Origin of the sequence: Streptomyces sp. NPDC002896 (assembly GCF_040295225.1) — a bacterium.
GTDB lineage: Bacteria > Actinomycetota > Actinomycetes > Streptomycetales > Streptomycetaceae > Streptomyces.
The window spans coordinates 113,744-171,414 of the sequence record NZ_JBEOVA010000007.1; the positions used below are offsets into that span (position 1 = coordinate 113,744).

Annotated in this window: 45 protein-coding genes and 1 riboswitch (2 of these 46 running past the window's edge); of the genes, 18 read left to right on the forward strand and 27 right to left on the reverse strand. The window is 71.1% G+C overall.

From position 1 onward, the window contains the following. The 4 genes from ABT009_RS14355 to ABT009_RS14370 all read right to left on the reverse strand — a co-directional run. A protein-coding gene (locus tag ABT009_RS14355) for a malate dehydrogenase (RefSeq protein WP_351293205.1) crosses the window boundary here: on the reverse strand, positions 1–352 show its 5' portion. The gene continues 638 nt to the left of window position 1, outside the view; 352 of the gene's 990 nt are visible here — the first part of the coding sequence; its start codon is at positions 350–352; the stop codon falls past the left edge of the window. Between the two features lie 413 nt (positions 353–765). Continuing rightward, entirely contained in the window at positions 766–1,845 is a 1,080-nt protein-coding gene (locus ABT009_RS14360; RefSeq protein ID WP_351293207.1) for an XRE family transcriptional regulator, read from the reverse strand. A gap of 668 nt (positions 1,846–2,513) precedes the next feature. Next, positions 2,514–2,975 carry a DUF3017 domain-containing protein gene (locus ABT009_RS14365; protein ID WP_351293967.1) on the reverse strand — a complete coding sequence of 154 codons (462 nt, stop codon included), beginning with the start codon at positions 2,973–2,975 and terminating at the stop codon, positions 2,514–2,516. 896 nt (positions 2,976–3,871) lie between these two features. After that, on the reverse strand, positions 3,872–4,729 hold the full coding sequence (locus tag ABT009_RS14370) for a bifunctional methylenetetrahydrofolate dehydrogenase/methenyltetrahydrofolate cyclohydrolase (RefSeq protein ID WP_351293210.1): 858 nt from the start codon (positions 4,727–4,729) through the stop codon (positions 3,872–3,874). Positions 4,730–5,042: 313 nt separating this feature from the next. On the opposite strand from ABT009_RS14370, the gene ABT009_RS14375 reads away from it, so the two are divergent. Then, on the forward strand, positions 5,043–5,654 hold the full coding sequence (locus tag ABT009_RS14375; protein WP_351293213.1) for a hypothetical protein: 612 nt from the start codon (positions 5,043–5,045) through the stop codon (positions 5,652–5,654). A gap of 117 nt (positions 5,655–5,771) precedes the next feature. Here ABT009_RS14375 and purH read toward each other — a convergent pair whose 3' ends face one another. Next, positions 5,772–7,376 (reverse strand): bifunctional phosphoribosylaminoimidazolecarboxamide formyltransferase/IMP cyclohydrolase, encoded by a 1,605-nt coding sequence (gene purH / locus ABT009_RS14380; RefSeq protein WP_351293215.1) that lies wholly within the window; start codon positions 7,374–7,376, stop codon positions 5,772–5,774. Next, positions 7,373–7,990, reverse strand: a complete 618-nt coding sequence (gene purN, locus ABT009_RS14385) for a phosphoribosylglycinamide formyltransferase (protein ID WP_351293218.1) — start codon at positions 7,988–7,990, stop codon at positions 7,373–7,375. Before purN ends, purH begins: the two co-directional genes overlap by 4 nt. Positions 7,991–8,271: 281 nt before the next feature. On the opposite strand from purN, the gene ABT009_RS14390 reads away from it, so the two are divergent. Further along, the gene (locus tag ABT009_RS14390; RefSeq protein WP_502989873.1) at positions 8,272–9,135 is read left to right on the forward strand and encodes a hypothetical protein; all 864 of its coding nucleotides are present in this window, start codon (positions 8,272–8,274) and stop codon (positions 9,133–9,135) included. A 325-nt stretch (positions 9,136–9,460) separates the two neighbouring features. On the opposite strand, the gene ABT009_RS14395 is transcribed toward ABT009_RS14390, so the two are convergent. After that, on the reverse strand, positions 9,461–11,182 hold the full coding sequence (locus ABT009_RS14395) for a cell division protein PerM (RefSeq protein WP_351293221.1): 1,722 nt from the start codon (positions 11,180–11,182) through the stop codon (positions 9,461–9,463). A gap of 250 nt (positions 11,183–11,432) precedes the next feature. On the opposite strand from ABT009_RS14395, the gene ABT009_RS14400 reads away from it, so the two are divergent. Beyond that, positions 11,433–12,383, forward strand: coding sequence for an RNA polymerase sigma factor (locus ABT009_RS14400; RefSeq protein WP_502989874.1), 951 nt, complete (start codon positions 11,433–11,435; stop codon positions 12,381–12,383). Positions 12,384–12,556: 173 nt separating this feature from the next. Here ABT009_RS14400 and sucD read toward each other — a convergent pair whose 3' ends face one another. The 7 genes from sucD to ABT009_RS14435 form a co-directional block, all read right to left on the reverse strand. Next, positions 12,557–13,438: a succinate--CoA ligase subunit alpha gene (sucD, locus tag ABT009_RS14405; protein ID WP_351293224.1), complete on the reverse strand. Its 882-nt coding sequence runs from the start codon at positions 13,436–13,438 to the stop codon at positions 12,557–12,559. 21 nt (positions 13,439–13,459) lie between these two features. Further along, positions 13,460–14,635: an ADP-forming succinate--CoA ligase subunit beta gene (gene sucC, locus ABT009_RS14410; protein WP_351293226.1), complete on the reverse strand. Its 1,176-nt coding sequence runs from the start codon at positions 14,633–14,635 to the stop codon at positions 13,460–13,462. Positions 14,636–15,021: 386 nt separating this feature from the next. Continuing rightward, positions 15,022–16,878, reverse strand: a complete 1,857-nt coding sequence (locus ABT009_RS14415; RefSeq protein ID WP_351293229.1) for an ATP-binding protein — start codon at positions 16,876–16,878, stop codon at positions 15,022–15,024. A 164-nt stretch (positions 16,879–17,042) separates the two neighbouring features. Continuing rightward, positions 17,043–17,918 (reverse strand): hypothetical protein, encoded by an 876-nt coding sequence (locus ABT009_RS14420; protein WP_351293232.1) that lies wholly within the window; start codon positions 17,916–17,918, stop codon positions 17,043–17,045. A 182-nt stretch (positions 17,919–18,100) separates the two neighbouring features. Beyond that, positions 18,101–19,327 carry a VWA domain-containing protein gene (locus ABT009_RS14425; RefSeq protein WP_351293235.1) on the reverse strand — a complete coding sequence of 409 codons (1,227 nt, stop codon included), beginning with the start codon at positions 19,325–19,327 and terminating at the stop codon, positions 18,101–18,103. Beyond that, on the reverse strand, positions 19,324–21,939 hold the full coding sequence (locus tag ABT009_RS14430; RefSeq protein WP_351293238.1) for a DUF5682 family protein: 2,616 nt from the start codon (positions 21,937–21,939) through the stop codon (positions 19,324–19,326). Before ABT009_RS14430 ends, ABT009_RS14425 begins: the two co-directional genes overlap by 4 nt. Continuing rightward, positions 21,936–23,087 (reverse strand): AAA family ATPase, encoded by a 1,152-nt coding sequence (locus ABT009_RS14435; protein WP_351293241.1) that lies wholly within the window; start codon positions 23,085–23,087, stop codon positions 21,936–21,938. Before ABT009_RS14435 ends, ABT009_RS14430 begins: the two co-directional genes overlap by 4 nt. 134 nt (positions 23,088–23,221) lie before the next feature. Here ABT009_RS14435 and ABT009_RS14440 point away from each other — a divergent pair, with 134 nt between their 5' ends. Together ABT009_RS14440 and ABT009_RS14445 are read left to right on the forward strand one after the other, a co-directional pair. Then, a complete protein-coding gene (locus ABT009_RS14440; RefSeq protein ID WP_351293244.1) occupies positions 23,222–24,571 on the forward strand; it encodes an SWIM zinc finger family protein in 1,350 nt (449 codons plus the stop codon). Between the two features lie 70 nt (positions 24,572–24,641). Then, entirely contained in the window at positions 24,642–26,264 is a 1,623-nt protein-coding gene (locus tag ABT009_RS14445) for a DUF5691 domain-containing protein (RefSeq protein WP_351293247.1), read from the forward strand. 221 nt (positions 26,265–26,485) lie between these two features. Here the strand turns inward: ABT009_RS14445 and icmB are convergent, their stop codons facing one another. Beyond that, the gene (gene icmB / locus ABT009_RS14450) at positions 26,486–26,896 is read right to left on the reverse strand and encodes a coenzyme B12-dependent isobutyryl CoA mutase small subunit (protein ID WP_351293250.1); all 411 of its coding nucleotides are present in this window, start codon (positions 26,894–26,896) and stop codon (positions 26,486–26,488) included. A gap of 628 nt (positions 26,897–27,524) precedes the next feature. On the opposite strand from icmB, the gene ABT009_RS14455 reads away from it, so the two are divergent. Both ABT009_RS14455 and ABT009_RS14460 read left to right on the forward strand, forming a co-directional pair. Next, on the forward strand, positions 27,525–28,385 hold the full coding sequence (locus tag ABT009_RS14455) for a lipase family alpha/beta hydrolase (RefSeq protein ID WP_351293253.1): 861 nt from the start codon (positions 27,525–27,527) through the stop codon (positions 28,383–28,385). 223 nt (positions 28,386–28,608) lie between these two features. After that, on the forward strand, positions 28,609–30,240 hold the full coding sequence (locus ABT009_RS14460) for a M23 family metallopeptidase (protein ID WP_351293255.1): 1,632 nt from the start codon (positions 28,609–28,611) through the stop codon (positions 30,238–30,240). A gap of 155 nt (positions 30,241–30,395) precedes the next feature. Here ABT009_RS14460 and pcrA read toward each other — a convergent pair whose 3' ends face one another. Next, a complete protein-coding gene (gene pcrA / locus ABT009_RS14465) occupies positions 30,396–32,858 on the reverse strand; it encodes a DNA helicase PcrA (protein ID WP_351293258.1) in 2,463 nt (820 codons plus the stop codon). A 288-nt stretch (positions 32,859–33,146) separates the two neighbouring features. Further along, a riboswitch (cyclic di-AMP (ydaO/yuaA leader) is annotated at positions 33,147–33,340 on the forward strand. 7 nt (positions 33,341–33,347) lie between these two features. Between pcrA and ABT009_RS14470 the strand changes: the two genes are divergently transcribed. Then, positions 33,348–34,532 carry a C40 family peptidase gene (locus tag ABT009_RS14470; RefSeq protein WP_351293261.1) on the forward strand — a complete coding sequence of 395 codons (1,185 nt, stop codon included), beginning with the start codon at positions 33,348–33,350 and terminating at the stop codon, positions 34,530–34,532. Positions 34,533–34,651: 119 nt separating this feature from the next. On the opposite strand, the gene ABT009_RS14475 is transcribed toward ABT009_RS14470, so the two are convergent. Continuing rightward, positions 34,652–35,005, reverse strand: a complete 354-nt coding sequence (locus ABT009_RS14475; RefSeq protein WP_351293264.1) for a hypothetical protein — start codon at positions 35,003–35,005, stop codon at positions 34,652–34,654. 360 nt (positions 35,006–35,365) lie between these two features. On the opposite strand from ABT009_RS14475, the gene ABT009_RS14480 reads away from it, so the two are divergent. The 4 genes from ABT009_RS14480 to ABT009_RS14495 all read left to right on the forward strand — a co-directional run bounded on the left by ABT009_RS14480 (position 35,366) and on the right by ABT009_RS14495 (position 38,646). Then, complete coding sequence (locus tag ABT009_RS14480) at positions 35,366–36,427, forward strand: C40 family peptidase (RefSeq protein ID WP_351293266.1); 1,062 nt, start codon at positions 35,366–35,368, stop codon at positions 36,425–36,427. A gap of 203 nt (positions 36,428–36,630) precedes the next feature. Then, positions 36,631–37,092, forward strand: coding sequence for an SRPBCC family protein (locus ABT009_RS14485; protein WP_351293269.1), 462 nt, complete (start codon positions 36,631–36,633; stop codon positions 37,090–37,092). 93 nt (positions 37,093–37,185) lie between these two features. Then, entirely contained in the window at positions 37,186–38,196 is a 1,011-nt protein-coding gene (gene ku, locus ABT009_RS14490; RefSeq protein ID WP_351293272.1) for a non-homologous end joining protein Ku, read from the forward strand. A gap of 123 nt (positions 38,197–38,319) precedes the next feature. After that, positions 38,320–38,646, forward strand: a complete 327-nt coding sequence (locus ABT009_RS14495) for a plasmid stabilization protein (protein WP_351293275.1) — start codon at positions 38,320–38,322, stop codon at positions 38,644–38,646. A gap of 91 nt (positions 38,647–38,737) precedes the next feature. Here the strand turns inward: ABT009_RS14495 and ABT009_RS14500 are convergent, their stop codons facing one another. Both ABT009_RS14500 and ABT009_RS14505 read right to left on the reverse strand, forming a co-directional pair. Next, a complete protein-coding gene (locus ABT009_RS14500) occupies positions 38,738–39,469 on the reverse strand; it encodes a LuxR C-terminal-related transcriptional regulator (RefSeq protein ID WP_351293278.1) in 732 nt (243 codons plus the stop codon). Beyond that, positions 39,466–40,752: an ATP-binding protein gene (locus ABT009_RS14505; protein ID WP_351293281.1), complete on the reverse strand. Its 1,287-nt coding sequence runs from the start codon at positions 40,750–40,752 to the stop codon at positions 39,466–39,468. Before ABT009_RS14505 ends, ABT009_RS14500 begins: the two co-directional genes overlap by 4 nt. A gap of 357 nt (positions 40,753–41,109) precedes the next feature. Here ABT009_RS14505 and ABT009_RS14510 point away from each other — a divergent pair, with 357 nt between their 5' ends. Next, positions 41,110–42,507, forward strand: coding sequence for a PspC domain-containing protein (locus ABT009_RS14510; RefSeq protein WP_351293284.1), 1,398 nt, complete (start codon positions 41,110–41,112; stop codon positions 42,505–42,507). Continuing rightward, complete coding sequence (locus ABT009_RS14515) at positions 42,494–42,736, forward strand: hypothetical protein (protein WP_351293287.1); 243 nt, start codon at positions 42,494–42,496, stop codon at positions 42,734–42,736. The genes ABT009_RS14510 and ABT009_RS14515 overlap by 14 nt, the downstream gene beginning before the upstream one ends. A gap of 35 nt (positions 42,737–42,771) precedes the next feature. On the opposite strand, the gene ABT009_RS14520 is transcribed toward ABT009_RS14515, so the two are convergent. Next, complete coding sequence (locus ABT009_RS14520; protein WP_351293290.1) at positions 42,772–43,302, reverse strand: DoxX family protein; 531 nt, start codon at positions 43,300–43,302, stop codon at positions 42,772–42,774. A gap of 222 nt (positions 43,303–43,524) precedes the next feature. Further along, positions 43,525–44,790 carry a hypothetical protein gene (locus tag ABT009_RS14525; RefSeq protein WP_351293293.1) on the reverse strand — a complete coding sequence of 422 codons (1,266 nt, stop codon included), beginning with the start codon at positions 44,788–44,790 and terminating at the stop codon, positions 43,525–43,527. 250 nt (positions 44,791–45,040) lie between these two features. On the opposite strand from ABT009_RS14525, the gene ABT009_RS14530 reads away from it, so the two are divergent. Then, positions 45,041–45,949 carry a DUF4429 domain-containing protein gene (locus ABT009_RS14530; RefSeq protein ID WP_351293296.1) on the forward strand — a complete coding sequence of 303 codons (909 nt, stop codon included), beginning with the start codon at positions 45,041–45,043 and terminating at the stop codon, positions 45,947–45,949. A 54-nt stretch (positions 45,950–46,003) separates the two neighbouring features. On the opposite strand, the gene ABT009_RS14535 is transcribed toward ABT009_RS14530, so the two are convergent. Beyond that, on the reverse strand, positions 46,004–46,789 hold the full coding sequence (locus tag ABT009_RS14535) for a class II aldolase/adducin family protein (RefSeq protein ID WP_351293299.1): 786 nt from the start codon (positions 46,787–46,789) through the stop codon (positions 46,004–46,006). 248 nt (positions 46,790–47,037) lie between these two features. Here ABT009_RS14535 and ABT009_RS14540 point away from each other — a divergent pair, with 248 nt between their 5' ends. Next, the gene (locus tag ABT009_RS14540) at positions 47,038–47,520 is read left to right on the forward strand and encodes a pyridoxamine 5'-phosphate oxidase family protein (protein ID WP_351293302.1); all 483 of its coding nucleotides are present in this window, start codon (positions 47,038–47,040) and stop codon (positions 47,518–47,520) included. A 63-nt stretch (positions 47,521–47,583) separates the two neighbouring features. Here ABT009_RS14540 and guaA read toward each other — a convergent pair whose 3' ends face one another. Further along, positions 47,584–49,164 carry a glutamine-hydrolyzing GMP synthase gene (gene guaA, locus ABT009_RS14545; RefSeq protein WP_351293305.1) on the reverse strand — a complete coding sequence of 527 codons (1,581 nt, stop codon included), beginning with the start codon at positions 49,162–49,164 and terminating at the stop codon, positions 47,584–47,586. A gap of 425 nt (positions 49,165–49,589) precedes the next feature. Here guaA and ABT009_RS14550 point away from each other — a divergent pair, with 425 nt between their 5' ends. Then, positions 49,590–49,877 carry a chorismate mutase gene (locus ABT009_RS14550; protein WP_351293308.1) on the forward strand — a complete coding sequence of 96 codons (288 nt, stop codon included), beginning with the start codon at positions 49,590–49,592 and terminating at the stop codon, positions 49,875–49,877. 347 nt (positions 49,878–50,224) lie between these two features. On the opposite strand, the gene ABT009_RS14555 is transcribed toward ABT009_RS14550, so the two are convergent. Next, positions 50,225–50,950 carry a hypothetical protein gene (locus tag ABT009_RS14555; protein ID WP_351293310.1) on the reverse strand — a complete coding sequence of 242 codons (726 nt, stop codon included), beginning with the start codon at positions 50,948–50,950 and terminating at the stop codon, positions 50,225–50,227. Positions 50,951–51,416: 466 nt separating this feature from the next. Here ABT009_RS14555 and ABT009_RS14560 point away from each other — a divergent pair, with 466 nt between their 5' ends. After that, positions 51,417–52,472 carry an LAETG motif-containing sortase-dependent surface protein gene (locus ABT009_RS14560; protein WP_351293313.1) on the forward strand — a complete coding sequence of 352 codons (1,056 nt, stop codon included), beginning with the start codon at positions 51,417–51,419 and terminating at the stop codon, positions 52,470–52,472. A gap of 119 nt (positions 52,473–52,591) precedes the next feature. Here ABT009_RS14560 and ABT009_RS14565 read toward each other — a convergent pair whose 3' ends face one another. The 3 genes from ABT009_RS14565 to ABT009_RS14575 all read right to left on the reverse strand — a co-directional run. Continuing rightward, positions 52,592–54,415 (reverse strand): GMC family oxidoreductase N-terminal domain-containing protein, encoded by a 1,824-nt coding sequence (locus ABT009_RS14565; RefSeq protein WP_351293316.1) that lies wholly within the window; start codon positions 54,413–54,415, stop codon positions 52,592–52,594. 48 nt (positions 54,416–54,463) lie between these two features. Then, positions 54,464–56,113 (reverse strand): succinic semialdehyde dehydrogenase, encoded by a 1,650-nt coding sequence (locus ABT009_RS14570; protein ID WP_351293319.1) that lies wholly within the window; start codon positions 56,111–56,113, stop codon positions 54,464–54,466. Positions 56,114–56,243: 130 nt separating this feature from the next. Further along, positions 56,244–57,671: the 3' portion of a serine/threonine-protein kinase gene (locus ABT009_RS14575; protein ID WP_351293322.1), read on the reverse strand. Its footprint extends 459 nt past the window's final position; the window shows 1,428 of its 1,887 coding nt (coding positions 460–1,887); its start codon lies beyond the right edge, outside the window; it ends in the stop codon at positions 56,244–56,246.

A 57,671-nucleotide genomic window follows, 5' to 3' on the forward strand; every position in this document is an offset into this window, starting at 1 on the left:
TGATGGCCTTGCCCTGGGGCTTGAAGATGCCGCCGTTGGCCTCGAGGAGGTCACCGCGCTCCATGCCCTTGGTGCGAGGGCGGGCGCCGACGAGCAGCGCGACGTTCGCACCGTCGAAGGCGACGTTCGGGTCGTCGGTGATCTCGATGCCCTGGAGCAGCGGGAAGGCGCAGTCGTCGAGCTCCATGGCGGTGCCCTCGGCGGCCTTCAGCGCCGGGGTGATCTCGAGCAGACGCAGCTTGACCGGCACGTCCGCGCCGAGCAGCTGACCGGAGGCGATGCGGAAGAGCAGCGCGTAGCCGATCTGGCCGGCCGCGCCGGTGACGGTGACATTCACGGGAGTGCGGGTCATGGCGATCTCCGTAGGACAGCGGTTTTTGATCGATCTCTCGGCGTCAAGAGATCCACCGGTCAGGCTATCGCGCCACAGGCACGCTGGCCCCCCACACCCCTGTGGCCCGGCCCACATGCCGCCGATACGGGGCGCATGCCGCCGATACGGGAGGCATACCGCCGATACGGGAGGCATGCCTCCCCGCACACAGAAGCGGCGGCCGCCTGCCCGGGAGAGCCGGGGCAACGGCGGCCGCCGTGGGGTGCCGGAGGTGCGAGGCGTGTCCCCCCTGACTGCACCGCACTCCCGTGGGGGTACTGTCCGCCTGCCCCGGACCGGGGCAGGCATTCCCCCCCTTTCCCGAACTCGTTCGGGTTACTTTCCGCGGACCCCTTCTGACGACGTCACGAAGCGTCTCTCCGTACGAAGGCCTACTCCGTGCAACCCTTCTGACCCGCCTTCAGCGTGGCGCAGGCCGCCGCGTCGGTGGCGTCCTTGACGGCCACCATCGGCGTGTACGCGTCGGCGTCGTCGTCGACCGTGCCGTTCTGCTTGGCGGATCCCGAGGTGATCTGGACCTTGTCTCCGGCGGTCGCCTGGGTGATGCGCGCCCAGGCGGCGCCGCAGGTCTTGCTGTAGCGGACCTCGACGAGGGCCGTACCGACCGTGACGCTGGTGGTGGTCCTGGCCAATTCGCCGCCGCAGCCCATGATCTCCGGGTCCTTGCCCGTGCAGTCCTTGCCGCTGCACTGGACGCCTTCCGGCAGGTTCGCATTGCTGGTGGTCGGCGTCGCCGAGGGCGCCTTGGCTTCGTTGCCGCCCTTGGAGTCGTCTCCGGGGTTGGTGAGCAGGACGGCTGCGGCGATCACGATGAGCGCGCCGACGACGCCCGCGAGGAACATCGTCAGCCGGCGCCCCCGCCGCTGCCGGTCCGGCGAGCCGCCGGGGCCGGACCCCGTGCCCGCCGGGCCGCCGGGGCGCCCGGGTGGCGCAACGACGGAACCCAGGCCGTCTCCCGCCGCGACGCCCTCCACGTCCGGCGCGGACGGCTGAGGCGGGACGCTGGGCGCCACCCCGGCGGGGCCGGCCACACCCGCGACCGCGCCTGCCGTCCCGACAGCGGCGCCCTGCTGCGCCGTACGGCCGTTCTTACTCTTGACCGAGGTCGGCCCGAACTCCCCGAGCGCGGCGCGCGCCTGGGATATCCGGATCGCCTCCATGGTCATGTCGTGGCGCATCTCGGAGCGGCTCCAGGCGCGCTCCGCGAGCTCCCACATGGTCGTCAGATGGATGGGGTTGGTGCCGGTGACCTCGGCCAGCGCGACGATCGCGCCCTTGGGCGCGAGCAGCCGGCCGTTCAGATAGCGCTCCCACGACGTCTTGCTGTAGCCGGTGCGGTCCGCCACCGCGGCGATGCTCAATCCGCTCCGGTCGACGAGCCTGCGCAGCTGGCTGGCAAACTCCCTGACCTGCGGATCGAGCTCCTGCGGCAGCTCCCTCCAACGAGGCATTGCTTCCCCCCTCTTACCCCCGAAACGTGCCTGTTCCCCCGCGCTTCCCCGCCGGCGGTGCCTCTGCCCGGCCCTCGTTCTCACTACCCAGAGGGATGCGCCGAGCCAGGATCTCAGTTCCTGGAGTGGGGGCGCACAGGAGCATTCGAGCCACCCGCGTGCACCGTTGCACGCCCGACGGTCTCCGGTCCAGTTTTCCATCGGTACCCCGGACTACTGGACAGAATCCCTGTTCGAAGTCGGGGACGTCCCGAGGGATCCCGAGGGCTCCTCAGGCGTCCGATTACTGACGTTAGCCCCGCTGTCGCGAGCGATGGTCGTAAATCCTTGAACTTGTCGTCACATCGTCACATAGAACGCATGTGGTGCCGCAAGTGGACCTACTCCATCCGCACTTGGGACCCGGAGGAGCCGCCGCAGCACCTGCGATCCCGCATCGGCTGCCGGTCGACGGAATTCACCCGTCCGGGCGCATGGTCGACGCGGGACGCCGTTGCGGGCCGCGTACACCGTGGCGGAACCGTCACCTCCGTGCCACAGCGACCCGGCATCCCTTGATCCTTATTGTCGCGTCCATGACTCTGAACTCAGGGACGGCGCCCGTCCTCCCTCGGGGGAGGGGACGGACGCCGTCCTCTGTCGAGTCGTCGCGTCGTCGCGTCGTCGCGTCAGCTGATCGTGAAATGCAGGGTCTCGTCCAGGAACGGGATCTCCAGCCATGGATGCGGCTGCACCATCATCGCGAGCAGCACGATGGCCACGCCCAGCACGCCGTACGTCACCATGTCCGTGAAGCGCGAGCGCACCGCGAGCATGCCCACGGAGGGCAGCGTCCAGCGCATGACGGCGCCCGCGATCAGCGCGACGCCGATCACCATCGTGCCGATGCGGAACAGGTCGAACGCGGTCAGCAGGAGCCCGAGCCCGACCAGCGCGAGCACGGTGAGCATGGGCCACTGGCGGGCAGGGGCCGGGGCGTCCCCGGAGGCGGCCCGGCCACCGCCCTCCGGCCGGGCCGTGTCGTGCGTGAACAGGGGGAACCGCCGCGAGGTACGCCGCGGTCGGCCGCCAGGCCCGGGGGCGCTGATCGCCCCCGGGGCACTCGGCTCGTCATCGTGTGCCGCGGGCACGGACTCTGAGCCGGACTGGGCGTCCGTCCCGGAGTCCGTGTTGCGCACACGCTCACCGCCGCCCCGCGATCGCTCAGCGCGCAAAGCCTGCTCCTCGCCCTTCGAGCGCTCTTCAGCCGACGCAGACGCAGCCTCCGCGCCCGACGGCTCTCCAACCGGCACCCGCGCCGCGCCCGAGGGGCCCTCGACCGACCGCGCCGCGCCAGACGGCGGCTCCGCGACGGACGTCGGCTCCGCGACGGACGTCGGCTCCGCGACGGACGTCGGCTCTGCGGCCGCCGACCGCTCCCCGGCAGGCGAAGGCCCTTCGTCCCGGGACCGCTCAGCGCGAGAGGACTGCCCTTCGCCGTCCAACCGCGCCGCGGCCGACGCCCGCTCTACGACAGACCCGGCCCCCGCGGCCGACCGCTCCGCGCCGGGCTCGCGTCCCACCTCCGACGCCCGCTCGTCAACGGGTGCCGTGTCGGCGACAGCCCGGGACTCCCCGGCAGGTGCAGGCCCCGAAGCCGGTGTCCGGTCCCCAGCGGAAAGGGACTCCACGTGCCGCAACCGATCCGCCGTCTGCGCCGCCCCCGCGGCCGACGCGGGCTCCGCAGACGACACGGACGACGTGCCCGACGCAGGCTCCCCATCCCGCAGCCGGCCCTCGGCCGACGCGGACTCCGCCGCCCCCGGCCGCCCGCCGCCGCGCACCGCTTCCCCCGGCGACCGCCCGGCGTCCCGCGCCGACCGCCGGGCGTCCCGCTCCGGGTGCCCGGCGCCGGTGCCGGTGGCCTCCGCGGTCCCGGATTCGTCGCTCGCCTCTGCGTTCATGCGTCTGTCTGCCTCTGCGCTCGTCCGCTCGCCTTGCGTTCCGTTCCCGGCTGCCGCCCCATCCGTTCGACCGTCCGGGACGGTCAGCCGGCGACGGAGCGCTCCGCGGCCTCCACGACGTTGACGAGGAGCTGGGCGCGGGTCATCGGGCCGACGCCGCCGGGGTTGGGCGAGAGCCAGCCGGCGACCTCGGCGACGCCCGGGTGGACATCCCCGACGATCTTGCCGCTCTCGTCGCGCGAGACGCCGACGTCGAGGACGGCCGCGCCGGGCTTCACGTCCTCGGGCTTGATCAGGTGCGGCACACCGGCCGCGGCCACGATGATGTCCGCCCGCCTGAGGTGCGCGGACAGATCGCGCGTACCGGTGTGGCACTGCGTCACCGTCGCGTTCTCCGAGCGGCGCGTGAGCAGCAGCGGCATGGGCCGGCCGATGGTGACGCCGCGGCCGACGACGACCACCTCGGCACCCTTGATCTCCACGCCGTGCTGACGGAGCAGCCGGATGATGCCGTACGGGGTGCAGGGCAGCGGGGCCGGCTCGTTCAGGACGAGGCGGCCGAGGTTCATCGGGTGCAGCCCGTCGGCGTCCTTGGCCGGGTCCATCAGCTCGAGGACGCGGTTCTCGTCGATGCCCTTGGGCAGCGGCAGCTGGACGATGTACCCGGTGCAGGCCGGGTCGTCGTTGAGCTCGCGCACGACCGCCTCGATCTCCTCCTGGGTCGCGGAGGCGGGCAGTTCGCGCTGGATGGAGGCGATACCGACCTGGGCGCAGTCGCGGTGCTTTCCGGCCACGTACTTCTGGCTGCCCGGGTCGTCCCCGACCAGCAGGGTGCCGAGGCCGGGCGTGACGCCCTTCTCCTTCAGGGCCGCAACGCGGGTGGCCAGGTCGGACTTGATCGCGGCAGCGGTGGCCTTGCCATCGAGAATCTGGGCAGTCATGCCCCCATCCTCGCGGATGACACGGTCCGGGTTCCAATCCGGGCCCCGTCGTTCCGGTCCGGGCGCCCTCCGACGTCCCATCGGTCCCGGCACCCCGATGCCCTCCCCTGATCGACAAGCCGCACGATTCTCCATGATCAGCAGATTGCACTTGCACAACACATACGGAATGCGGCTGGACAACTGCGCGACGGCTGAAGAACGATGAGCGTCACAGTGCCGCGGACAGCGCCGGGGGGACGGACCGCATCTGTAGAACTTTCCTCCGAGCGGGCCGCGTCGTCCCCGCGCTTTCATCGGAGGAAAGACCGCCATGAGTTTCGGCGACCCGAACAATCCCTACGGGACCCCGCCCCAGCAGCAGCCGCAGCAGCAGCCCGGCTACGGCTACCCCCAGCAGGCGCCGCAGGGCGTCCCGCCCCAGCAGCAGGGCTACGGCGGCTATCCGGCGGCCCCGCCGGTGCAGCAGCCGTACGGCGGTGGATACGCCGCCGCGCCCGCGACGATGCCCGGCGGCATCAAGGCCGCCCGCATCATCCTGTGGGTGCTGGTCGCTCTCCAGATCGCCAGCGCCATCTACGCCCTCACGCAGCTCGGCGCCGTCGACGACGCGGTGAACTCGGTGGACACCTCGGGCCTGTCCAGCTCCGACACCGACGCCATCGCCAGCATCGGCAAGGGCGTCGTGGTGTTCGTCGCGGTGCTCGCCTTCATCTTCGCCGCGCTCGGTGCCGTGCTGGCGCTCAAGTTCGGCAGCGGCGCCAACGCCACGCGCGTGTGCGCCATCGTCTACGGCTCGTTCGTCATCGTGGGCGGCCTCTTCCAGCTGCCCATCGGCATCCTGACGATGATCGCCGGAATCCTGATCGTCGTGTTCGTCGCCAAGTCCGACGGCGCCGCCTGGTTCAAGCGCCCGCGCTACTGAGCCGCCCGCGCCACGGGGCCTGAAGGCCCCGGCATACGGAAGGGGCCCCGCGTCGCGTGACGTGGGGCCCCTTCGCCGTATGCCGTTACTCGGTCGTACGCCTCATACCGCCGTGGCTCAGTGGAAGAAGTGCCGCGTACCCGTGAAGTACATCGTCACGCCCGCCTTCTGTGCGGCCTCGACGACCTGCTCGTCGCGGACCGAACCGCCGGGCTGGACAACGGCCTTGACGCCCGCGTCGGTGAGGATCTCCAGGCCGTCGGGGAACGGGAAGAACGCGTCCGACGCGGCGTACGAGCCCTGGGCGCGCTCGGCGCCGGCCCGCTCGACGGCGAGCTTCGCGGAGTCGACGCGGTTGACCTGGCCCATGCCGACGCCGACGGAGGCGCCGTCCTTGGCGAGCAGGATCGCGTTGGACTTCACGGCGCGGCAGGCCCGCCAGGCGAAGGCGAGTTCGGCGAGCTCGGTCTCGGACAGCGGCTCGCCGGTGGCGAGGGTCCAGGTGGCCGGGTCGTCGCCGTCGGCCTGGAGCCGGTCGGTGACCTGGAGCAGCGCGCCGCCGTCGATGTGCTTGATCTCGACCGGGTTGGCCGGGGAGCCCTCCGCGCGCAGGACGCGGATGTTCTTCTTCTTGGTGAGGGCCTCGAGCGCGCCCTCCTCATAACCGGGCGCGACGATGACCTCGGTGAAGATCTCGGCGACCTGCTCGGCCATCTCCTTGGACACCGGCCGGTTCACGGCGATCACGCCGCCGAACGCGGACAGCGGGTCGCAGGCGTGCGCCTTGCGGTGCGCCTCGGCGACGTCCGCGCCGATCGCGATGCCGCACGGGTTGGCGTGCTTGATGATCGCGACGGCCGGCTCGTCGTGGTCGTACGCGGCACGGCGCGCGGCGTCCGTGTCCGTGTAGTTGTTGTACGACATCTCCTTGCCGTGCAGCTGCTCGGCCTCGGCGAGACCGCCCGTGCCGTCGACGTAGAGGGCGGCGTCCTGGTGCGGGTTCTCGCCGTAGCGCAGGGTGTTCTTGCGCTCGAACGTGGCGCCGAGGAAGTCGGGGAAGTGGCCCGCGGCGGAGCCGCTGTCAGACACAGCGTCGACCGGGGCGTACTCGCTCGCGAACCAGGAGGCGACCGCCACGTCGTACGAGGCGGTGTGCTGGAACGCTTCAGCAGCGAGCCGCTTGCGGGCGCCCAGGTCGAAGCCGCCGTCGCGGACGGCGGCGAGCACATCGCCGTACCGCTCGGGGCTGGTGACCACGGCCACGGACGGGTGGTTCTTCGCGGCGGCGCGGACCATCGACGGGCCGCCGATGTCGATCTGCTCGACGCACTCGTCGGGCGAGGCGCCGGAGGCGACGGTCTCCCGGAACGGGTAGAGGTTGACGATCACCAGCTGGAACGGCTCCACGCCCAGCTCGGCGAGCTGCTGCTGGTGGTCCTCGAGCCGCAGGTCGGCGAGGATTCCGGCGTGCACGCGCGGGTGCAGGGTCTTGACGCGGCCGTCGAGGCACTCGGGGAAGCCCGTGAGCTCCTCGACCTTGGTGACCGGAACCCCGGCCGCGGCGATCTTCGCGGCGGTCGACCCGGTCGAGACCAGCTCGACACCCGCCTCGTGCAGCCCGCGCGCGAGCTCCTCCAGCCCCGTCTTGTCGTAGACGCTGACCAGCGCCCGGCGGATGGCCCGCTTCGTGTCCTGAGTCCCCTGCGTACCTTCGGCGGTCACGGGATAACTACCTTTCGTCCCTCAATGCGAAAGCCGTTACGGGCCAGACGCCCCACGGCCTCGACGAGCAGCCTTCGCTCGACTTCCTTGATGCGCTCGTGCAGAGCGCTCTCGTCGTCCTCGTCCCGGACCTCGACCACGCCCTGAGCGATGATCGGGCCGGTGTCGACGCCGTCGTCGACGAAGTGGACGGTGCATCCGGTGACCTTGACGCCGTGCGCGAGGGCGTCGCGCACACCATGGGCTCCGGGAAAACTGGGCAGCAGTGCGGGGTGGGTGTTCACGAACCGGCCGCCGAACCGCGCGAGGAACTCCTTCCCCACGATCTTCATGAAGCCGGCCGAGATCACGAGATCCGGCTCGTGGACGGCGACGGCGTCGGTGAGCGCCGCGTCCCACGCCTCCCGGCTCTCGTAGTCCTTCACCTTCCGCACGAAGGTCGGCAGACCGGCGCGTTCGGCGCGTTCGAGCCCGACGATGGAGTGGCGGTCGGCGCCGACGGCGACGATCTCGGCCCCATAGGCATCGGCTCCCTGCGCCGCGATGGCATCGAGTAGAGCCTGCAGATTCGTACCTGATCCGGAGACCAGCACGACGAGGCGCTTGGCGGCCACGGCGGGGCCCTTTCTCACAGGAGCTGTCTTTGTACGGTCGTACGAAAGCTTCGCGTCCCTCGATACGGGGAACTCTACGAAGCGGCCGACCGTCAGCAACGATACCGGCACATGGGGCGGCCCCCGGGGGACGGGGGCGTGGCCGGAAGGTAGCGTCTGGGGAGGATCCGCCCCCCGACACGCCGCAAGGCGCCCAGGGACCGGGTACGACGCCCGGAAGAACTGCCAACAGATCGACGCCAGATCGACGCCAGATCGACCAAGGGGAAGACGCACACCTGATGCCGGACCTGATGCCGGGCCGAAGCCGCCGCCTCCCGCTGTCCATCGCGTACGGGCTCGCGCAGGGATCCCCTGCGTACGGGCTCGCGCCGGGAGGGGAGCGCGGCTCGACGCTGCTGCGGGAACGCCGGCCCGCCCCGCCGCCGGCCTCGCCGGAGGGCGGGGACGCGCAGGGGTCGGGGGCCGGCGGTCAGGATTCCGCAGGCACTCCCCAGGGCTCGTCGCCTCAGGACGACAACCCCTTCGCGCCGCCGCCGGAGGGAACGCCGGACCGCCCGTGGCAGCCCCGCCACGATCCGAACGGGCAGGACTCGGACCAGGGCTCCGGGCAGGGCCGTTCCCCGTGGGGCCGCCAGTGGAGCGACGAGCAGCCGGGCCGCTCCCCCGGCGGCTTCGGCGAGCGGCCCGGCGGGCAGGGCGGCGGGCCCGAGGGCCCGCCCGGCATGCGCTGGGACCCCACGGACCCCGTGCAGCGCCGCGCACGCTACGCACTGCTCTCCGGCATGTGGGCCTTCTTCTTCGCGCTCTTCAGCTGGCCGTACGTGGCGCTGCTGCTCGGGGCGCTGGCGCTGTACTGGGGGATCAGCTCGCTGCGCGCGAAGCCGCGTACCCCGGACCCGACAGCTCCGGCGCCGGCGGCGGGGTCCGCCGCCGGCGGCCCGAAGCCGCAGACCACGGCGGCGATCAGCGGTCTGGTGACGGCGGCGCTGGCGCTGGCCATGGTGGCGGCGACGTTCGCGGCGCAGCTTGTGTACCGGGATTACTACACGTGCGTGAGCGATGCGCTCACGAACTCTGCGAAGCAGTCGTGTGAGCGGTTGTTGCCGGAAGAGGTCCGGCCGCTGCTGGGGACGCGGGACTGAGCCCCGCGGGCCCCGACGGGCTGCGCCCACCCGAATCCCCGCAGGGGTAGTACGCGATGCACCCGCCGTCGTGGGTTGTGCCCACCCAGCGGAACCGGCCACCGGCCGGTAGCCGCGAGCGTGCCGAAGGGGACGGTGGGGGTCCCCCCTGCTCGAGCGGAGCCGAGAGCTTGGGGAGGGATGTGCGCCCGCAGCGGCTGGCGCGAATTCCGGGTGGCCCTGACGACGTACGGCTCGGCGCCAGACCGAGGACGTACATCCCGGCGCGGCCCCGACCCACACCCGGCGGGAGGCGCGCCAGCCACCCACCGGCCGGGAGGCGCCATCAACGGGACCCGTCCGGAGGAGGAGGCGGCGCCCCAGAGGCCCACGCGGCATCGTCGTACCAGGCCGGCACCCCCTCCTCCACCGGCAGGAAGTCGTACGGCTCGAACTCCGTACCGCCGTCCGCGGCGACCTCGGCCTCCGCCGCCCGCCCCCGCCGCAACAACCGTCCCCACCGCGGCACCCGCACCCGCACCCTCGCAGCCCAACCCAACGGCGCCCGCCAGACCCGCCGCCACCGGCTCCCAGCCGAAGCCGTCCTCGGCGTTCGCGATCGCGTTCGCCACGCCCGCAGCCCCGCCGCCACCGGCACCCCCACCCCGGCAGTCCACGCCACCCCCGCCGCCCCGACCTGCCACCACACGGGCCCGAAGCGGGCGAGCACATCCACTCCCATCGGCCCTCCGGCCAGGGCGGCAAGCCCGGCCATGGCCACCCCGTACAGCCCCGAAGCACCGATGACGTTCAGTACGGTCCGCCCGAGCGGCCACGCGTCCTGACGTTCCCCCTTCGCGGGCGCAGCCGCCCCCACCGTGAGCCAGGCGACCGTCACGCCCGCGGCCACCGGCACCAGCACGACCGCCCAGGCAAGCAGGGGCCCGGCAATCCCGGCGAGTCCGGTCGCTCCCCCGGGAGAGCCCTGCGGTACAGCGGCAAGCAGCGGAAAGGGCGGGAGCAACGCCTGCGCACCGGCAGAGCCCGCCGAGCCGCCCCAGCCCGGCGACCCCCCGGACCCGCCCCAGCCCACCGAGCCCGCCCACAGCGGTGCGACGACATCGCCGCCGCCGAGGGCGAACCCCGGCCCCAGCCCGTATGCCGCCCCCCACACTGCGGCGTTCGGCATCAGCGCGACGACCAGCAGCAGCACCGCGAACCGCCCTGACCACACGTCCGTGAGCTGCAGGAACGAGTCCCGGGTCGCACCCGCGTGCCAGCCCAGCGACAGGGCGACGACCAGTGCACCACCGCCGACAAGCACCACCGTCCCGGCGGCCGCGGCCCGCACGGCGACCGCGATCCGTGACCGGTTCGCGGCCACCGGGGCACTCTCGCCGTCCGCACCTGCGCCGACGCCGTTGCGGGGAGCACCGCGGTCGGGAAGCGCACCGTCGACGGCCCGCCGTACGGCCTCCGCGGGCAGCCCCACCATGCGCAGCGCCCGGCACACGGCAGCCCTCAGCGGCCCACGAGGGCGGCCGCAGGCCGTCCAGACACCCGCCCCACCGGCCACGGCGACGAGCACAGGAAGACGGAGGGCGACGCCGAACCACGAAGGACGCAGCTCCCCACTCGCCGCGTACACGGCGGCACCCGCTCCGACCAGCAGATATCCGACAACGACGCCCCACCATGCGACCCGCACCCGTGCCCGTACCGTCACCGGCTGCCGCACCGACAGCCCGGACGCCCCGTCGTAGCCGCCCTTCGGGAGCACCGGCTGCCCCTCCGCCGTATCCCGCGCCGCCCGGTGCACCAGCCACACCGGCAGTACGAGCAGCAGCAACGGCGTGACGCCCACCGGCGCGGGCACCCCGGAGAGCGTGTCGGTCCTGACCAACTCGACGCCGTGCGCAAGCAGCCACAGCGCGGCGGCGACATGCAGGGCCCCACCGGGCCCACTGTCCGGATAGGGCGAGGTGATCCACAACAGCGTGACGAGCACGGCGAGCGACCCCAGGCCCAGCCCCGCCGCAACAACGCCGCCCAGCAGAGACCCGCCCACCCCGGCGGGAAAGCGCCCGAGCACCCCAGAGAGCACCGAGGCCCAAGACAAGGGCCGCGTCGGCGAGGAAGGGGGCGGGGACGAGGACGAGTTCGGAGACGGCCGCCGCGACGGCGACGGGCTGCGATCGGTCACACGGGGCACGGGGCCATCGTGCCAACGACACGCAGTTTCTCTGCGTAACAGGCGAATACCGGATGTGTCGCCCAAGATACGTTTATGTACTTTTTCGGACGGAGGGGTGTGCCCGGTGAGCCAGAGCCCTGACGCCCCGCCTCCGTCCTCGTCCCGAAGCGTCCGCAGGGGCGGAGCCGCGGCCCCCCACGCGCTCGAGGACAAACCGGACCCCCAGCCCGAACCGAGCCACATCCCCCCGCCGGCTCCCGATGCGGCTGACGACGCCCGGCCGACGCCTGCCGACGCCTTCGACGCCCTGTACGCGCGCGGCGCCCCCTCCCTCGTACGCCAGACGTATCTGCTCAGCGGTCGGCGTGCCCTCGCGCAGGAGGCCGTCGAGCAGGCCTTCCAACAGGCCTGGTACCGCTGGCCGGAGGTCGCCTGCGACCGGGATCCCGAGGGATGGGTGCGGGCGGTGGCGTACGAGTACGCCATGTCGCCGTGGCATCGGCTGCGCCGGTCCCACCGGCAACCCGAAGAACCGCCCGCCGACCCGGACGACCGCAGGCTGCTCGCCGCGGTCCTCGATCTGCCGCCGTCGTACCGCCGCACGCTGCTGCTCTACGACGGCCTCGGGCTCGACCTGCCGGAGGCCGCCGCCGAGACGGAGGCGAGCACTCCGGCGACGGCGAACCGGCTGCTGCACGCCCGCGACGCGATCGCCGCACAGCTGCCCGACCTCACTTCTCCCACCGAGCTCCAGCGGCGCCTGAACGCGCTGGCAGACGCGGAGAAACTGCAGACACCGAAGGCTGCTCAGGTACGCGCCGACAGCGAGCGACGGGCCCGTCTGTGGACGAGAGCGGCGATCGCTTCCACGGTCCTGCTCGTGGCCGCGACGGCCCTCGCCGCATGGACCGCACCGACGCACTACGAACCCCCACAGGCCCCGGGCAGCACCGTGACCGGCGTACCCCCACGCATGGGCCCGGGCCCCCTCACAACGGCCCAGAAGTCCCTACGCGCCCACCTCCACGCGAACCCGGCCAACGGCCCCCACCGCCTGAACCCCGAGCCGAACTGACCGACCGCTGCGGGCAGGCGTTCCGCAGGCTGGGGGCACCTCCAGCGGTAGCTGGGGGAGGGTGGGCACAGCCCCCATTACGGCACCCCAACGACGCACGGAAGCAAAACGAGGCGGGCCCGCACCCCAAGGGGTACGGGCCCGCCACAACAGCCAAGGCACAGCGCCCAGCGTTACGCCAGGATCTCCCGAGCCAGCTTCGCCGTCTCGGTCGGCGTCTTGCCGACCTTGACGCCCGCAGCCTCGAGGGCCTCCTTCTTCGCCTGGGCGGTGCCCGACGAACCGGAGACGATGGCGCCGGCGTGACCCATGGTCTTGCCCTCCGGCGCGGTGAAGCCGGCGACGTAGCCGACGACCGGCTTCGTCACGTTGGCCTTGATGAAGTCCGCCGCACGCTCCTCGGCGTCGCCGCCGATCTCGCCGATCATGACGATCAGGCCGGTGTCGGGGTCGTCCTGGAACGCCTTCAGCGCGTCGATGTGGGTGGTGCCGATGATCGGGTCACCGCCGATGCCGACGCAGGACGAGAAGCCGATGTCCCGCAGCTCGTACATCATCTGGTAGGTCAGCGTGCCGGACTTGGACACGAGACCGATGCGGCCGGGCTTGGTGATGTCGGCCGGGATGATGCCGGCGTTCGACTGACCCGGCGTGATCAGACCCGGGCAGTTCGGGCCGATGATGCGGGTCTTGTTGCCCTTGGACTGCGCGTACGCCCAGAACTGCGCGGTGTCGTGGACCGCGACGCCCTCGGTGATGACGACCGCGAGGCCGATCTCGGCGTCGATCGCCTCGAGGACCGCGTCCTTGGTGAACTTCTCCGGGACGAAGATGACCGTGACGTCGGCGCCGGTCTTCTCGATCGCCTCGGCGACCGACCCGAAGACCGGGACCTCGGTGCCGTCGAAGTCGACGGTGGTGCCCGCCTTGCGCGGGTTCACGCCACCCACGATGTTGGTGCCGGAAGCAAGCATGCGCTTGGTGTGCTTCTGGCCCTCGGAGCCGGTCATGCCCTGGACGATGACCTTGGATTCCTTGGTGAGGAAGATAGCCATGGTGTCGGTGTCCCTCGTCCCTTACTTCGCAGCCAGCTCGGCGGCCTTGTCGGCCGCTCCGTCCATGGTGTCCACACGCTGCACGAGCGGGTGGTTGCGGTCGTCCAGGATCTGGCGACCCAGCTCCGCGTTGTTGCCGTCGAGACGCACGACCAGCGGCTTGGTGACCTCTTCGCCCTTGGACTCGAGGAGCTCCAGGGCCTGCACGATGCCGTTGGCGACCGCGTCGCACGCGGTGATGCCGCCGAACACGTTGACGAACACGGACTTGACGTCCGGGTCGCCGAGGATGATCTCGAGGCCGTTCGCCATGACCTCGGCGGAGGCGCCGCCACCGATGTCGAGGAAGTTGGCGGGCTTCACGCCGGAGTGGTTCTCACCGGCGTACGCGACGACGTCCAGGGTCGACATGACCAGGCCGGCGCCGTTGCCGATGATGCCGACCTCGCCCTCCAGCTTGACGTAGTTGAGGCCCTTGGCCTTCGCGGCCGCCTCGAGCGGGTTGGCCGCGGCCTTGTCCTCGAGCTCGGCGTGGTCCGCGTGACGGAACTCGGCGTTGGCGTCCAGGGACACCTTGCCGTCGAGGGCGATGACGCGGCCGTCGGCGACCTTGGCGAGCGGGTTGACCTCGACGAGGAGGGCGTCCTCGGCGATGAAGGTCTTCCACAGCGTCTGCAGGATCTCGACCACCTGGTCGGCGACCTCGGCCGGGAACTTGGCGGCCGCGACGATCTCGCGGGCCTTGGCCTCGGTGACACCCTCGTTGGCGTCGATCGGGGTCTTGGCAACGGCCTCGGGGCGGGTGGCCGCCACCTCCTCGATCTCCATGCCGCCCTCGACGGAGGCGATGGAGAGGAAGGTGCGGTTGGTGCGGTCGAGGAGGAAGGAGACGTAGTACTCCTCGGCGATGTCCGGGGCCAGCTCGGCCAGCATCACCTTGTGGACCGTGTGGCCCTTGATGTCCATGCCCAGAATCTGGCCGGCCTTCTCGACCGCGTCGTCCGGGTCGGAGGCCAGCTTGACGCCACCGGCCTTGCCGCGGCCGCCGGTCTTGACCTGCGCCTTGACGACCGAACGGCCGCCGAGACGCTCGGTCACCTCGCGCGCCGCCTCAGGCGTGTCGATGACTTCACCGGCCAGCACCGGTACACCGTGCTTGGCGAAGAGGTCCCTCGCCTGGTACTCGAACAGGTCCACGCGCGTCCGTCCCTATCAGTGATCTCGCGGTTCGTTTTCTGCGTGGGCAGTGCCGCGAAGGGCAACGTGACTTCCGCTGTCACTAGGGGTCACAAGGGAGGCGTACACGGTTGTCCGGGCACGCGGCATGTCCGTCTCGCAGGTTATCGCCGTAGGCCTCCGGTCCATAAATCGCAGATCACACCCAGGCGGTGATACCTGTCACAGATTGCGCCGCTCAGGGCACCCACAGGCAGGGAAAACGGGCGGTCCCCCGTGTCGAAGGGGACCGCCCGTCCGTGCGTCACACGCCCGTCACGTGCCGTAGATGCCATACACGCCGTGAGGCGTCAGACGGCGTACGGCGAAATCAATGATGTTCCGGAAATCAACGATGTCCTGCTCGGTCAGGCGGAGTACTGCGAGTAATCCGCGACGGCCTCGGACGCGGACGGCACCCAGCTCGGGGTGACCGACTCGGCGACGCCCTGGGCGCCCGTCACGGCGTTCCCCGCGAGCGGCTGCGCGTCGGCGGAGACGGTCGCCGTCAGGTCCTGCGCGAACGGCTGGACCTGCTCGGCCACGCCGCCGGCGAACGGGTCCACCTGGTCGACCACGCCGGCGGCGAACGGCTGCACGTCGCCCGTGACGCCCCACGCGAGGTCGTTGGCGCTGCTGCCGACACCGTGCACGACGGGCTGCACCTGGTCGACGACCGTCTCCACGAACGGCCGCACGGCGCCGACGGCACCACCGGCGAAGGGCTGCACGTCGTCGCTCACGACGCCCTGCGCGAAGGGCGCGACCTCGGCCGCGACACCCTGCGCGAACGGGGAGACCTCGGCGACGACCCCGCCCGCGAACGGCTGGACGTCACCGACGACGCCACCCGCCAGCACGGTCGCGTCCCCGACGGCCTGCCCGGCGACCGGGACCACGCCGTGCACCGCGCTGGCCACGACAGGCGGCAGCACGGACGCGGCGGTCTCGTCGGCGATCGGCGTCGCGGCCGCCACCGCACCGTGGACATAGCCCGGCGCGGCCGCCACAGCACCGCCGACACGGCCCTGCACATCGGCGGGGAGCTGGGCTGCGGTGGTGTGGGCGGTGTAGGCCGCCTGGCCTGCGGTGGCCTGGGCGGTGTAGGCCGCCTGGCCTGCGGTGGCCTGGGCGGTGTAAGCCGCGTGGCCGACGGTGCCCTGCGCGCCGGAGGCCACCTGACCGGCGGCGCCCCGCGCCTCGTACGCCGCGTGCCCGGCGGTGGCCTGGGCCGTGTAGGCCGCCTGGCCTGCAGTGGCCTGGGCGGTGTAGGCCGCGTGGCCCACCGTGCCCTGCGCACCGGAGGCCACCTGACCAGCAGCACCCCGCGCCTCGTATGCCGCGTGCCCGGCGGTGGCCTGGGCCTCGTATGCGGCGTGCCCGGCGGTGCCCTGGGCCTCGTAGGCGACCTGACCCGCGGCGGCCTGCGTTCCGTAGGCCGCCTGTCCCGCCGTGCCCGTGACGTCGCCGGTCAGCCGGCCGACCGTGCCCTGGACGCCGTGGGCGACCTGACCGGCCGCGCTCCGCGCAGCGGAGACGACCTGTCCGGCCTTGCCCTGGGCCTGGGCGAGGGCCTGCTCCAGCTCGGGCGCGAACGCGGAGAGCGGGCCGAACAGGTAGTCGATGGCGCCCTGCGGGCTGTCGACCCCGGCCGTGGCGGCGTCCGCGGTGGCGTGCACAGAGGCCTCCGCGGCAGTCGCGTCGTGCGAGACGGCCGAGGCGTATGAGCCGTAGTCGGGGAGCTGCGCGTAGATGTACGCACGTGCCTGCTCGGCGCGGTCCGCGGCCGTCGTCACCGCCTGGGTGGCCTTGGACTTCGCCTGTGCCTTGGCGTGAGCACTCGCCTCGGCCTGGGACGCGGTGTCCGCTGCCGCGGACTCGGCCTTGGCGGCCGTGCCGGTGGCGGCACCGGTGGCGCCGGACCGGGCAGCGGCCGCCTTGCCGGTGGCCGTACCGGCGGTGGACTTCACCGTGGCAGCGGTGTCCGTCACGGTCGACTCGGCCTTGGCGACGGTGCCGGAGGTGACGTCGGAGACCACGTCCTGCACACCGGCGACCTCGCCCTGGACCTCCCCGACCGTGTCGGTGACCGTATCGGTGACCGTGTCCGGCACAGAGAGGGAATGCGCGGGCAGCTCGTCGGCGCTGGCGACGGCGGAGCCGAGCGCCCACGCGCCCGTGACGCCGGCGGCGATCACGATGGAACGGCGGATGTTCTTGTGCATGCTTGCGTCAGATCCTTCGGAAGGTCGAATTCTGTTTCCGGCCAGGTCCGGTGAGATGGACCGGGCCCACGGCGTCCGTCCGGTGAATGGGAGGGGTGTCTCCGGACGGCGGGCAGACCTGTCCCGCCCCCGCGCGGCAGGTCTCGAGCGGGGAAAGGGCTGCCCTAGCCGGGGAATTCGTTGATGTCGCGGTGCCTGTCGCGGACGCCCGCGTCGTCCGTCGCCGCGGTGCCGCCCGGCACGAGCCGGACCGGGGCGCCTTCCGCGAACGACGCGGCATGCAGATCGCCGTGCCGCGGCGAAGTGGTATCGATGAGGGACTGGTTGACGAGCGCCCCCGTCGGCGCCCCACCGGGTGTACGGGCGGGGACATGCACCGGACGCACGGCACCGCCGTCGTGGCGGTCCGTCAGGCGGTCGGCCAAGACGCCGACCTGCGCGTGCGGGCCGTACGCCGACCCGTACTCAGCGTCGGGCGACTTTCGTGCCCCGTCCTCCACCGCGGCTTCGCCGCCGGGTCGGTCACCAGTCGCACTCTGCGGCGGCTGTACTCCGTCGCCGCCCGGAAGCGTCGCACTCGGCAGGGACGGCACCCCGGGGAGTCCGGAGAACCCTGGGAGTCCGGGCAGTTCCGGCCAATCGGAATCCGCCGACGGCGACACTGCGGAAAGCGCGCCGATGACCCTGTCCGCCACCCGCCCGACAGGCCGCACGACCGACTCGTGAACCCGCTCACCGCCGACCCGTTCACCGGTCTGCCCGCCGACCCGTTCACCGGTCTGCTCGTGGGCTGCCGTGTCGACTGCCTCATTGGCCGTCTTCAGGGTTGCCTTGACGGCCGGCTCGGCGACCGAATCGGCAGCCGGGCGCACGACCCGATGTGCCTGGGGCGTCTGCTCGGCCTCGCCAAGGCCGGTGAAGGGCGACTGGACTTCGCGGGTGGCGGCAGCATCGCCGATAGTCCCTGTGCTTTCCGCCGCATGTGCCTGCTCGCCGCAGAACAGCCCCAGCACGAACAACCCCCCGAGCAGCAGCGCCACTTTCAGCGCACGCCGTCCAGCCGCCGTGCGCACAACGCGCAGGGCGGCAAGAGGCAGAGCTGCTGGGGAAGTCAAGATCGGGGAGGGTCCTCCCGTGCGAGGGGACGGGCCGGAACGCGACGCTCCGTCAAAGCGATGCGCCGATCCTCGCACGGGACTCCCGAGGTTGCGCAAGTCCCCCGTTACCGATGGGTACTCATGTCCGGTATGGGAAGAGGGCGCCTTTCGATCGCCGCGGCCATCACGTCCGGGAAGAGATCGGGGGTACAGGCGAAGGCTGGCGCGTCCAGGGCCGCGAGCGCAGCTGCATGCTCACGGTCGTACGCCGGTGCCCCCTCGTCGGACAGCGCGAGCAGCGTGACGAACTGCACTCCGGACGCCTTCATCGCCGCGACCCGCTTCAGCATCTCGTTCCTTATTCCGCCTTCATAGAGGTCCGAGATGAGCACGACGACCGTGTCCTGGGGCCTGGTGATCTGCGACTGGCAGTACGCAAGCGCCCTGTTGATGTCCGTTCCGCCGCCGAGCTGTGTGCCGAAGAGGACGTCGACGGGGTCGTCGAGCTGGTCCGTGAGGTCGACCACCGCCGTGTCGAAGACGACGAGCCGGGTCGCTATGGACCGCATGGACGCCAGCACCGCGCCGAACACCGAGGCGTAGACGACGGATGCCGCCATCGATCCCGACTGGTCGATGCAGAGGATCACCTCCTTCTTGACCGATTGCGAGGCCCGCCCATACCCGATCAGCCGCTCGGGCACGACCGTCCGGTACTCCGGCAGATAGTGCTTCAGGTTGGCCGCGATGGTGCGGTTCCAGTCGATGTCGTGGTGGCGCGGCCGGCTGATCCGGGCGCTGCGGTCGAGGGCCCCGGTGAGGGTGGCGCGGGTGCGGGTGGCGAGCCGCTTCTCGAGGTCCTCGACGACCTTGCGCACCACGGCCCGCGCCGTCTCCTTCGTCGTCTCCGGCATGGCCTTGTTGAGCGAGAGCAGGGTCCCGACGAGATGCACGTCGGCCTCCACGGCCTCCAGCATTTCGGGTTCCAGCAGCAGCGTGGACAGGCCGAGCCGGTCGATCGCGTCGCGCTGCATGACCTGGACCACGGAGGACGGGAAGTACGTCCGGATGTCTCCGAGCCAGCGTGCCACGGACGGCGCGGACGCGCCGAGTCCTGCCGAACGGTCTCTGCCTCGCTGCGCCTTGTTCCCGTTCCGGTGCTCACCGTTCCCGTACAGCGCGGCGAGTGCGCCGTCCATCGACGCGTCCTGCCCGGTGAGCACGCAGCCGGTGCCGTCCGCCGCGTCCCCGCCCAGCACCAGCCGCCAGCGCCGCAGCCGCTCGTCGGTCCGCCGGCTGTCCGTGTTGGTGCCGGTGTCGGTGTTGGTGCCGGTGTTCGGAGCCGTACTCATCTCGATGCCTCCGCGAGCGCATGGTCGTTGTGGCCGTGCGCGGCTATCGGCGCGTCTGGTTCTGCTGGGATATCCAGCCCGAGGAGCAGGGACAGCACGGGGAGCACGGCGTCCGCGCGGGGCCCGTCGAGCTCCGGCGCGAAGCCGGGCGGTGCCGCCCCGCCGCCGTGGGCCGGACCGGAATCGCCCGCCGGCCCGCGGCGCACCAGCTCGCCGAGGGTGCGGCGGACTCCCGGTTCGTACGCCGAGAACGTGCGGCGCAGCAGCGGCAGTACGTCGGTGAAGGCCTCTGCGGAGACTCCGGTGAGCCATGCGTCGACCAGGGCCAGCAGCTGCTCGTCGTGTACGAGCAGCATGCCGCCGCCGGAGCCGCCGCCGACGAACCCCTCGATCCACGCCGCCGCGTCCGCCGGCGGTGTGCCCGGCGAGAGGGCGAGCCCCATGAGACGCCCGGCCTCGTCGCCGTCCAACTCGGCGTCGTCGAGCAGCAGTCGCGTACCGCGGCCGCGGATCACTCCGGGCACGGTGTCCCGCCCGGCGAGCACGCGGAGCACCGAGTGCCAGCGCGTCCGTATGCCGCCGCCCGCTGCCGCGGCTCCTCCATGTGCCGCACCGGCTCCGTCATGCGCCGCCTCGGCTTCGCCGTGTGCCGGACGGGGTCCGTCGTGGGCAGTCTGAGCTCCGCCAGGTTCGTCCAGGAGTCCGACGGCTCCGTGCACGGCATCGACGTGGCGGCGCATCTCCGCCGCCGCATCCGCGTCGAGGGACGCGCAGGCGCGTGGCAGCCCGACGAAGACGCGCTCGGCGAGGCCCGCGGCGACCTCGGCCAGCGCATGGGTGTCCGTACCGCGCACGTCGCCGTAGCGCAAGGAGCGGACCAGCGCCGGGAGCGCCTGTGCGAGGTGGCCGACGTCCGTGTCGAGGGCCGCTCGGTCGGCGAGGACACGCATCACCACGGTGAGCGCGTCGGGGAGTTCCGCGAGGAGGCACCGCTCGGCGAGCGCCGTGACATCGGCGAGCGCTTCGGCGGTGACGGCCTCCGACTCGGGCTTCGCCGTGGCGGCGGCGAGCACGGTGGTGCCCCATATCCCGGCCTCGGCGACCCGCACCGACAGCTCCGGTTCCCAGCGCAGCCGCCACGTCTCGCGGAAGGTGCCGGTGGTGCCGCGCGCCGACCTCGCGGGCTCGCCCCAGCCGACGCCGAGCAGCCGGAGCCGGTGCAGCAGCGTGCTGCGCGCCGCGTCCGTCTCCTTGCGCAGGTCCAGCTCCAACTCCCGCTCCAATGGCTCCGGCTTGAGCCGCAGCTTCCGCTGCAGACGGGTCAGGTCGCGCTGCAGCGGGACGGCCGGCGCCGAGGCGGGCACCTCCCCCAGGACGTCCCCGACGACCAGCTTGTCGTGGACCAGCGCGAGCGGTACGTCCGAGCCGTCGCACATCACGGCCCGTATCGCGTCGGTGCTCTCGGACAGGCCGGGCAGCGGGCGGCCTCTCATCACGGCCAGCGTGTCGGCGAGCCGGACGGCCTCGATGACGTGCGCGGACGACACGATCCTGTCCTCGTCGCGGAGGAGCCGCGCAACCTTGGTCATCCAGCGCTCGACGGGCCGGTCAGGGGCGCTGAACAGATGCCCGTACCACCCCGGAGAGTCGATCCCCGCGCCGTACCCACTGGTGCGCGACAGGCGCCGGTGCGTCCAGGGCACCCAGGTCATGTCGGCCTTCACCTTGGGCAGTCCCTTGAGCAGCGCCCGGTCGGCGGTCGCCGTGGTCCGCTGCCGCAGCGCGGGCACATGCCAGGCTCCGCAGACGACCGCCACGTCGTCCCCGAACTCTCGCTGTGCCGCGCGCAACTGGATCCGCATGTACGCCTCGCGGACCAGGTCGCGGTCGTGCCCGCCGGATCCGTACTCGTCGCGCAGCGCTCCCATCGCCTCCGCCAACGCCTCGAACGGCGCGAACGCGTCGCCGTCCTCCCCCAGTGCCTTACGGGCCTGGGAGGTGCCCCCGGCCCGGTGCTCGATGACGTCCTCCCACCACCGCTCGGGGTCGTCGTAACCGGCGGCGTCGGCGAGCACGGCGAGCGGATCGATCCGCAGCGCGTCCTCCCTCGCGCATGCCTCGGGGGTGCCCGACGGCTCGGGTTCCTGCACGGCGTCCCGATCCTCGGGGGCCTCGGCAGTGCCGGGCGAAGGGGCTGGGTCGGGCGACACGGCCGGCCCGAGCGGCGGGGACGCGGTCTCCGTCTCGTGCCAGGCCAGCGTGTGCGTCGCCGGAAGGTCGATGAAGCGGGCCGGAACGTCGTGGTCCAGGGCCCATTGGACGGCGACCCATTCCGGTGAGAACTCGGCGAACGGCCAGAACGCCGAGCGGCCGGGCTCGTCCACGACATGGGCGAGGAGTGCGACCGGTGGCCGCATGTCCTCGTCGGCTGCCAGGGCGATCAGCGCGTCAGCTTCCGGCGGGCCCTCGATGAGCACCGTCCGGGGCCGGGCCGCCTCCAGGGCTGCCCGGACGGCCCGGGCCGAACCAGGCCCGTGATGCCGCACGCCCAGGAGCAGAGGCCCACCGCCGCCCGCCCCGCGCCTGGCGCGGGACTCGTCGGCCGCGGTCATACGCTCACCTCCCGGCATGCGCGGTAGAAGTCCTTCCAGCCGTCGCGCTCACGCACCACGGCCTCCAGGTACTCCTGCCAGATGACGCGGTCAGCGGCCGGGTCGCGGACGACGGCACCCAGGATCCCGGCCGCGACGTCCGACGGCCGCAGCACACCGTCGCCGAAGTGCGCCGCCAGCGCGAGACCGTTCGTCACCACCGAGATCGCCTCGGCGGTCGACAGCGTGCCGCTGGGCGACTTCACCTTCGTACGCCCGTCGACCGTGACGCCGTCGCGCAGCTCACGGAAGACCGTGACGACCCGGCGGATCTCGGCGATGCCGTCGGGCGCGGACGGCAGATCCAGCGAGCGCCCGATCTGGTCGACGCGGCGGGCCACGATGTCGACTTCGGCGTCGGCGCTCTCCGGCAACGGCAGCACGACCGTGTTGAAACGGCGGCGCAGCGCGCTGGACAGGTCGTTGACGCCGCGGTCGCGGTCGTTGGCCGTGGCGATCAGGTTGAAGCCGCGGACGGCCTGCACCTCCTGGCCCAACTCCGGTATCGGCAGGGTCTTCTCCGACAGGATCGTGATCAACGTGTCCTGTACGTCGGCCGGAATGCGGGTCAGCTCCTCGACCCGCGCCGTCATGCCCTCGGCCATGGCCCGCATGACAGGGCTCGGTACGAGTGCGTCCCGGCTGGGCCCGTGCGCGAGCAGCCGCGCGTAGTTCCAGCCGTAGCGGATCGCCTCCTCTGGTGTTCCGGCCGTGCCCTGCACCAGCAGCGTGGAGTCGCCGCTGATCGCTGCGGCCAGATGCTCGGACACCCAGGTCTTCGCCGTGCCGGGCACGCCGAGCAGCAGCAGGGCGCGGTCCGTGGCGAGCGTGGTGACGGCCACCTCGACGATGCGGCGCGGCCCCACGTACTTCGGCGTGATCACCGTGCCGTCGCCGAGTGTGCCGCCGAGCAGATACGTGGCGACCGCCCACGGCGACAGACGCCAGCGGGCCGGACGCGGCCGGTCGTCCTGCGCGGCGAGCGCAGCGAGCTCGTCGGCGAACGCGGTCTCCGCGTGCGGCCTCAGTGCCTCGGTCTCGGTTGCGGATGTGCTCGCGGACTGGTTTCCGCTCGGGTCGACGGACGTCGGTTCAACGGACACGGACATGGCGTGGTCCCCCTCCAGCTCTGCCTGCTCGGATCTGGTCCCCACCGTGCACCACGCCACTGACAATCGGCTCTGACCTGCACAGACAGCCTGGCGAAGGTCGATTGTCAGTGGCGGGACCTACCTTCGACGACATGACTCAGCAGGGGGTGCGCTGGACGGCGGACCAGGTGCTTGCGCTGGCACCTGACGCCGCGTCACGCAAGGCGGGAAGCAGGCTCGGCGGGGCCGGGCCGTGGTCGGAGACGGGCAGTTCCGGCGAGGGGACGGTGTGGGGGCTGTGCAAGGGCAGCGGGAGCAAGCCGTATCAGACGGTCGTCGACATCGCGGACACGGCCGGCCCGGCGTACAAGTGCAGTTGTCCGAGCCGCAAGTTCCCGTGCAAGCACGCTCTGGGGCTGCTGCTGCTCTGGGCGGGCGGGGACGACGGCGTGCCGGATGCGCAGGCGCCGGAGTGGGCGGAGCAGTGGATAGCCGGCCGCAGACAGCGGTCCGAGCAGAAGCGGACGGCCGGGACGGCACCCGCCCGGTCCGGTGATCCCGAAGCGGCGCGGCGCCGTGCGGAGAAGCGGGCCGAGCGGGTCACCGCGGGGGCGGTGGAGTTGGAGCAGCGCCTGGCCGATCTGCTGCGGTCCGGGCTGGCCACTGCGGAGCAGGACGGGTACGCCCTGTGGGAGGAGACCGCGGCCCGCATGGTCGACGCCCAGGCGCCCGGGCTGGCGGCACGGGTACGGGAGTTGGGGGCCATACCGTCCTCCGGTTCCGGCTGGCCGGTGCGGCTGCTGGAAGAGTGTGCGCTCATTCATCTCCTCGACCAGGGCTGGCTGCGCCGCGAGCAGCTGCCGGAGGCCCTCGCGGCCACGGTCCGTTCACGCATCGGCCTGCCGGCGGCGGCGACCGGCCCGGCGGTGCGTGACCGCTGGCTGGTCCTCGCGCAGTACGACACGGCAGACGGCCACTTGACGACCCGCCGGATATGGCTGCACGGCGAGGCGTCCGAAGGCACTGTGCTGCTGCTGTCGTACGGGGCTGCGGGGCGGGCACCCGCACTTGCACTCCCGGTGGGCCTGGCGCTCGACGCCGAGGTGTCCTCGTATTCGGGCGCCGGCCAACTGAGGGCGGACCTCGTTGAGCAGTTCGCACCTCCGGCGCCGACGGCGGTGCGGCCGGGAGGAGTGAGCACGGCACAGGCGGTGGAGCGATACGGCGAGGCACTGCGGCACGACCCGTGGCTGGAGTCCTGGCCTGTGACGCTGGACGGCGTCATACCGACCCCGGACGGAGACGGCTGGCAACTGGCCGACGCGGACGGCAAGTCCGCGCTGTCTCTCGAGGCCTCCGCGCAGTCCGGCTCCCGGCTGTGGCGCCTTGTCGCCGTGTCGGGCGGCGCTCCCGTCACGGTCTTCGGCGAGTGCGGGCACCGCGGTTTCACCCCGCTCGCGGTCTGGCCGGAGGGACCGGGAGAGCCGGTGCCGCTGTGCTGAGCCGACACCCGGCCCGCCCCCACACGCGCACCCACACAAGTCCAGCTCGTTCCGACGGAAGGAGACGCGCATGAACAGGAACCCCGGCATGACGGAGTCCTCCCGGTCCTCATGGGAGGAGCTCGTCACGGCTGCGCTGCTCGGTACCGAGCGGCGCACCCCTCCGGTCGGCGCCGCCGGAAGAGAGGCTGCGCCGACCGCCCTGTTGGACGCGGCTGCCGTGCAGACCGTGCGGCGCAGAGCAGGACTCCGGCCGGCGCCCGCCGCCGCGCCGCCCGAGCCCGCGGCAAAGGATTCCCGCCCGGCGTTGCCGCCCGCCGCCAGGCGACGGCTCACGATGCTGCTCGCCGACCGCGCCGGCGCGGGCAGTGGTGGCCGCCGCGGAACGGCCCCCGACCTCATGGAGCTGCTGCCCCAGTGGCTCGCCACGGCGAACGAGCACGGCTACGCAGCCCCACCGGAGTTGCTGCCCGCGCTCCTCGACGCGGCCAGGGGACGTACGGATCTGCGTCCGCAGGCGCTCGCCTTCGCAGGACCGCGTGCGACATGGCTCGCGCGTCTGAACCCGGACTGGAGGTTCGCACTGCGCTCCACCCCGGGGGGCGGCGCCGCACTGCCCGCTCTCGGGGACCCGACGCAGGTCGAACGGCTCTGGCAGGAGGGGCTGTTCGCCGAACGGGTCACGCTGCTGGCCGCGATGAGGGCGCACGACCCCTCTGCGGCCCGCGAGCTGCTGGCCACGACCTGGTCCACAGAGCGCGCCGAGGACAGGCTGATGTTCCTCGACTCACTGCGTACGGGGCTGTGCGACGCGGACGAGCCGTTCCTGGAGCGGGCGCTGGCCGACCGCAGCCGCAACGTCCGGGCCACGGCGGCCGAGTTGCTCTCCGCGCTGCCGGGCTCGGCGCTCGCCGCGCGCATGGCGGCACGCGCGGCCTCCTGCGTGTCCCTCGACCGTACGCAGGGGCAGCCGGCGGTCGTGGTCGAGGCGCCGCACGAGTGCGATGCGGACATGGAGCGGGACGGCGTGGTGCCCAAGCCGCCCGCGGGCCGGGGCGAACGGTCATGGTGGCTGGGCCAGCTTGCCGAGGCGGCACCGCTCGCCGTCTGGCCGGAGCGGCTCGGGGGGCGTACGCCGGAGGAGATAGTCGCGTTGCCGGTGGCCGACGACTGGCAGAGCGAGCTGCACGGGGCATGGTGCAGGGCCGCGGTACGGCAGCGGGATGCCGCCTGGTCCCGGGCGTTGCTCGGCGCTCCGGCATCGCCGGGCGCCGCGGGTCCTGGCGCGGTGTCGCTCGCCGAGCGCGCGAAGCTGCTGGCCGCGCTGCCGGCCGGCGACCGGGCCGAGTGGGTCGCGGGATTCATCTCGGCGCACGGCCTGTCGGAGGCGTTCCAGCTGCTCGGGGTGTGCGCGACTCCATGGGCCGAGCCGCTGGGCCGCGCGGTGGTGGACGCGCTGAACATCGCACGGGACGCGGGGAGCTATCCGTGGAGCTTCAGCGGTGTGATGGGTCTCGCGGAGCGCTGCCTGGACCCGGCGACGGCAGCCCGCCTGGACGGACTGACGTCCATACCCGACGAGCCGGAGGACGCATCGCCGGGCGCCGTGGGCTACTGGACGGAAGCCTTCCAACGCCTCGTGGGCACGCTTCGGCTCCGAGCAACCATGCAGGCGGAGCTGACGGCTCGGTGAGCTCCGGCACGGACGGTCACCCCGACGGCCTGCGCCGCCGACGCACCGCACCGCGCTCGCGCCGGACGCAACAGCCCCACCGTTACCGCGTTCGGGTGGTGACGGCGGGGGACACATTCACTCGAACAGCCCACGCGGAACACCGATACACCCGTGCACAGGTAATCCACGCAGGGCGCCGTGGGGACCCGGAGACCAGGCCCTCCACGGCGGACATGACGCTAGGCCGGCTGGCGTACGTTCGCGTGGACCCAGTCCACGATCGAGGCCGTCGTGGCGCCGGGGGTGAAGATCTCGGCGACGCCCTTCTCCTTGAGCGGGGCGATGTCCGCCTCAGGGATGATGCCGCCGCCGAAGACCTTGATGTCCTCCGCGTCGCGCTCCTTGAGAAGCTCCAGCACCCGCGCGAAGAGCGTGTTGTGTGCGCCGGACAGGATGGACAAGCCGATCGCGTCGGCATCCTCCTGGATCGCGGTGTCGACGATCTGCTCGGGAGTCTGGTGCAGACCGGTGTAGATGACCTCCATACCGGCGTCACGCAGCGCCCGCGCGATCACCTTGGCCCCGCGATCATGGCCGTCGAGCCCCGGCTTGGCGACCACCACACGGATCGGCCCCGTTGCCACACCCATCACTGCCTCCATGTACCGACATGCCATCCGGCATGTACCCACTGCACCACCGACTGCACCGGCGGCACCGATTGCAACCGCCCACCCGGCCCACCCATGCCCCGTCGCCCCGCGGGCGCAAGTGCGCGAGCACGCGAGAACGAGCAGAAGCACGGTTGCGGCCGCCCCGCCCGGCACGGCCCTCACCCGAGCGGGCGCAAGGAAGTGAACGAACGTTATCGCCAGCATCCCGCAACAGGCAGTTTTACGGCGGTCACCGAGGGGGAAATCACACGGTGGGACACGTTCGCCGCGCACTGCTCCGCATCCGGCGGCACACAGGCCGTAGCCGGGGCAGGCGTCAGGGGAGCCGCCTGAGAGGTCCGCCGGCCTCCACACCGTCAGCCGCCCGGCCGCACGGTACGACGAGGCAGCGCATCGGCTATCGCACAGGGAGCCACACAAGCGCTACAGAGAGCAACCAGAAGAGCCGCGTCCGTCAGAAGAAAATGGAATTACACGCACCACAGACGGGACAAAAGCACCACGACGCAGCCTGTGCACTGCCGGCCTCCTCCATCGCGGCTGCCCACGAGGGCATACGGGGGACAGAGCCGTCCTTCGTGTGCCGACGGGAGGTCGGTCGACGATGAAGGCCACGACGGCTCTGCCTATTCTTCCGCTCTGTCAGCGCCTCCTTCCGTGGAGGCTGGCGGGGCTTTCCATCACCCTGCTGAAGGCGACCGCCCTCGAGATCGTGATACTCGCCGGCCACCTCCTGCTGTACCCCTCGGGCATCACGCAGGAGCGCAGAGTCGCCCCGGAACTGCCCCAGCCGGACGCCCCCCAGTTGCCGACGGAGAGGAAACCCCCCGTCGTTCTGCTGCACGGCTTCATCGACAACCGCTCGGTCTTCGTACTGCTGCGGCGCTCCCTGGCCCAGCACGGCAGGCAGCATGTGGAGTCGCTCAACTACTCGCCCCTGACCTGCGACATCCGCACTGCGGCCGAGCTGCTCGGCCGCCATATAGAGGAGATCTGCGAGCGCACCGGCAACCGCGAGGTGGACATCGTGGGGCACAGCCTCGGCGGTCTGATCGCCCGCTACTACGTGCAGCGGCTCGGCGGCGACGTAAGGGTCCGCACGCTGGTCACTCTCGGTACGCCGCACTCGGGCACCCGCATCGCGCCGCTGCTGGACGCGCATCCGATCGTCCGGCAGATGCGGCCGGGTTCGGAGGTCATCGAGGAGCTGAGGCAGGCTGCGCCTGACTGCCATACGCAGTTCGTGAGTTTCTGGAGCGATCTCGACCAGATGATGGACCCGCTCGACAGCGCCTGCCTCGACCACCCGGACCTGACCTCGCGCAATGTGCAGGTGAGCGGAATCGGGCATCTGGCCCTGCCGGTGCACCCCGCAGTGGCCAACGGCATCCGGCAGGCGCTCGACGCGGAGGAGGCGGCGGAGGCCCGCCCGGCCGGCCGAGCCGATGGTCTGACAGTGGCCTGACCTCGAACACCAGTCGAACGCAGAGCCAAAGCTCTGCCCGCAGTTCGCCGAAAGGCCACTGATTGCCCGGTTCCTGCGGGGGCGAAACCTGCCGAAGATTGTCGCGCCCGCATACCGCCGGGTACAGTCACCGCACTGCTCTGCCCCTGGGACTGTGTGACTTCAGCGGCCAGCGCCGCGGGTTCAGACCCCAACTCCTGCTGTCGAGGCGAAAGAGAAGTTGGTGAACGACCGTCACCCGTCGGGGACCGCAACTCCCCCGGCACCGGCCACAGACGCCGACTATGCGCACTACGACTACGCCTCCTACGACGGGCAGAGCGCACAGCACGGCGGCTACACCGGGTACGACGGCTATTCCACCGATACGTTCTCCACGGGCTCCTACGCCACCGACTCCTACAGCACCGGTACCTACACCAGCCCCGGTTTCGAGACCGATCCGCTCTTCGGTGACCTCCCGGGCGGCTCGTACGACAGCGGCCAGTGGTCCGGGCTGGGAGCCGCAGCCGGGGGCGATGCCACCGGTGCGTATCAGACGCAGACCGGCGCCACGCACGAAACGCTGAACTATGACCCGTATGCGGCGCAGCACCATGCCACGTACGAGACCGGCAGTTATGACACGACCGGGGTCTGGGCGTCCGCCGGATACGAGCAGCTGTCCGCCCACATCCCCGCGCAGGCCACCAGCCCGGATGCCGACGGCACGGGTCAGTGGGACTCGGGGGCGTGGGCCGTCGACGGCCAGACCGGTCAGTGGGAGACCCAGTCAACCCAGGCCTTCGATCAGCCGGGCCTCGGCCAGCAGGCCTCCGAACAGCATGATCTCGGCCAACTGCCGTACGAGACGCAGAGCTTCGCAACAGGCGCCTTCGGGGACCAGAGCTTCGACACGGGCGCGTACGACGCCACCGCATGGAACTCGGACGGCGGCTCGACGGCGTACGAGTACGAGCAACACGACTCCACCGAAGCCGGGTTGTCACCCGAGGAGGGCCTCCGGGGCCACGAATCCGACCACGGCGACGACGACCATGATCGCGGTCTTCCGCTCGACGAGACGCCCTCCCCCGAGCAGGCCGCCGAACCGCCGGTGCGCTCGGAGGGCCGAGTGCCCCGCACGCGGTCCCGGCGGCGCTCGCCCGCCAAACGTTCGGCGCTGCTCACCGTGGCTGTTCCGTCCGCGTGTGTGATGGGCGTCGCGGGAATCGCCGCCGCATCCGTGAGCAACATGGGCGGCGACGACAACACGACGGTCGCGGCCCCGGACACCAGTTCCGTGAAGCCCTCCGTCGCCAACAACAAGCTGGACACGCAGCTGCGGAACCTCTCCGCTGATGCGGGCGACTTCGCCGACAGGGCCAGCCGCACCCAGGAACGCATCGACCTCAAGGCCGAGCAGGAGGCCGAGCGCAAGAAGGCGGCCGAGGAAGCGGCGCGCAAGGAGCGGCTGCGCCCGAAGTTCGCGCTGCCGGTGGCTCAGCACGGGCTCAGCGCCTATTTCGGTCAGGCCGGCATCAACTGGATGTCCGTGCACACCGGCATCGACTTCCCCGTCTCCTACGGCACGCCCGTGATGGCCGCGACGGACGGCACGGTGCGCGTGCAGTGGAACAGCGCCTACGGCAACATGGCGATCGTGACCGCCAAGGACGGCACCGAGACGTGGTACTGCCACCTCTCCAGCCACAAGATCTCGAGCGGTCCGGTCAAGGCCGGCGACGTCATCGCGTACTCCGGGAACTCCGGCAACTCCACCGGTCCGCATCTGCACTTCGAGGTGCGGCCGGGTGGTGGTGCGGCGATCGATCCGCTGCCGTGGCTTCGGAGCCACGGGATCAATCCGACGTAGCCGTCGGATCGAGTCGCTTTCTCTGGGGGCTCCGCCCCCAGACCCCCGCGTCCCTTGGCCTCAAACGCCGGCCGGGCTGGATTTGCCCCCGCGCCGGGCTGGCATTGCCCCGGCCTGGCTGGAAACGGCTCGTCCCCAGCCAGGCTGGAATCCCGCTACAGCTTCTCCACCGGTGCGTACCGCAGCAGCAACCGCTTCGGCTTCGTGTCGCCGAAGTCGATCGTCGCCTCTGCGTTCGCGCCCGTTCCCTTCACCCCGACCACCGTGCCGAGGCCGAACTGGTCGTGTGTGACCCGGTCCCCGACCGCGAGCGAGGCCACAGGCTTCTCCGATGCCCGGCGCGTGGCGAACCCGGACGCCCCGGAGGCGGCGCTGCGCGAGCGCGACGAGGACAGTGAGGCGGCGACGCCGGCGGCCGGGCCGGAGGAGACCGGAGCGGTGGATCCCGTCCGCTTCCACTCCATGTGGTGGGCGGGGATCTCCTCCAGGAAGCGCGACGGCGGGTTGTACGCCGGCTGGCCCCAGGCGCTGCGCATCGTGGACCGCGTCAGGTAGAGGCGCTCCCGGGCGCGCGTGATCCCGACGTATGCCAGGCGCCGCTCCTCCTCGAGCTCCTTGGTCTGGCCGAGCGAGCGCATGTGCGGGAAGACGCCGTCCTCCATGCCTGTCAGGAAGACGACCGGGAATTCGAGGCCCTTGGCGGTGTGCAGCGTCATGAGCGTGATGACGCCGCTGCCCTCCTCGTCCTCGTCCGGGATCTGGTCGGAGTCAGCGACGAGCGCTACCTGCTCCAGGAAGTCGGACAGCGTGCCCGCCTCTCCCTCGGCCCGCTCCTGTTCGAACTCCAGGGCCACGGCGGCGAGTTCCTGCAGGTTCTCGATGCGCGTCTCGTCCTGGGGGTCGGTGGAGGCCTGCAGCTCGGCGAGGTATCCGGTCCGTTCGAGTATGGCTTCGAGGACGGTCGCCGGGCCCGCGCCGGACTCTGCGATGGTGTGCAGTTCCTCCATCAGCGTGTTGAACCGCTTGACGGCGTTGGTCGAGCGGGCCGCCATGCCGTACGCCTCGTCGACGCGGCGCAGCGCCTGCGCGAAGCTGATCTTCTCGCGCTGCGCGAGGGCGTCGATCATCGCCTCCGCGCGCTCGCCGATGCCGCGCTTGGGGACGTTCAGGATGCGGCGCAGCGGGACCGAGTCCTCCGGGTTCGACAGCACGCGCAGATACGCGAGGACGTCCCGGACCTCCTTGCGCTCATAGAAGCGGACGCCGCCGACGACCTTGTACGGCAGGCCGACGCGGATGAAGACTTCCTCGAACACACGCGATTGTGCGTTGGTGCGGTAGAAGACGGCGACGTCGCCCGACTTGGCCTCGCCCTCGTCCGTCAGCCTGTCGATCTCGTCGGCGACGAACTGTGCCTCGTCGTGCTCGGTGTCGGCGACATAGCCGGTGATCCGCGCGCCCGCGCCTGCGTTCGTCCACAGGTTCTTGGGGCGGCGGCTCTCGTTGCGCTCGATGACGGCGTTGGCGGCGCTCAGGATCGTCTGGCTGGAGCGGTAGTTCTGCTCGAGCAGGATCGTCGTCGCGTCCGGGTAGTCCTCCTCGAACTGGAGGATGTTGCGGATGGTGGCGCCGCGGAAGGCGTAGATCGACTGGTCCGCGTCACCGACGACGCACAGCTCGGCCGGCTCCGGGTCGTCGTCCCCTCCCGGCTGTCCCACCAGCTCGCGCACGAGCGCGTACTGGGCGTGGTTGGTGTCCTGGTACTCGTCGACCAGGACGTGCCGGAAGCGCCGCCGGTAGTGCTCGGCGACGTCCGGGAACGCCTGGAGGAGATGGACCGTCGTCATGATCAGGTCGTCGAAGTCGAGCGCGTTCGCCTCGCGCAGCCGCGACTGGTACAGCGCATAGGCCTGGGCGAGGGTCTTCTCGAAGCCGTCGGTGGCCTGCGCGGCGAAGGTCTCCTCGTCGATGAGCTCGTTCTTGAGGTTGGAGATCTTGGCGCTGAAGGATTTCGGCGGATAGCGCTTCGGGTCGAGATCGAGGTCACGGCAGACCAGCGCCATGAGGCGCTTGGAGTCGGCGGCGTCGTAGATCGAGAAGCTGGAGGTGAAGCCAAGCTTCTTCGACTCGCGGCGCAGGATGCGCACGCACGCGCTGTGGAAGGTCATCACCCACATCGCGCCCGCGCGCGGACCGACGAGGTGCTCGACGCGCTCCTTCATCTCGCCCGCGGCCTTGTTCGTGAACGTGATCGCCAGGATCTGCCCGGGGTGCACGCCGCGCTCGGCCAACAGATACGCGATGCGGTGCGTCAGCACGCGCGTCTTGCCGGAGCCGGCACCGGCCACGATGAGCAGCGGGGAGCCGGAGTGCACCACGGCGGCGCGCTGCTCGTCGTTCAGCCCGTGGATCAGCTCGGCCGGGTCGATGGCGGGGCGGGGCGCGCCGTCCCTGTAGTACGCATCCCGGGGCGGCGGAGGCACGTCGAACCGGCCCTCGAACAGGTCGTCCGGGATGTCCTCCGGGGCGCTGTCCTCGGGCGGCGGCGGGGGCTCCTCGTCCGCGTGCCGCGCGGGCTGGAGATCGGCCAGGAAGCTGTCGTCAAAGAGGCTGCTCATCGCTTCTCGAGTTTAGGCCGCCGCACCGACACCCACTGCCGCCTCCGGAACTCTGCCCGCGCCGTATCGGGAGAACCGAGCCGGACGGAAAGCGCCGCAGGTCACTCCAGATGCGGATATCGGCGGACTTTCTGTTTTGCGCAGAACCACCCCATATAGCCCCACCAAACAGTCAAGGTCACGAAAATGTATCGGGCATATCGAACATCAACCTTCACAGCCGCCACATGAGTTGGCTAGCGTGCCCGGCGGGCTGCCCGTACCCCCGCCGGCGAACGACGCCGGGACGGGTCGCCTCCGCCGAGTCCGGTGCGCCCTCACGGCAGCCGGAGCCGGGGACCCACTCTGAACTTGGGGTGAATCGGTCCCGTACCGAGTGCACGCGGCAGTCCGCGCGCAGGAGGCGACGGGCTGTAGGGCAGCCTTCCGAACCACCCGCCCGAACCCGACAGCTAACCCGGTAGGCGGTCCACGGAAGGAGTCGCCTCCTTGGCGTCGCACCGCAAGTCGCGGACCACCGGCCAGCTCGTCGCCGGTCTCCGCACCTCCCCCGCGGTCGGCTTCACCGCCGCCGCCCTCACCTCCGTGGCGCTTATGTCACAGACGGCGACCGCCGCGCCCGCCGAACCGAAGCCCAGCCTCGAAGAGGTCCAGAAGAAGGTGGACGACCTCTACCGGCAGGCGGGTGTCGCCACCCAGAAGTACAACGCGGCCAAGGAGCGCACCGACAAGCAGCGCAAGCGCGTGGACGGCCTGCTCGACGACGTCGCCAAGCGCACCGAGAAGCTGAACGATGCGCGCGAGGAGCTCGGCTCGTTCGCCGCCGCCCAGTACCGCACCGGGTCGGCCGTCCCCGACACCGCCACGCTGCTGCTCGCCGACGACCCCCAGGACTACTTCGACCAGAGACAGCTGATGAACCGGCTCACCAGCCGGCAGAAGGAAGCGGTCGACGACTACCAGACGCAGCAGGTCCAGACGACGACGAAGCGCGAGGAGGCGACGGAGTCCCTCGAGACGCTGACCGAGTCGCAGACGGACCTGAAGACGAGCAAGCAGGACGTCCAGAAGAAGCTCAGCGAGGCGCGCGAGCTGCTGTCGAAGCTGACCGCCGAGGAGAAGGCGCGGCTCGCGGCGATCGAGAAGGCGAAGGAGGAAGAGGCCAGGCGCAAGGCGGAGGAGCTGGCGCGCAAGCAGGCCGAGGAGGAGCGGCAGCGCCAGGCGGCGCAGGAGCAGGCCGAGCAGGAGGCGGGCACCGGTTCCGGGACGGGCAGCGGGAGTGAATCCGGGAGCACCGGCTCCAGCACCGGCTCCTCCAGTTACGCCGCGCTGGCCACCAAGGTCATCGACTTCGCCGAAGCCCAGATAGGAAAGCCGTACGTCTGGGGGGCCACGGGGCCCGACTCGTACGACTGCTCCGGCCTCACCCAGGCCGCGTGGAAGTCCGCCGGGGTGTCGCTGCCGCGCACCACCTGGGACCAGGTGAAGGTCGGCACGACCGTGTCCGTCGACAATGCCCAGCCCGGTGACCTGGTGTTCTTCTACGACGACATCAGCCACGTCGGGATCTACATCGGCAACGGCGAGATGATCCACGCGCCGAAGCCGGGGGCGAATGTGCGGGTCGAGTCGATCTACTACATGCCGATCCACAGTGTGGTGCGGCCGGCGTAGCCGCCGCCCCCTGGACGCCGCTGGGGGCTTCGCTCCCAGACCCCCGGTCGCCCTTCGGGCTCGTCCTCAAACGCCGGACGGGCTGGGTTCAGCCCGTCCGGCTGGCATCAGCCCGACCTTCACGTCCACAGCACCGCGATGAACACGTTCGCCATGGTCAGCAGCCCCACCAGGCCGAACAGCTTCTTGTCCACCGTCTCCTCGTCGCGCTTCACGTAGACGAGCCCGAGGATCACGATCAGCAGTGCCAGCTTCACGCCGATCTTGATGTTGTTGACGGGCTGGTCGTCGGCCTGGTTGAGGCCGACCAGGATCACGCCGGTGACGAGCATCGTGAGCGCGCCGTGCAGCATCGCCGGGCCGAACCGGGCCGTGCCCTCGCCCATCGCCTTCATCTGGGTGAAAAAACCACCCAGGAGCGAGGCTATGCCGATGATGTGCAGGCCGACGAAGAGATGGATGAGTACGTCCATGAGGCCGGAGCCTAACCGGGCCGATAGCACCGGCCTCCGGGCAGGGGTGCCACTTCGGCGCAACGGTCACAGGCGTACGGCAAGGGGGCGGCGGCCCGTCGGGTCCGCGGTCACATACGGGCACGGGCAGTCCACTCCGGCCAGTTGCGCACATCGCGTCACCGGCCGGTGACGGAGGGGTTTAGCGTGCTTCCCCAGGTGACCGACTCCCCACCGCCGCCCGGTCAGGGGCGGCAGTCGGACACCACCGCCGAGAAGGTCCGGCGGCGGCGTGCTCCCCCTGTGCGGGCCGCCGCCGGGCACCCGTCCCCACCGCGGTTTCCTCGGCGGTCGCACGCCCCCGGAAGGACGTGGAGCCCCGTGGCAGCGCACCGCAAGCCCCGACAGCGCTCGCTCAGCGGCCATACTGCCCGCACCGCCGCCACCACCCTCGCGCTCGCCGGAGCGGCGACCGCGACGGCCTTCGACGGCACCGGTCAGGCGGCGCCGGATCTCACCCCGGCCCAGGTGAAGGCCAAGGTCGACGAGCTCTACCACGAGGCGGAGATCGCCACCGAGAAGTACAACGGCGCGAAGGAGAAGGCCGGCGAGGCCGAGAAGGCCGTCGACGAGCTCCGGGACGAGGCGGCCCGCAGGATGGAGCGGCTGAACTCCGCGCGCGGTGCTCTGGGTTCGGCCGCCGCTGCGCAGTATCGTTCAGGCGCCCTCGACCCGGGCGTGGAGCTGGCGCTCTCCTCCAACCCCGACCAGTATCTGGAGCGCGCGGCGCTGGCGGAGCGCGCTGGGCACCGGCAGGCCGCGGACGTCGCAGGCGTCGAGAAGCAGCTCCAGCAGATCGAGCAGCTTCGCGAGGAGGCCGACGGCCGGCTCGACGAACTTCAGGCCCGCCAGGCGGAACTGAAGCGGCACAAGAAGACGGTGACGACGAAGCTGGCCGAGGCGCGGCGGCTCCTCAACGGCCTCCCGGCGGACGAGCGCGACGGGATCTTCGGGGACGGGGCGGGGGGCGCGTACGGCAATCCCGGTTCCGACGGTCTCGGGGCCCTCCCCGGCGGATCGGTCGCCGCACCCAACTCCCGGGCGGCCGCAGCCGTTTCCTACGCGTACCGGGCGCTGGGCAGGCCCTACGTATGGGGCGCCACAGGGCCGAACGCCTTCGACTGCTCCGGCCTCACCCAGGCCGCGTACCGCTCGGCGGGCGTCTCGCTGCCCCGCACGACGTATGCCCAGATCGACGCCGGCCGGCGCATCCCGCGCTCCGAACTGCGCCCGGGCGATCTGGTCTTCTTCTACTCGGGCGTGAGCCATGTCGGCATCTACGTGGGCAGCGGCCGGATGATCCACGCCCCGAACCCGAGCGCGCCGGTACGGATCGCGCCCATCGACCAGATGCCGTTCGCGGGGGCGACCCGGGTGGCGTAGCTCCGGCGGCACCGTGTCGGTCGTGCGACCGCGGCACAGCCTGCGTGGGCACCTCCATGCCCCACACCCCGGGCGCATATCGACGCGAATCAGAACAAGCCCAGTTGGTTAGGCCCTCCTCTTAGGGGAAGCCGGATAGCGACGATTCCTGCTGCTCGGAGGATCGCCGGAGCGCGGTCCCCGCCGAAAGGAGGAGACACCTCATGAGCACGACCATGGAGTCCGTCGACGTGGACGTCCCGCTGCACACCGCGTACAACCAGTGGACGCAGTTCGAGGAGTTCCCGAATTTCATGGAGGGTGTGGAACAGGTCAGGCAGATCGACGACCGGCACAACCACTGGGTGACGAATATCGCCGGGGCCCGCAGGGAGTTCGACACGGAAATCGTCGACCAGCTCCCCGACGAAAGGGTCGCCTGGCGCACCACCTCCGGCGAGGTGAAGCAGAAGGGCGTGGTGACATTCCAGCGCCTGGACGACACGCACACCCGGGTCAACCTCGCCCTGGACGTCGAGCCCTCCGGTCTCGCGGAGAAGACCGCCGACATGGTGGGCGTCATCGGCCGCCGGGCCAAGGGTGACATGAAGCGCTTCAAGCACTACATCGAGGAGCGCGGCACCGAATCGGGCGCCTGGCGCGGCCGGATCACTCCGGGCGGCTGACCGCTTCCCCTGACGCCGCTTCCCCTGACGGAACGCGGAATCCGGGACGCGGAACCCGGAATGCGGAACCCCGGAAAGCGGAGGTGATCCGCGATGGCGCGACCGATCTGGTCGGGCGTCCTCAGCTTCGGCCTGGTGACGGTCCCCGTGTCGCTGTACACGGCCATCGAGGACCACACCACGCACTTCCGCCAGCTGCAGCGCGGCACCTCCGTCCGGGTCCGCAACAAGCGCGTCAATGAGCGCACGGGCAAGGAGGTGCGCTTCGAGGACATCGTCAAGGGCTACCCCCCCCCCGGCGACGAGGAGGAGGACGGGGAGTACGTCGTCGTCGAGCGCGAGGAGCTCGACCGGATCGCCCCCGGAAAGTCCCAGCTGGTGGAGATCAGCGGCTTCGTGGACCTGAACGACGTGGAGCCGGTGTATTTCGACAGGACGTACTACCTGGGGCCGCGCGGCAAGGAGTACGCGAAGGTCTACCAGCTGCTGCGCACCGCTCTTGAGAGATCCAACCGCGCCGGGATCGCCACGTTCGTGATGCGCAGCAAGCAGTATCTGACGGCCGTGCGCGCCCAGCCCGAGGTCCTCGTCCTGCAGACCATGCACTGGGCCGACGAAATACGCGCCCCGCACCAGGCGGTGCCCGGTCTGCCGGAAAGCGTGGACCTGTCCGACAAGGAAGTGGACCTGGCGCTCCGCCTCATCGACGGTCTTTCGGTCGACTGGAACCCGGAGGAATACCGGGACACGTACGAGGAAAAGGTCGCGGAACTCGTCGAGGCCAAGCGCCAGGGCGAGGAGATCGCCGTCGCGGAGGAGCCGCCCGAGGCAACGAATGTCGTCGATCTGATGCAGGCCCTTCAGGCCAGCATCGACCGGGCGGGGGAGAAATCCGGCGGTAAGCGGCACAAGAAGGCAGCCCGCGGCAGTCCGCCGGGCGCCCGGACACCGAAGCCGGAACCGGGCCCGGAACTGAAGAAAATGAAGAAGGAAGAGCTTTACGAGCGAGCCACGGAAATCGGAGTTCCGGGCCGGTCCCGGATGACCCGCGAAGAGCTCATAGACGCCTTGAGCAAGGCCACGCGCCGGAAGAAGGCCGCCTGAGCCGACTCTGGCCGATCGACCTGAATCGAGCCGAATCGAGCTGCGCAAGCGGTGCGGTGAGAAACACACAAGCCAAGCAGAGAACACCCGAGCCAAGCACAGAGAAACAGCCAGGTGGCGATCATGCCAAGAGGATCCAGCCCGAAACGAGAGCGTCAGTACGAGCACATCAAGGAGAGTGCCGAACAGCGCGGAGAGAGCACGAAGCGGGCCAAGGAGATCGCCGCCCGCACGGTGAACAAGGAACGTGCGCAGGCTGGCGAGTCCCGCACCGCAAGCCGTAGTTCGATCCAGGACAAGCCCGCGCCGAAGCGCGGCGGCGAGCGGTCCCACTCCGGCTCCCAGGGACCGACGTACGACCAGCTGTACGCGGAGGCGAAGCGCCGGAACATCGACGGGCGCTCCAGCATGAACAAGGCCGAACTGAAGAGGGCCCTCGGCAGCAGCTGACCACAGGGGGCCGACGGGGCCGGGCGAAAGCGGGTGGCCGGTGGGACCACTGGGCCCCGGCGCTGTCGAACGGCTGGTCGGACCGGCTCGGTCAGACCAGGCGGCGCGCCGTGGCCCAGCGGGTCAGCTCGTGCCGGTTCGAGAGCTGGAGCTTGCGCAGCACCGCCGACACATGCGACTCGACCGTCTTCACTGAGATGAACAGCTGCTTGGCGATCTCCTTGTACGCATAACCGCGGGCGATGAGCCGCAGCACCTCGCGCTCGCGCTGGGTGAGACGGTCCAGGTCCTCGTCGACCGGCGGAGCGTCGGTGGACGCGAACGCGTCGAGGACGAACCCGGCCAGACGCGGCGAGAAGACCGCGTCTCCCTCTTGCACGCGGAAGATCGAATCGACCAGGTCGCTGCCCGTGATGGTCTTGGTGACATAGCCGCGCGCGCCGCCGCGGATGACGCCGATGACGTCCTCGGCGGCGTCCGAGACGGACAGTGCCAGGAAGCGGACGGGCCGCTCGGCGTCGGCCATCAACGCGGCGCACCGCCGCAGCACCTCCACGCCTCCGCCGCCGGGCAGATGCACGTCGAGCAGCACCACCTCCGGGCGCGTCGCGGTGATGACCGCGACCGCCTGGTCGACGTCGGCGGCCTCGCCGACCACCTCGACCCCGGTCTCCGCGGTCTGGCCGATCTCCGCCTGGACTCCCGTGCGGAACATACGGTGGTCGTCGACCAGGACGACCCGTACGCGACGCCCCGCCGCGCCCTCGGAACGCTCCGCAGGACTCGTCCCGGTCGGCTCGTTCGCCCCCGCCACGTCGCTCATGACGTCCTCTCCGCCCTCTCCATGGTCAGTTCGACCTCCGTGCCACCGTCCGGTACGGCACGCAGCCGCGCCGTACCGCCGTTGCGCTGCATTCGGCCGATGATCGATTCTCGTACGCCCATCCGGTCCTCGGGCACGGAATCCAGGTCGAAACCGGGCCCACGGTCCCGGACCGACACGAAGACGGTCCGGTCCTCGACCTCGGCATAGACCTGCACCGCGCCGCCCTCGCCACCGTACTTGGCGGCGTTCACCATCGCTTCCCGCGCGGCCTGCATCTGTGCGCCCAGTTTCTCGTCGAGCGGGCAGTCGCCGACGACCACGACCTCGATGGGAACGCCGTGCTTGTCCTCGACCTCGGCGGCACTGCGCCGCACGGCCTCGGCGAGCGTGTCCGGCTCCTCGGCCTCGTCCTTGCCGGTGCCCTCCGGCTTGTACAGCCAGGCACGCAGGTCGCGCTCCTGCGCACGGGCCAGGCGCCGCACCTCGCCGGGGTTCTCGGCGTTGCGCTGAATCAGCGTCAGCGTGTGCAGGACCGAGTCGTGCACATGTGCGGCGACCTCCGCCCGCTCCTGCGCGCGGATACGCATCAGGCGCTCCTCGGACAGGTCCTGGGTCATGCGTACGAGATAGGGACCGGCGAGCAGGGCTATGCCGACGAGGACGGCGAGCGCCGCCTGGAGTACGGAGCCGAGGTTCTCGGCCGAGCCCTGCAGCACGAAGATGCCGGTGACGCCGGTGCCGACGAGCAGCACGCCCGCCGCCGAGCGCACCAGGGTCAGGGTGCGGCGGCGTCGGCCGACCTCCATCCAGCGGGCCCGCCGCGCGTTGTCCGCCTGGCGCCAGACCAGGGCGACGCCGGCGCCGACGAGCAGGGTCGGCCACAGGTACGCGGTGGCGGGGCCGCCCAGGTCGACGGTGCTGAGGAAGACCATGGCCACGACGACCATGGCGAGCAGTGCGACGATCTGGCCCTTGTCCGGTTTGCGGGCCACGAGCCTGCGGCGGCCGTCGGGGGCCGTCTCCGTGGTGACCGCCGGGGGGCGCTCGGCGTCGACGCCGCCTACGCCGAGCGGGACGAAGAACCAGAAGGCCGCGTACAGCAGGGCGCCGAAGCCGTGCGCCATGAACAGCCCGACGAAGACGAGCCGCACCCAGCCGACGGGCAGACCGAGGTGCCCGGCGAGGCCCCTCGCCACTCCGCCGAGCCAGCGGCCGTCGCTGCTGCGGTAGAGCTTGCGGAGGGGGCGCGGGGCGGCGGTGGGGGCGGCGGCTTCCGGCATGCCACCGATGGTCACATGCCTTGCGGCGCGGGACATCAGGGTTGGACCCGGAGACTTCCCGGAGCCCCGTCCGGGCCCGGCCCACCCGCCGCATCTGCGCCTGCCCTTCGACTGGGCACAGGTCCCACGCGAGGCGCCCGCCGTCGTGGGTTGTGCCCACCCTCCCCCAGCGACCGCTGGGAGGTGCCCCCGGCCCAGCGGAACGATTTCCCACAACGGCCCGGGCCCACCCACCCGCAGGTGGCGAACCAGCCGCCCACCGGCCGGAGGCCCGGGACGACCTCAGGGCTCAATATCAGGGTTCGTCCAGGGTCGGACCCGCTGCCGTCGGGCGGCATCGGCCGTCACCATGGACGTATGACGGATCAGCAGCGCGCCGCCGAAGGCGCAGTCGGCGCCCCGGGCGGTAGTCCGTCCGACGCCGCCCGGGACCCCGCCGAGCCGGCGCCCCCCGAGTCGGCGCCCCCGTCGAAGTTCCGCCGGGACCGCCGGCACAAGATGCTGGGCGGGGTCTGCTCCGGCCTCGGCCGCCAGTGCGACATGGACCCGGTGATCTTCCGGATCGGTCTCGCCGTCCTCGCCGTCACCGGCGGCCTGGGCCTCCTCTTCTACGGCTTCGCCTGGCTGTTCGTACCCTTCGACGACGAAGAGGAGAACGAGGCGCGCAGGCTGCTGTCGGGCCGCGTCGACGGCCCGGCTCTGACGGCCGTGCTCTGCGCGCTCGTCGGCTGCGGCCTGTTCCTGTCGATGCTGAACAACGGCGGGGTCCTCACCTTCGCCGCGGTGCTGGCGCTGCTCCTCGCCGGTGCCGGCTACTGGTCGGCGCAGCGCGGCACCGCGGAAGCCGACCCGCTCGCCGCGCAGGCGGTGGCGGACGCCCCGCCGGAAGCCCAAGCGCCCCCCGTCACCGGCCCCATACCGTCCTGGTGGCGCGATCCGATCGTCAAGGACGGCACACACGTCGGCGGCACGGGCTACCTGTGGGGCCCTCCGGAGCTGCAGGGCTCCGCCTCCGCGCCCAGCACCTCCCGGCGGATCCACCCGGCCGGCACGTACACAACAGCACCGACGACCGCGGCACGCCCGCCCCAGTCGGGCGAGCGCGGTCACGGCTCGCACGGCCCGCGCTGGATCGGCGGCTGGGTGTTCCTGCTGGCACTCGCCGCGGCGGCTCTCGGCACCGGCCTGACCTGGGACGACCACACCCTCGCCACCAGCCTCCAGACCGGTCTCGCGGCTGCGCTGACCGTGTTCGCGCTGGGCATCGCGATCAGCGCCTTCGCCGGCCGTACGGGGGTCGGGTCGATCCTGCTCGCGGTCATCACGGCGGGACTCCTGGCGATGTCGGCGGCTCTGCCGAAGGACATCACCACGCACTGGGCGCGCACGGAGTGGGCACCCGCCACGGTCGCGAAGGTCCAGCCGGCGTACCAGCTGGGCACGGGCGTCGGCACGCTCGACCTCAGCCGTGTGGACATCGGCGAGGGCGAGACGCTGACCACGCGCGCCGAGGTAGGCATGGGCCGTATCGAGGTCGTCGTCCCGCCGGACGCGACGGTGAGACTGCACGTAGAAGTGGGCATCGGCGACATCCAGCTGCCGGGCGAGGACCAGCGGGACGTGGACGTCGCCCCGGGCAAGGAGAAGAACGTGACGCTGGAACCTCCGGCGGGCAGCGGCAAGGACGGCGGGACCGTCGACCTGCGGCTGGAAGTGGGCGTCGGACAGGCGGAGGTGGTCCGTGCCGCGTCATGAGTTCCAGCCGGGGAAGCTGGTCGCGGGCGCGTTCCTGCTGGCCGCGGGGGTCGCCTACCTCGGAGACGCCCGCGGGGCCTGGGAGACACCGTGGTACGCGATCATCCCGATCGTGGCGGGCGGCCTGTTCCTCGCCGCGGTCACCACGGGGACGACCTACGCGGTACGCCGCAGCCGGCGAACCGCCACCGGCAGGCGGCCTTCGGACCGCCCGCCTCCGGCACCCTGAGCGGCCCGGCCCCTCGCGTGTACCCGTCTCCCCGCCTACGCGTACTGGCCCGCCCGCCCGCGCCGCGCCCTGATGACGGCATCCACCGACAGCACCGACGCGCCCGCAAGGACCAGCGGCAGCCAGGCCATCAGATACGCCAGGTCGTTGCCGTAGTAGAAGGGCTCGGTCGCCCAGCTCACCGTCAGCCAGAGGCTCAGGGAGATCAGGGCACCGCCGAGCGCGGCGAGCCGGGTCAGGAAGCCGAACAGGGTGCCGATGCCGACGGCCAGTTCACCGAGGGCGATGGCGTACCCGAAGCCGACCGGGTTCTTCAGCGCCAGGTCGACGAGCGAGGGGATCGCGGAGACGTCGCGCACTCCGCGCATCATCTCGCCGATCGAGCCCGTCCCCGTCGCGGACATGAAGGCGCTGTCCGTGAACTTGTCGATGCCCGCATAGATGAAGGTGAACCCGAGGAAGATCCGCAACGGGACCAGCGCAAAGCGGGTCGCGGTGTCCCGCCAGTCGCTGCGGTCTCCATTGACATAACTGATGTGACTGTCCGTCCGCATACCGTGCACCATCGCCCTGAGCCGCCTCTCATGCCCTGTCTCTTCAGCATTCAACAGACTTAACACGTACGCCACGAAGGCGCGGTTCACCAGGCATATGACGTATTCGTCGGCAGACCCAACAATTGCGCGGCATCTTCCAGCGATTCGGCGGTATGTCCCCAACTATTCGGCGGAATCACCGCACCCGTACGGCGCGCCGCACCCGGACCGACCCGGCCCGCACTCCCCGCCTCAGTCCACCACGTCAATCACACACGGGTTCGTCTCGACGCCCGCCGCCGTGATCACCTGGACCTCGACGCGGCCGGGCTCGACATCGACGGGCACCGGCACCGTCAGCACGGCGTCCGTGGGGTTGGTGAAGCCGCCGGGCACCGGGACGAGCGGCACATGGGCGTGCACTGTGCCGATCCGGACGACCATGCGGGCCAGCCGGTCCGCGGTGCCCGCGCCGGGCGGGACGAAACCGGCGCCGCGGATCTCGATGTCGTCGCCCGTACGGATGGGTGCGTCCAGGTCGCCGGCCTCCCGGGCGCGTACGACCGAGAGGATCACCGGCCGGCCGCCCTCCGCGTACTTGCCGGCGAGATACGTCGCGGCCGACACGAGCACGAGCAGCGCGAGGCCCCACGGCAGATCGGGCAGTTGCTCGGGGCGGCGCGCGAGCCGTACCGCCGCGAAGATCACGGCGACCGCGCTGACCAGGACGTACTGCGTGTCGGCGAAGCTGCCGCGGCCCGCGTCGTCGGTGAGCAGGTCGGCGGCCCGGGGCCGGTCGGCGCGCACCTTCTGCAGCCGCTGGCCGAGTACGCGCAGCGCCACGACCCGGCGTACGAGGACGGCGACGACGCACACCACGGCGACGACGGTCACCACCCCGGCGCCGCGGGCGAGTTCGAGCCCGGCGATCAGCTCGTCGCGCTCCCGACGGCCCGAGGCGGCCGCGAGTTCGCCCGCGAGCACGAGCACGGCGAAGACGACGAACAGCACCCAGGATGCCGCCACGGCCCGCGATGTCGACAGCCGGTTGTCCTCGCCGATCACCGGCGCGAGCACCCCGCCGCGCGCCCGGTGCGCATAACCCGCGCCGCTCAGCAGGGCGGCCGCTACGAGCGCCGCGAGCAGCCCGGCCGTCCGGGCAGCCGTCCATCCGGCGCCGATCGCCGTGAGCGCCTGCACCAGAAGCAGTACGGCGACGGCGACCCAGACGACGACGAGGGTGCGCCGCCACAGCCGGGCCAGCCATGCCCCGCCCTCGGCGCGGCTGCGTTCGGCGACGAGGTCCGCGGACTGCGTCAGCTCGTCCGACACCCACTGCCGTGAGGCGCCGGCCGAGTGTGCGACGGCCGCGGGCAGGCCCTGCCCGGCCGCCAGCTCGTCGCGCTTCGCGAGGAACGCCGCCACGGCACGACGGTGTCCTTCGCGCGCGCCGTGCGGGCAGTCGCCGCACGCGCAGCCGCCCTCGTGGGAGCCCTGTCTCGCCTCCTGCACCGCCACGACCGCCGCCGCCTTCCCGCGCCGCTTCCTGAAATCCCGAAAGTTCCGAACATCCCGTGCATCTGGCAGATCCCGAAGATCTCGTAGATCCCGTTATCGGTTTTTGCTCCCGTTATGGGATTCTTGTCCGTCAAATCTGCCTGCAGTGTCAGGGAATTGTGCCGCACCGCAACCGTCGCCGTTCCCGCGGGTCAGGTCAGGACGGGTGATTGCGGAACTGCTGTGTTGACCCGACTGCGAGAATTTCGGTATGGCCGAGATCATCCAGCGCGACGGGGCATGGGCGTTCGACGGCGCCACCGTCCGGATCACACCCGGCCTCCACCGCTCCGTATCGCTGTTCCGCCAGACGTACGGGGAGGTGGCGGTGCCGTTGGAAGCCGTGGCCGGCGTCGCCTTCGAGCCGGAACGCAAGCGCGGGCGCCTGCGCATCCGACTGCGCGAGGGCGCCGACCCGCTGCTCCAGGCCACGGGCGGCCGGATGCCCGACGCCGCCGACCCCTACCGGCTGATCGTCGACGCGGACCGCTCGGGCGTCGCCGAGTACGTCGCTGAGGAGATCCGCCAGGCCCTGCTGCTTGAGCAGATACCGAAGGACCCCACGTCGTCGTATCTGCTGATGGGCCCGCCGGTGCCGGTGTCGGTGCGGTCCAGCGACGGAACGGTCTCGTTCGACGGCACACAGGTCCGTATCGACTGGAGCGACGGCTCGGACCGGGTGAAGCGGGCGACGGGGCCGCGCATCATGGAGCTCGGCGATCTCGTCTCGGTCGAGTGGCTGCCCAACTCCGGGTACGAGGACGGTTTCCTCCGGTTCGTCACCAGGGAGACGGTCCTCTCCAAACTGCCGCCGGAGAAGGACCCGTACGCCGTGGACCTGTGGGGCAACGCTCGCCGGGACCTGCTGACGGCCCTGGTCGCGACCGCGGTCACGGCCCGGCTGCCGCACCCCTCCACCCGCACCGGCGAGAACGCCGTCCGGTCCCTGCCACGCCCGGCGGTCCCCCGTGACGACGCGCCGCCGCCCGCGCAGACCGGCCCCGTGGACCACGACGTCCTGCTGCGCCGCCTGCGCGAACTGGGCGCACTGCATCGCGAAGGCGTCCTGACCGACGAGGAGTTCGCGGCCACGAAGCGGGCGGTGCTGCGCGGGTTCTGAGCCACTTCTCACGGCTACGACGAGGGCGCGCGCGTCTGCGCCGGCGGCCCGCTCCTACGACAAAAGATCGGGTTCCGTGCTGCTGACGGCACGCCACAGCGGCTGGTAGTTGATCCACGCCACCAGATCGCCGCCGAGCTGTTCGCGGGTCGCCACCGCCTGCTTGTGGTCGATCAGCGTCGGCCGGCCCGCGGCCCTGGCGCTCAGCTGGACCTGGCAGGAACGCTCCATCGAGATGAACCACCAGGCCGCCGCGTCGACCGAGTCGCCGACCGTCACCAGCCCGTGGTTCCGCAGGATCACCGCCTTGCGCGGCCCGAGCGCCGACGCGATCCGGCGCCCCTCCTCCGCGTCCACGGCGACGCCCGTGTAGTCGTCGTAGAGGGCGTGATCCTCGTAGAAGGCACACGACTCCTGGGTGATGGGGTCGAGAAGTTCGCGCAGCGTCGACAGCGCGCGCCCGTACACCGAGTGGCAGTGCGCGACGGCGACCACGTCGGGGCGGGCGGCGTGTACCTGCGCGTGGACGGTGAACGCCGCCTGGTTGACGTGGTGGCGGCCCTCGACGACCTGCCCCTCCGCGTTGGCCAGGACGAGATCACCGGTGGTGACGTGCTGGAACGGCACCCCGAAGGGGTTCACCCAGAAGCAGTCCGTGTACTCGGGGTCCCGCGCGGTGATGTGTCCGGACACCCCGTCCTCGTATCCGAGCCGCCCGAACACGCGCAGGGCCCCGGCGAGCCGTTCCTTGCGGTAATGCCGTTCGTCGGCGACCGAGTCGTGCACCGGCGGCATCGCGAACTGCAGCTGATCGGTCGGTATGGGCACGGGCGCGTGCATGGGTGAAGTCCTCCGGCCGTCGGTGTGCGGAACTGGTCGTACGGGGCCCCGGCTCTGGGGGTACCTCCCAGGCCCTTAAGGCACTGGGGGAGAAGTCGAGAGCTTGGGGGAGGAAGTTACCGCCGGTCAGTGCAGGAGAACAGGGCAGGGATGTGAAGAGACCGGTGAGGAAACCGACGGCGACACGGCACGGAAAGACGCGCGTTAAGACGACAGAGGATGTCGGGTTTCCGCGCCAGACTCCCCGTATGACGTCGCAGTCGAACAACTGGGCAGCCTTCTCCGCAGCCGAACCCGAACTCGCCAGGACCGTCGAAGACCGCTTCGGAAAGTTCACGCATCACGTCCTTGCGACCCTCCGCAAGGACGGCTCACCCCGCACCACCGGGCTCGAAGTGCAGTTTGTGCGCGGCGAGCTGTGGTTCGGCATGATGCCGGGTTCCCTCAAGGGGCTCGATCTCCGGCGCGATCCGCGCTTCGCGCTCCAGGCGAACCCCGGCTCCGGCACCGACATGGCTGGCGGTGACGTCCGGATCTCCGGCCGCGCGATCGAGGTCGAGGACCCGGAGACCCGGGCGCTCTATGCGGGCGAGGTCAAGCCGCCCGAGCCGTTCCAGCTCTTCCGCGCCGAGGTGACGGAGGTGGTGCGGACGTCCGTCGAGGACGACAAGTACCTGGTCGTGGAGGTGTGGAAGCCGGGCGAGGCGGTACGCACGGTCAAACGGACCTGAGGCACGCACGCGAACGGCGCCGCCCACAGATGTGGACGGCGCCGTTTCACGTGTGCAGGGAGATCACTCCCACTCGATCGTCCCCGGCGGCTTGCTCGTCACGTCGAGCACGACGCGGTTGACGTCCTTGACCTCGTTGGTGATCCGGGTGGAGATCCTGCCCAGCACGTCGTACGGCAGGCGCGACCAGTCGGCCGTCATCGCGTCCTCGGACGAGACGGGCCGCAGCACGATCGGGTGGCCGTACGTCCGGCCGTCGCCCTGGACGCCGACGCTGCGGACGTCCGCGAGCAGCACGACCGGGCACTGCCAGATGTCGCGGTCGAGGCCCGCCGCGGTGAGCTCCTCGCGGGCGATGGCGTCGGCCTCGCGCAGCAGGTCCAAGCGCTCCTTGGTGACCTCGCCGACGATACGGATGCCGAGGCCGGGACCCGGGAACGGCTGACGCTGGACGATCTCGTCCGGCAGGCCCAGCTCGGCGCCGACCATCCGGACCTCGTCCTTGAACAGCTTGCGCAGCGGCTCGACGAGCTTGAACTCGAGGTCCTCGGGCAGGCCGCCCACGTTGTGGTGGGACTTGATGTTCGCGGTGCCGGTGCCGCCGCCGGACTCGACGACGTCCGGGTAGAGGGTGCCCTGCACCAGGAACTCGACCGGCTGGTCGTCGGGGGCCTCGGCGATGATCTCGGCCTGGGCCTGCTCGAAGACCCGGATGAACTCGCGGCCGATGATCTTCCGCTTCTCCTCGGGGTCCGAGACGCCCTTGAGTGCGCTGAGGAACCGCTCCTCCGCGTCGACGACCTTGAGCTGGACGCCCGTGGCCGCGACGAAGTCCTTCTCGACCTGCTCGGTCTCGTCCTTGCGCATCAGGCCGTGGTCGACGTACACGCAGGTCAGCTGCGAGCCGATGGCCTTCTGCACGAGCGCGGCCGCGACCGCGGAGTCGACGCCGCCGGACAGGCCGCAGATCGCTCGCCTGTTGCCGACCTGGGCGCGGATCGCCTCGACCTGCTCCTCGATGACGTTGCCGGTGGTCCACGACGGCTTCAGGCCGGCGCCTCGGTAGAGGAAGTGCTCGAGGACCTGCTGGCCGTGCGTGGAGTGCATCACCTCGGGGTGGTACTGCACGCCGTAAAGCTTCTTGTCGTCGTTCTCGAAGGCCGCGACCGGCACGACGTCCGTGGACGCGGTGACCGTGAAGCCCTCGGGCGCGGCGGAGCAGGCGTCACCGTGCGACATCCACACGGCCTGCTCGGCCGGGGTGCCCTCGAAGAGGGTCGAGCCGGGGCGGGAGACGGCGAGCGGCGTACGGCCGTACTCACGGGCGCCCGTGTTGTCGACCACGCCACCGAGCGTGGTCGCCATCAGCTGGAAGCCGTAGCACATGCCGAAGACGGGGACTCCGGCCTCGAACAGTGCGCGGTCGACCGTCGGCGCGCCCTCCTCGTACACCGACGAGGGGCCGCCGGAGAGGATGATCGCCGCGGGGTTCTTGGCGAGCATCTCCTCGACCGGCGTGGTGCTCGGCACGATCTCGCTGTAGACCCGGGCCTCACGGACGCGGCGGGCGATGAGCTGGGCGTACTGCGCACCGAAGTCGACGACCAGGACGGTGTCGGGGGCGGCGGGGGACGCTGATGGCACGGCGGCGGCCTTCCGGCGTTGAGCAGGCGGATCTGCGTGAGCAGAGGGGTCTGGCATCAGCCCGGTCTGCGCCTGGCAGGGGGTCTGATATGTCGATTCTACCGGGGTGCGCATACCGCCCTTGGCCGTGCACAGGCCCCGCCCCTCCCCCGGCACCTTGCCTCGGCCTTCGTCTCACCATCCGAACCCGCTTGGACGCTGCCCGCGGTGGGGGCCATACTGATCGCATGCGCAAGCACCAGACCTTCGTCTTTACCTATGGCAACCGGCCCGCCGGATGCCATGGTCGTGCTGCTTGAGCAACTGACAAGCGACTTCCCAGGCGCCCCGGGCCGACAAGGCCCGGGGCGCTCTGTCGTTACGGGCCCTGCCGCTCCGGGGCACCACCCCGACCAGGGGCACCGCCCCGACAAGGAGCAACCGAGATGACCACCACCTCCGCAGAGAAGACCGGCGCCCGCACCGAGGAGGCCGCCGGCCTGATCACCGGCGCCCGCGAGCGCATCGACGCGCTCGACGACAGGATCATCGGCCTGGTCCAAGAACGGATGGCCGTCTCGGCCGTGATCCAGGACGCACGGATCGCATCCGGCGGACGCCGTGTGAACCTCTCCCGCGAGATGGAGGTGCTCGGCCGCTACAGGGACGCGCTGGGCAAGCCCGGCACGTCGCTGGCGATGACGCTGCTGGAGCTGTGCCGGGGCCGTGTCTGACGTGCTACGACGCACGTGGCGCCCGCAGGTGTGCTCGTGCCGACGGCCGGTACGAGCACAGGCGTACAGCCGCGCACACGTTCGCATCCCCTCTCACCCGTACGGCGCGTGACCCGGGTTTCGCGGGCTTCGTTGGTCCGGGTGTCCGTGCCAGCCAGGGGCGGCTTGTTGGAGAACCACGCGTGGCTCCGCTGGAGCGATGAGGCGTACGGATCATGCTGTGCGTCGTGGGACCTCGCTCCAGAGATGTGACCGGACGGCAGGGGACAGCAGCCCGGTCAACAAAGGGCCGGTCGGCTCCGGGGACGCCCGGGGCCGACCGGTCTCTCGTTTTTGGGAAGCGGTGCTCAGCCGCTGACCTTCTCCAGCTTGGCCACCTGGGCCTCGACGACCTCCGCCGGAACCTCGGTCTTCTTGCCGTCGAGCATGTTCATGGCGTAGAAGGCAGCGACGGTCGAGCCGCTGCGGACGACCGTGAAGGCCATCGGCACGGTGTCGCCGTCTATGTCTCCCGTGACCTTGTACGAGACGGCCTCGTCGCCGGCGTCGGGGGCGTCCAGCGCCTGCACGCCGCTGTACTTGTAGTCGGCGTGCTCGTAGCCGGTGCACTTCTCGGTGGCGGTGCGCAGCCCCGCCATGACCTTCTCGGCGTCGGCCTGCTCGTGCGCGAGGAGCGCGAGGGAGGTGACCGTGGCGTCGAGTTCGTTGACGTGGGTCAGAGTGCGGCCGGTGCGGGCCTGCGACTTCGGCTGGGTGGTGAACATGAACATGTCCGCGAGCGGCTGGCACTCGGCCGGGTCGGCGGGCACGATCTCGGACGGCATGTCCGCGGCGGACATCTTCTCGATCTTGTAGCCCTTGAGGTCGGCGCCGGCGACGACGGCCTTCTCCAGCTGCGCGGCGGTCAGCGCCTTGGCCCCGGCCTCCGCGGCCGCGGACTCCTTACCCTGAGAGGTCTCCTTCGGCGACGCCTTGGCGCCACCCTCGCCGCCGCTGCCGCCGCACGCGGCGGTCAGTCCCAGAGCGGCCACCACGGACGCGGCCACGAGGGCCCGCTGCGCAGCTGACTTCACGTCTTGTTCTCCACCTTCATGTTCCACGGCCCGAAAGGCCGTCCGGACGGAAACCCGAATCCGTCCGCGGAAGCGCCATCCAAGCCCCCAACAAGTCCGTTTTGCCAGCGATTTACATAACGATCCAAGATCGCGGAAATGGTTGTACGGACTGGATCACGACCGCACAACGACCTGACAGGCGGTTCACAGCGGACGCGGGCGGACTCGCGCCCGCCACCCACCACCCGCTCTCAGGTACGGGTGACCGTTGGCAGGCAACCGGGGCTGTGGGACTTGAAGAAGACCCACGAGGAGGCGTGATGCAGGCCACATAAGAATTCCCTGAGAACGGGCACAACCATTCGCAGGCACCACGGGTCACATGTTCGGAACCAACGGCCACATCCGCGTCCCCCCATGAGGCGGAGGCCTCCTCAACTTCGTACTGCGGTGTCGCAGTACGCCGGAATTCACTGAGGTCTTCATGAAGCTTCGCCGTGCCATGGCCGCTGCGGCCGCGACGGCTGTCATAGCCCCGATTGCACTGCTTTCGGCGCCGGCCGCGTTCGCGGACGACACCTCCACGACCACGACGTCGGAGAGCAGCTCGCCGGCGGCGGAGGAGAGCAGCCCCGCCGCCACCGAGAGCACCCCCGCGGCGGAGGAGAGCACCCCTGCCGCCACCGAGAGCACCCCCGCGGCGGAGGAGAGCACCCCCGCTGCCACCGAGAGCACCCCCGCGGCGGCCGAAAGCACCCCGGCCGCCGGCGAGAGCAGCGCGTCCTCCTCGCCGAGCGAGTCCGCGTCCCCGAGCGCCGAGCCGTCCGAGTGGCCCGAGGAGTGCCCGGTCGACGAGGACGGTGTCGACGTCGACTCCCAGCTGGACCTGAGCGTCTCCGGTCTGCCCGGCAAGATCGTCGCGGGCAGCGGCTGGCACAACTTCACGTTGACCGCCTCCAACAAGAGCGACAAGGCTCTGGGTACCGTCCAGTGGCTCGCGGCCGTGGACAACTACTCGGACAGCGACAACGAGAAGGACTGGCTGAGCACCTACGCCCAGCTCGAGTACTTCAACCCCGCGACCAAGGCCTGGGAGTCGATCGCCGACGAGGTCGGCAACGGCTGGTACTTCGGCGAGACGTCGCTGGGTGCCAAGGAGGTCGTCGCCATCAAGCTGCGCGTCAACATCAGCTCGAAGGCGCCTGCCGGCGACGGCTTCACCATCGGCCTCGGCGGCTACGTGGACGAAGAGAAGAACTGCACGCACAGCTCGTTCGCGTTCTACGAGTTCACCGTCCTCCCGTCCGGCAGCAGCAACGACAACCCGGGCGAGGCCGGGCCGGGCAAGGGCGACAAGCCGGCCGGCGGCAAGGAGCCGCAGGGCGGCGCCGACGAGATCCCGGCCACGGGCAACCTCGCCGAGACCGGTTCCTCCTCGATGCTGCCGACCATCGGCCTCATCGGCGGAGTCGCGGTCGTCGGCGGTGCCGGTGCGATCTTCGTCGTCCGCCGTCGTAAGAGCGAGGGCGCTGCCGCGTAAGGCACAGGCCTAGCTCCACATACGGAAAAGGACCCGCGCTCGGAGGGGAGCGCGGGTCCTTTTCGCATGGCGGGTCCCTCTCGGGCGGCGCGGCCACTGCCCCTGGGGGCGGGCGGCGGCTACGACCGCTTCGGGGGCACCGCCGGCATCCCCAGGAACGGCAGCTTCAGCGCGCCGAACGCGTCCGCCGGGACGACCGGGGCCTTCGGCGCGACGGGCGCGAGCCGCTCGTACGCGGCGCCCTGGGCTGGACGCTGGTCCTCCTCGCCCTTGTTCGGCCAGAAGGACATGGCCCGTTCGGCCTGCGTGGTGATCGTCAGGGACGGGTTGACGCCCAGGTTCGCCGAGACGGCGGCGCCGTCGACGACCGAGATGCCCGAGTGGCCGTAGACCCGGTGGTAGGGGTCGATCACACCGGTCTCGGGCGAGTCCCCGATCGGGCAGCCGCCCAGGAAGTGGGCCGTCAGCGGGGTGCCCATCAGCTCGCCGATGTTGGAGCCGGCGAAGCCGTTGATCTCCTCGGCGAGGAGGGTCGCGGCCTGCGTGGCCTCAGGGATCTGCTGCGGGTTCGGGGCGCCGTGGCCCTGGCGGGCGGTGAGCAGTCCCTTGCCGATGCCGTTCGGCTTGCGGTACGTGGTCAGGGAGTTGTCGAGCGACTGCATGACCAGGCCGATGATGGTCCGCTCCGACCAGCGCCGGTTGGACAGCTGGCGCACGGCGAGCCATGGGTGGCAGACCAGGTTCGCCAGCCAGGCGCGCACGCGAGCACCCGGCCGGTACGGCACCTGCAGGGTCGTCAGGCTGCCCATCGCGTTCGAGCCCTTGCCGTAGCGGACCGGCTCGATGTGCGTGTTCGCGTCCGGGTGGATCGACGACGTGATCGCCACGCCCTTGGTGAAGTCGGCCTTTGCGGCGCCGTGCTTCCTGCGGTAGCGGCGGTTGTCCGTCATCGCGCCCACCAGCGCCTCGGAGTTGGTGCGGGTCAGGGTGCCGAGCCTGTCGGAGAGGTACGGCAGCTGACCGCCGTCCTTCATGCGGTGCAGGAGCGTCTGCGTGCCGTACGTACCGGCCGCGATGACGACGCGGCGGGCCCGGTACGTCCGTCGCTCGCCCTTGCGCTTGTCGTCCGTGGGCAGTGTGGCGACGGCGAAGCCGCCCTGCGAGTCCTCGGTGACCGTGACGACCGTCGTCATAGGGTGCACGACCGCCCCGGCCTTCTCGGCGAGGTGGAGGTAGTTCTCGTTGAGGGTGTTCTTCGCGCCGTGGCGGCAGCCCGTCATGCACTCGCCGCACTCGGTGCAGGCGTTGCGGGACGGGCCGGCCCCGCCGAAATACGGGTCTGCGACCTCCCGGCCTGGTTCGGCCCTGACCGCCTCCGAACCGTCGGCGTCCTTGCCGTCGCCGAAGAAGACACCGACCGGTGCCATGTGGAAGGTGTCGCCGACGCCCATGGCCTCCGCGGTCGCCTTCAGATGGACGTCCGACGGCGTCATCGTCGGGTTGAGCCGCACTCCGAGCATCCGCTCGGCCTGGTCGTAGTACGGCTTCAGCTCGTCCTGCCAGTCCGTGATGTCCTTCCACTGCGGGTCGTTGAAGAACGCGGCCGGCGGTACGTAGAGGGTGTTGGCGTAGTTCAGCGAGCCGCCGCCGACGCCCGCGCCCGCCAGCACCATCACGTTGCCCAGCAGATGGATGCGCTGGATGCCGTAGAGGCCGAGCGCCGGCGCCCACAGATAGTTCTTCAGGTCCCAGGAGTTGCGCGGCAGGCTCTCGCGCGTGAAACGGCGGCCCGCCTCCAGGACGCCGACCCGGTACCCCTTCTCGGTCAGCCGCAGCGCGGACACCGAGCCGCCGAAGCCGGAACCTACGACGATGACGTCGTAGTCGTACGGGTCGTCGTGGCCCTCGTCGCCCCGGATCTGGGCAGACTCCTCCTGTGACACTGGCTCTCCTCGTTGAGACCTGCTGAGACTGTTGAGATCGGGCGCTCTCTAGCGCAGGCGCAGTGCCTTCATCACCTTCAGGCTCCGGCTCATGAACGCCGCGTACTTCTCGTCGTCCATGCCGAACGCGGGGGCCATCGGCATGATCCGCTGATGGGCGACGGTCTGCGCCTCCGTGTACTTGAGGATGCCCTCGGAGCCGTGGCGGCGGCCGAGGCCGGAGTCCTTCATGCCGCCCATCGGCGACTGGACGCTGCCGTACGCCGACGCGTACCCCTCGTTGACGTTGACCGTCCCGCTGCGCAGGCGTGCCGCGACCTGCCGTCCGCGGCGGCCGTCCTTCGTCCAGACCGACGCGTTGAGGCCGTACGGCGTGGAGTTGGCGAGCTCTACGGCCTCGTCCTCGTCCTTGAAGCGGTAGATGGAGACGACCGGGCCGAAGGTCTCCTCGGTGCAGACCGCCATGGGGGCCTCGACGCCGTCGAGGATGGTCGGCTCGAAGAAGTACGGGCCGATGTCCGGGCGGGCCACGCCACCGGCCACCACCTTGGCGCCCTTCGCGACGGCCTCGTCGACGTGCCGGGTCACGGTCTCCAACTGCCTGGGACCGACCAGCGAGCCCATGTCCGCGCCGTACGCGAGGGACGTACCGAGCCGCATCGCCTTCGTCCGCGCCGCGAAGCGCTCCACGAACGCGTCCGCGACCGACTCGTGGACGTACAGCCGCTCGATGGAGATGCACAGCTGGCCCGCGGACGAGAAGCACGCGCGCACCGCGCCCGCCGCGGCCTTCTCGATGTCGGCGTCCTGGAGCACCAGCATGGCGTTCTTGCCGCCGAGTTCGAGGGACACGCCGATCAGGCGGTCGGCGGCGCCCCGGGCGACCTCTCGGCCGGTGCGCGTGGAGCCGGTGAACGAGACGTAGTCGGCGTGCTTGACGACCTCGGGGCCGACGACCGGTCCTTCGCCGAGCACCACCTGGAAGACCTCGGCGGGCAGCCCGGCCTCGATCAGCAGGTCACGCGCCCACAGGGCCGTCAGGGCGGTCTCCGTGTCGGGCTTCATGACGACCGCGTTGCCCGAGACGAAGGCGGGCAGGGCGTCGCCGACGGACAGTTCGAGGGGGTAGTTCCAGGGCGCGATCTGGCCGACGACGCCGCGCGGGTGGCGGTGCTCGGCGACCTTGGTGAAGGTCGGTACGGCTCCGGTGTGCCCCTTGGGGCGCAGATAGGAGGGGGCCTTGCGGCCGTAGTGACGGGCGGCCACGGCCACGGCCTGCACCTCTTCGTGCGCGTGCAGCCGGGCCTTGCCGGTCTCCAGCTGGATGAGGTCGAGCACCTCGGCCTGGCGGGCGAGTACGAGGTCGTGGAAGCGGAGCAGCACGGCGGCCCGCTGCCGTACGGGCGTCGCGGCCCACACCGGCTGGGCGGCGCGGGCCCGCGCGAAGGCCTCCTCGACGTCGTCGGGCGTGGACTCGGGCAGGTCCGCCAGCTTCTCGCCGGTGAACGGCGTGTGGTTGGCCGTCCGGCCGGAGCCCACGACGCCTCGGGTGAGCTGGGCGACCAGCTCGGGCGTGACCACGTCGGCCGCCGTGCGCGCACCCGCCGGGCTGGGGGCGAGGGGGTTCGTACCGACCGTGGCGCCGGTCTTGTCCGGGGTGGCCCCCGGCGTGGGGGCGGTGGCCTGCGAGTCCGTCATGGGCGTGAGCGTAGGGGTACGGCAAGCTTTTGGGTACCCGTCGGTAATGGCTTTCACGGACTGCGCACAAGGAGCCAGCGATTGCTGGCAGCACATACTCTGAGCGGCGGTTACCCGGGGTTACCGCGGCCTAATCCGACTTCCCCATGGCCGCCCCCACCTTGAGGCGCTCGCGCGCACCCTTGAAGACCGCCATACCTTCGCGCTCGGCCTTGGTCCCCTTGCGCATGTCCGCCCGCAGCTCGTAGAACTCGCCGTCGTCCGTGATGATCACCAGCTGTACACAGCGGAGCGGGTACGGGTCGCTTTCGTCGCCCGCCTCGTAGGTGGTGTCCGCGAGCGCCGCCTGGTAGCCGTTGAAGGACGTCCTCGCGTACTGCGTCCTGGCGTCGGCGTCGTACCCCTTCCACGTCGCGGCCGCCTGGTGGGCCCAGGTCATGGCGTCGTCGGGAGCTGTGTCCTCCACCGTGAGCCGGATCTCCACGGCATCGTTCGCATAGACGACCAGCCGGGCGGCGATGCGCTGGTGGTCGCTGTCGCTGTCCTCGCGCGCGAACTCCGTCAGGTCCTCGGGCAGGGACAACTCGGCGTTGATCTTCTTCTCGCGGTGGCTGATCCACTTGACCGCCGGGGATGCGGAGGCCGAGGCCGATGGCGAGCGGGTGGCCGAGGCCGACGGGGAAGCCTGGGCGCCTCTGCCCTCGGCCCCGCCATCCCCCAACGGCAGCCCGAACCACACGGCGCCGCCGAGCAGCAGTGCACCGGCAAGGGTGACGGCGATGAGGCGGGCTCTGGACCGGGCGCGGCTGGTCGATACGCCGACGGGTGCGGTCGGAGGTTCTTCGCCGGGGCGGCCGGAAGCGTGCGAGGCCCCCTCGTCGTGATCGGCGAGCGAGGCCCCGTCGTCGTGATCGGTGACGGGGACACCGTCCGCTGTCCCTTCGTCCTGATCGGCAGCCGAGGCACCATCCGTTGTCCCCTCGTCCCGATCGGTGGCGGAGGCACCGTCCGCCGCCCCTCCACCCGCGGCCACCGAGGCCACACCCGCGAGCCGCACGGTCCCCGCGTCGTCCCCGAACTCCAGGAGCAGCGAGGCGTCCTGAGGCTCCGGCACGTGTCGCCCGGAGCCCGAACCGTCGGACGCGCCCTCGCCCAAGCCCGGCCCGTCCCATACCGCGGCCTCGGGCCATCGCCCCTGCGCCAGCCCCTGCAGCGCCTTCGCGACCTCCTCCGCCCCCGGCCGCAGCGCCGGATCCTTCGCCAGCAGCCGTACGATCAGCGGGCCCAGCGGCCCGGCCTGTTTCGGCTCGGGCGGCTCGATGGACAGGATCGCGGCGAGCGTGGACTCGAGCGTCGTACGCCGGAAGGGAGACCAGCCCTCCACCGCCGCGTACAGCAGAACTCCCAGCGACCACAGGTCGGAAGCCGGTCCCCCGGCGCCGGGCCCCGACATCCGCTCGGGTGCGATGAATTCCAGGGAGCCGATGAACTCGCCGCTGACCGTGAGGGATTCCTCGCCCTGGACGTGCGCGATGCCGAAGTCGGTGAGGACGACGCG

Coding starts and splice junctions, on each gene's coding strand:
- ABT009_RS14430 (WP_351293238.1), bottom strand. CDS start 21,939: ATGACCGCGGCCGACGAGTCCCGCGCCAGGCGCGGGGCGGGCGGCGGT.
- ku (WP_351293272.1), top strand. CDS start 37,186: ATGGCGCGACCGATCTGGTCGGGCGTCCTCAGCTTCGGCCTGGTGACG.
- ABT009_RS14425 (WP_351293235.1), bottom strand. CDS start 19,327: ATGAGTACGGCTCCGAACACCGGCACCAACACCGACACCGGCACCAAC.
- ABT009_RS14500 (WP_351293278.1), bottom strand. CDS start 39,469: ATGAGCGACGTGGCGGGGGCGAACGAGCCGACCGGGACGAGTCCTGCG.
- ABT009_RS14570 (WP_351293319.1), bottom strand. CDS start 56,113: ATGACGGACTCGCAGGCCACCGCCCCCACGCCGGGGGCCACCCCGGAC.
- ABT009_RS14455 (WP_351293253.1), top strand. CDS start 27,525: ATGAAGGCCACGACGGCTCTGCCTATTCTTCCGCTCTGTCAGCGCCTC.
- ABT009_RS14415 (WP_351293229.1), bottom strand. CDS start 16,878: ATGCACAAGAACATCCGCCGTTCCATCGTGATCGCCGCCGGCGTCACG.
- sucD (WP_351293224.1), bottom strand. CDS start 13,438: ATGGCTATCTTCCTCACCAAGGAATCCAAGGTCATCGTCCAGGGCATG.
- ABT009_RS14550 (WP_351293308.1), top strand. CDS start 49,590: ATGACCACCACCTCCGCAGAGAAGACCGGCGCCCGCACCGAGGAGGCC.
- ABT009_RS14435 (WP_351293241.1), bottom strand. CDS start 23,087: ATGTCCGTGTCCGTTGAACCGACGTCCGTCGACCCGAGCGGAAACCAG.
- icmB (WP_351293250.1), bottom strand. CDS start 26,896: ATGGGTGTGGCAACGGGGCCGATCCGTGTGGTGGTCGCCAAGCCGGGG.
- ABT009_RS14375 (WP_351293213.1), top strand. CDS start 5,043: ATGAGTTTCGGCGACCCGAACAATCCCTACGGGACCCCGCCCCAGCAG.
- ABT009_RS14520 (WP_351293290.1), bottom strand. CDS start 43,302: ATGGTGCACGGTATGCGGACGGACAGTCACATCAGTTATGTCAATGGA.
- ABT009_RS14495 (WP_351293275.1), top strand. CDS start 38,320: ATGCCAAGAGGATCCAGCCCGAAACGAGAGCGTCAGTACGAGCACATC.
- ABT009_RS14510 (WP_351293284.1), top strand. CDS start 41,110: ATGACGGATCAGCAGCGCGCCGCCGAAGGCGCAGTCGGCGCCCCGGGC.
- ABT009_RS14485 (WP_351293269.1), top strand. CDS start 36,631: ATGAGCACGACCATGGAGTCCGTCGACGTGGACGTCCCGCTGCACACC.
- ABT009_RS14540 (WP_351293302.1), top strand. CDS start 47,038: ATGACGTCGCAGTCGAACAACTGGGCAGCCTTCTCCGCAGCCGAACCC.
- ABT009_RS14445 (WP_351293247.1), top strand. CDS start 24,642: ATGAACAGGAACCCCGGCATGACGGAGTCCTCCCGGTCCTCATGGGAG.
- ABT009_RS14535 (WP_351293299.1), bottom strand. CDS start 46,789: ATGCACGCGCCCGTGCCCATACCGACCGATCAGCTGCAGTTCGCGATG.
- ABT009_RS14390 (WP_502989873.1), top strand. CDS start 8,272: ATGCCGGACCTGATGCCGGGCCGAAGCCGCCGCCTCCCGCTGTCCATC.
- ABT009_RS14370 (WP_351293210.1), bottom strand. CDS start 4,729: ATGACTGCCCAGATTCTCGATGGCAAGGCCACCGCTGCCGCGATCAAG.
- ABT009_RS14475 (WP_351293264.1), bottom strand. CDS start 35,005: ATGGACGTACTCATCCATCTCTTCGTCGGCCTGCACATCATCGGCATA.
- pcrA (WP_351293258.1), bottom strand. CDS start 32,858: ATGAGCAGCCTCTTTGACGACAGCTTCCTGGCCGATCTCCAGCCCGCG.
- ABT009_RS14560 (WP_351293313.1), top strand. CDS start 51,417: ATGAAGCTTCGCCGTGCCATGGCCGCTGCGGCCGCGACGGCTGTCATA.
- ABT009_RS14360 (WP_351293207.1), bottom strand. CDS start 1,845: ATGCCTCGTTGGAGGGAGCTGCCGCAGGAGCTCGATCCGCAGGTCAGG.
- ABT009_RS14440 (WP_351293244.1), top strand. CDS start 23,222: ATGACTCAGCAGGGGGTGCGCTGGACGGCGGACCAGGTGCTTGCGCTG.
- ABT009_RS14505 (WP_351293281.1), bottom strand. CDS start 40,752: ATGCCGGAAGCCGCCGCCCCCACCGCCGCCCCGCGCCCCCTCCGCAAG.
- ABT009_RS14530 (WP_351293296.1), top strand. CDS start 45,041: ATGGCCGAGATCATCCAGCGCGACGGGGCATGGGCGTTCGACGGCGCC.